Origin of the sequence: Streptacidiphilus pinicola (assembly GCF_003258295.1) — a bacterium.
GTDB classification, from domain to species: Bacteria; Actinomycetota; Actinomycetes; order Streptomycetales; family Streptomycetaceae; genus Streptacidiphilus; species Streptacidiphilus pinicola.
Genome location: NZ_QKYN01000003.1, coordinates 1 through 57671 on the forward strand (window position 1 = coordinate 1; position 57671 = coordinate 57671).

The 57671-nt window shown below is 73.2% G+C and carries 37 protein-coding genes and 1 pseudogene (1 of these 38 running past the window's edge); 27 read left to right on the forward strand and 11 right to left on the reverse strand.

All coding sequences use genetic code 11. From position 1 onward, the window contains the following. Window positions 1–145 precede the first annotated feature (145 nt). From DN069_RS00255 to DN069_RS00265, 3 genes are all read left to right on the forward strand, one after another. Window positions 146–739 carry a DUF5998 family protein gene (locus DN069_RS00255; RefSeq protein ID WP_111498624.1) on the forward strand — a complete coding sequence of 198 codons (594 nt, stop codon included), beginning with the start codon at window positions 146–148 and terminating at the stop codon, window positions 737–739. A 72-nt stretch (window positions 740–811) separates the two neighbouring features. After that, on the forward strand, window positions 812–1996 hold the full coding sequence (locus DN069_RS00260) for an alkaline phosphatase family protein (protein WP_111498625.1): 1185 nt from the start codon (window positions 812–814) through the stop codon (window positions 1994–1996). Then, entirely contained in the window at window positions 1989–2666 is a 678-nt protein-coding gene (locus tag DN069_RS00265) for a thymidine kinase (RefSeq protein WP_111498626.1), read from the forward strand. Before DN069_RS00260 ends, DN069_RS00265 begins: the two co-directional genes overlap by 8 nt. Before the next feature lie 218 nt (window positions 2667–2884). On the opposite strand, the gene DN069_RS00270 is transcribed toward DN069_RS00265, so the two are convergent. Both DN069_RS00270 and DN069_RS00275 read right to left on the reverse strand, forming a co-directional pair. Further along, window positions 2885–3793 carry an alkaline phosphatase family protein gene (locus tag DN069_RS00270; protein WP_111498627.1) on the reverse strand — a complete coding sequence of 303 codons (909 nt, stop codon included), beginning with the start codon at window positions 3791–3793 and terminating at the stop codon, window positions 2885–2887. A 139-nt stretch (window positions 3794–3932) separates the two neighbouring features. Then, window positions 3933–4709: a VOC family protein gene (locus DN069_RS00275; protein WP_133259795.1), complete on the reverse strand. Its 777-nt coding sequence runs from the start codon at window positions 4707–4709 to the stop codon at window positions 3933–3935. A gap of 58 nt (window positions 4710–4767) precedes the next feature. On the opposite strand from DN069_RS00275, the gene DN069_RS00280 reads away from it, so the two are divergent. Further along, on the forward strand, window positions 4768–5628 hold the full coding sequence (locus DN069_RS00280; RefSeq protein WP_111498629.1) for a sulfurtransferase: 861 nt from the start codon (window positions 4768–4770) through the stop codon (window positions 5626–5628). 186 nt (window positions 5629–5814) lie between these two features. Next, window positions 5815–6822 (forward strand): trypsin-like serine peptidase, encoded by a 1008-nt coding sequence (locus DN069_RS00285; protein WP_111498630.1) that lies wholly within the window; start codon window positions 5815–5817, stop codon window positions 6820–6822. An 84-nt stretch (window positions 6823–6906) separates the two neighbouring features. On the opposite strand, the gene sepH is transcribed toward DN069_RS00285, so the two are convergent. Next, the gene (gene sepH / locus DN069_RS00290) at window positions 6907–8034 is read right to left on the reverse strand and encodes a septation protein SepH (RefSeq protein WP_111498631.1); all 1128 of its coding nucleotides are present in this window, start codon (window positions 8032–8034) and stop codon (window positions 6907–6909) included. 438 nt (window positions 8035–8472) lie between these two features. Between sepH and DN069_RS00295 the strand changes: the two genes are divergently transcribed. Further along, the gene (locus DN069_RS00295) at window positions 8473–9300 is read left to right on the forward strand and encodes a hypothetical protein (RefSeq protein WP_111498632.1); all 828 of its coding nucleotides are present in this window, start codon (window positions 8473–8475) and stop codon (window positions 9298–9300) included. A gap of 9 nt (window positions 9301–9309) precedes the next feature. Here DN069_RS00295 and DN069_RS00300 read toward each other — a convergent pair whose 3' ends face one another. Continuing rightward, on the reverse strand, window positions 9310–10635 hold the full coding sequence (locus tag DN069_RS00300) for a D-arabinono-1,4-lactone oxidase (protein ID WP_111498633.1): 1326 nt from the start codon (window positions 10633–10635) through the stop codon (window positions 9310–9312). Further along, the gene (locus DN069_RS00305; RefSeq protein ID WP_243638803.1) at window positions 10577–11860 is read right to left on the reverse strand and encodes an MFS transporter; all 1284 of its coding nucleotides are present in this window, start codon (window positions 11858–11860) and stop codon (window positions 10577–10579) included. The genes DN069_RS00300 and DN069_RS00305 overlap by 59 nt, the downstream gene beginning before the upstream one ends. Window positions 11861–11988: 128 nt before the next feature. Here DN069_RS00305 and DN069_RS00310 point away from each other — a divergent pair, with 128 nt between their 5' ends. Then, window positions 11989–13131: a ferrochelatase gene (locus tag DN069_RS00310; protein WP_111498634.1), complete on the forward strand. Its 1143-nt coding sequence runs from the start codon at window positions 11989–11991 to the stop codon at window positions 13129–13131. 150 nt (window positions 13132–13281) lie between these two features. Further along, on the forward strand, window positions 13282–14088 hold the full coding sequence (locus DN069_RS00315) for an inositol monophosphatase family protein (protein ID WP_111498635.1): 807 nt from the start codon (window positions 13282–13284) through the stop codon (window positions 14086–14088). Window positions 14089–14227: 139 nt separating this feature from the next. On the opposite strand, the gene DN069_RS00320 is transcribed toward DN069_RS00315, so the two are convergent. Then, complete coding sequence (locus tag DN069_RS00320; RefSeq protein WP_042363731.1) at window positions 14228–14413, reverse strand: hypothetical protein; 186 nt, start codon at window positions 14411–14413, stop codon at window positions 14228–14230. 369 nt (window positions 14414–14782) lie between these two features. On the opposite strand from DN069_RS00320, the gene DN069_RS00325 reads away from it, so the two are divergent. From DN069_RS00325 to DN069_RS00345, 5 genes are all read left to right on the forward strand, one after another. After that, window positions 14783–15436: a response regulator transcription factor gene (locus tag DN069_RS00325; protein ID WP_042363732.1), complete on the forward strand. Its 654-nt coding sequence runs from the start codon at window positions 14783–14785 to the stop codon at window positions 15434–15436. Between the two features lie 69 nt (window positions 15437–15505). Further along, complete coding sequence (locus DN069_RS00330) at window positions 15506–16750, forward strand: sensor histidine kinase (protein WP_243638807.1); 1245 nt, start codon at window positions 15506–15508, stop codon at window positions 16748–16750. Window positions 16751–16980: 230 nt separating this feature from the next. Beyond that, on the forward strand, window positions 16981–17961 hold the full coding sequence (locus tag DN069_RS00335) for an acyl-ACP desaturase (protein ID WP_111498636.1): 981 nt from the start codon (window positions 16981–16983) through the stop codon (window positions 17959–17961). A 418-nt stretch (window positions 17962–18379) separates the two neighbouring features. Further along, a complete protein-coding gene (locus DN069_RS00340) occupies window positions 18380–18679 on the forward strand; it encodes a DUF4193 domain-containing protein (RefSeq protein ID WP_111498637.1) in 300 nt (99 codons plus the stop codon). Window positions 18680–18781: 102 nt separating this feature from the next. Beyond that, a complete protein-coding gene (locus DN069_RS00345) occupies window positions 18782–19558 on the forward strand; it encodes a hypothetical protein (protein WP_243638804.1) in 777 nt (258 codons plus the stop codon). Between the two features lie 254 nt (window positions 19559–19812). Here DN069_RS00345 and DN069_RS00350 read toward each other — a convergent pair whose 3' ends face one another. Continuing rightward, on the reverse strand, window positions 19813–20271 hold the full coding sequence (locus tag DN069_RS00350; protein ID WP_243638805.1) for a DUF3093 domain-containing protein: 459 nt from the start codon (window positions 20269–20271) through the stop codon (window positions 19813–19815). A 79-nt stretch (window positions 20272–20350) separates the two neighbouring features. On the opposite strand from DN069_RS00350, the gene DN069_RS00355 reads away from it, so the two are divergent. Genes DN069_RS00355 through DN069_RS00365 form a run of 3 tightly spaced genes read left to right on the forward strand, consistent with a single transcriptional unit; the run spans window position 20351 to window position 22223 of the window. Beyond that, on the forward strand, window positions 20351–20938 hold the full coding sequence (locus DN069_RS00355) for a PaaI family thioesterase (protein WP_111498639.1): 588 nt from the start codon (window positions 20351–20353) through the stop codon (window positions 20936–20938). After that, a complete protein-coding gene (gene dut / locus DN069_RS00360) occupies window positions 20935–21453 on the forward strand; it encodes a dUTP diphosphatase (protein ID WP_207892004.1) in 519 nt (172 codons plus the stop codon). Before DN069_RS00355 ends, dut begins: the two co-directional genes overlap by 4 nt. A gap of 2 nt (window positions 21454–21455) precedes the next feature. Beyond that, entirely contained in the window at window positions 21456–22223 is a 768-nt protein-coding gene (locus tag DN069_RS00365; protein ID WP_165845320.1) for a DUF3710 domain-containing protein, read from the forward strand. 195 nt (window positions 22224–22418) lie between these two features. Here the strand turns inward: DN069_RS00365 and DN069_RS00370 are convergent, their stop codons facing one another. Next, complete coding sequence (locus DN069_RS00370) at window positions 22419–23849, reverse strand: amidase (RefSeq protein WP_111498641.1); 1431 nt, start codon at window positions 23847–23849, stop codon at window positions 22419–22421. A 99-nt stretch (window positions 23850–23948) separates the two neighbouring features. Beyond that, window positions 23949–24734, reverse strand: a complete 786-nt coding sequence (gene nagB, locus DN069_RS00375; protein ID WP_111498642.1) for a glucosamine-6-phosphate deaminase — start codon at window positions 24732–24734, stop codon at window positions 23949–23951. 202 nt (window positions 24735–24936) lie between these two features. On the opposite strand from nagB, the gene DN069_RS00380 reads away from it, so the two are divergent. The 4 genes from DN069_RS00380 to DN069_RS00395 are packed head-to-tail and all read left to right on the forward strand — an operon-like array spanning window position 24937 to window position 29416. Then, entirely contained in the window at window positions 24937–27522 is a 2586-nt protein-coding gene (locus DN069_RS00380; RefSeq protein WP_111498643.1) for a sensor histidine kinase, read from the forward strand. After that, window positions 27519–28202 (forward strand): response regulator, encoded by a 684-nt coding sequence (locus tag DN069_RS00385; protein WP_111498644.1) that lies wholly within the window; start codon window positions 27519–27521, stop codon window positions 28200–28202. The genes DN069_RS00380 and DN069_RS00385 overlap by 4 nt, the downstream gene beginning before the upstream one ends. Before the next feature lie 49 nt (window positions 28203–28251). Beyond that, complete coding sequence (locus DN069_RS00390; protein ID WP_111498645.1) at window positions 28252–28650, forward strand: OB-fold nucleic acid binding domain-containing protein; 399 nt, start codon at window positions 28252–28254, stop codon at window positions 28648–28650. 4 nt (window positions 28651–28654) lie between these two features. Further along, window positions 28655–29416: a DUF3159 domain-containing protein gene (locus tag DN069_RS00395; RefSeq protein WP_243638806.1), complete on the forward strand. Its 762-nt coding sequence runs from the start codon at window positions 28655–28657 to the stop codon at window positions 29414–29416. Window positions 29417–29471: 55 nt separating this feature from the next. On the opposite strand, the gene DN069_RS00400 is transcribed toward DN069_RS00395, so the two are convergent. Continuing rightward, window positions 29472–30131, reverse strand: coding sequence for a potassium channel family protein (locus tag DN069_RS00400; protein WP_111498646.1), 660 nt, complete (start codon window positions 30129–30131; stop codon window positions 29472–29474). After that, a complete protein-coding gene (locus DN069_RS00405) occupies window positions 30131–30793 on the reverse strand; it encodes a potassium channel family protein (protein ID WP_111498647.1) in 663 nt (220 codons plus the stop codon). The genes DN069_RS00400 and DN069_RS00405 overlap by 1 nt, the downstream gene beginning before the upstream one ends. Before the next feature lie 227 nt (window positions 30794–31020). Here DN069_RS00405 and DN069_RS00410 point away from each other — a divergent pair, with 227 nt between their 5' ends. From DN069_RS00410 to DN069_RS00465, 7 genes and pseudogenes are all read left to right on the forward strand, one after another. Then, the gene (locus tag DN069_RS00410) at window positions 31021–33096 is read left to right on the forward strand and encodes an APC family permease (RefSeq protein WP_111498648.1); all 2076 of its coding nucleotides are present in this window, start codon (window positions 31021–31023) and stop codon (window positions 33094–33096) included. Continuing rightward, a complete protein-coding gene (locus DN069_RS00415) occupies window positions 33093–34457 on the forward strand; it encodes a class I SAM-dependent RNA methyltransferase (RefSeq protein ID WP_111498649.1) in 1365 nt (454 codons plus the stop codon). Before DN069_RS00410 ends, DN069_RS00415 begins: the two co-directional genes overlap by 4 nt. Before the next feature lie 164 nt (window positions 34458–34621). After that, a complete protein-coding gene (gene ccrA / locus DN069_RS00420) occupies window positions 34622–35947 on the forward strand; it encodes a crotonyl-CoA carboxylase/reductase (protein WP_207892005.1) in 1326 nt (441 codons plus the stop codon). A gap of 80 nt (window positions 35948–36027) precedes the next feature. Further along, window positions 36028–44139: a type I polyketide synthase gene (locus DN069_RS00425; protein WP_481557179.1), complete on the forward strand. Its 8112-nt coding sequence runs from the start codon at window positions 36028–36030 to the stop codon at window positions 44137–44139. Between the two features lie 107 nt (window positions 44140–44246). Further along, a pseudogene (locus DN069_RS40805) lies at window positions 44247–52349 on the forward strand (SDR family NAD(P)-dependent oxidoreductase); the annotation flags it as partial. Window positions 52350–52650: 301 nt separating this feature from the next. After that, window positions 52651–56562 carry a type I polyketide synthase gene (locus DN069_RS00460; RefSeq protein ID WP_424556231.1) on the forward strand — a complete coding sequence of 1304 codons (3912 nt, stop codon included), beginning with the start codon at window positions 52651–52653 and terminating at the stop codon, window positions 56560–56562. Beyond that, window positions 56559–57671: the 5' portion of an FAD-dependent monooxygenase gene (locus tag DN069_RS00465; protein WP_111498652.1), read on the forward strand. It continues 363 nt past the right edge of the window; 1113 of the gene's 1476 nt are visible here — the first part of the coding sequence; its start codon is at window positions 56559–56561; its stop codon lies beyond the right edge, outside the window. The genes DN069_RS00460 and DN069_RS00465 overlap by 4 nt, the downstream gene beginning before the upstream one ends.

A 57671-nucleotide genomic window follows, 5' to 3' on the forward strand; every position in this document is an offset into this window, starting at 1 on the left:
CCACCCCTGGAGCCGGTCCGGGTCGGCCGCAAGGGTCTCGCCGTGCTGGGCGCGGACGTCCGATTGGGCCGGCTGCCCGCACGGACCGATCTCGGACCGCGCGCGCTGGCGTGAGCCGGGCCCGGCTCGTGCCAGGATGGTAGGTATGGCGAAGACCGGTACGACGACCACCACCCAGGGGCTGCGCTCCGCGATCGAGCGCAGCGGCTACTACCCGACCCTCGTCTCCGAGGCCGTCGAGCAGGCCGTGGGCAGCGAGAGCGTCGAGGCCTACCTGGTGCACCAGGAGACCACCTTCGACGCCAACGAGGTCCGCCGGCACGTGACCGTGCTGGTGCTGACCGACAACCGCTTCATCGTCAGCCACACCGACGAGCAGGGCGCCGACGACACCTCGCCGGTGCCGTACGCGACGACGTCCACCGAGAGCGTCAAGATCGGCCGGATCTCGTCGGTCGTGGTGAGCCGGGTCGTCGCGAACCCGGAGACGTACGTGCGCGGCTCGCTGCCGCGCGAGGTGGTGCTGACGATCGGCTGGGGCGCGGTCTCCCGGATCGACCTGGAGCCCGCGGCCTGCGGCGACCCGAACTGCGACGCCGACCACGGGTACACCGGCTCGACCACGGCCGACGACCTCTCGTTGCGGGTCAGCGAGGCGGGCGACGGCCCGGAGACGGTGTCCCAGGCGCTCGCCTTCGCCCGTGCGCTGTCCGAGGCCACGGCGCGCGCCGCGGACTGAGTCCGCCGCACCGCCCCGCACGGGGGCGGCCGCGCCGCGCACGACACCGCCCGTCCCCGCAGAAACGACCAGATGACTCTCCCTCACAGCGCCGCGCCGGTGCCCGCCTACGGCGCGGCCGCCCTGGCCGACGTCCTGCCCGCGGTCGCGGCCGGCCTGGGCCTCACCGAGGCCGACGGCGTGCCCTCGACGGGTCTGCGACTGCCCGCCGCCGACCGCGTCTGCGTCTTCCTGATCGACGGCCTCGGCTGGGAGCTGCTGCGCGCCCACCCGGACGAGGCCCCGTTCCTCACCTCGCTGCTGCCGAGCTCGCTGGCGGGCAGCGGGCGTCCGCTCACTGCCGGGTTCCCCGCGACCACGGCGACCAGCCTCGCCTCCTTCGGCACCGGCCGTCCTCCCGGCGAGCACGGCCTGGCCGGCTACCTGGTCCGGATCCCCGGCGAGCGCCGGCTGATGAACCAGCTGCGCTGGCAGCCGCACATGACCCCGCGCACCTGGCAGCCCCACCCGACGGTCTTCCAGCGCGCCCACGTGCACGGGGTGAAGACCTGCCAGGTCACCTCGCCGACCTTCGAGTTCACCCCGCTCACCGAGGTGGCCCTCTCCGGCGGCGAGTTCCTCGGCCGGCTCACCGGCGAGGAGCGGATGGACCTCGCGGCCGAGCGCCTGGGCGCCGCGGACCGCACGCTCGTCTACACCTACTACAGCGAGCTCGACGGCATGGGCCACCGCCACGGCGCTGCCTCCGACGCCTGGCGCGGCCAGCTGATGGCCGTCGACCGGCTCGCCCAGCGCCTCGCCGAGCAGCTGCCGCCGCGCTCCGCGCTCTACGTCACCGCCGACCACGGCATGGTCGACGTCCCGACGGATCCGGCGGCCGGGGCGCGCATCGACATGGACGCGCCGGAGCAGGAGGACCTGCGGTCCGGCATGCTCCTCCTCGGCGGCGAGGGCCGCGCCCGCCACCTCTACGCCCGCCCCGGCGCGGAGGCCGACCTGCTGGCCACCTGGCGCGCCCGCCTCGGTGACCGCTTCTGGATCGCCTCGCGCGAGGAGGCCATCGACGCGGGCTGGTTCGGCCCGGTCGTCGAGGACCGCGTGCGCGGCCGCATCGGCGACGTCGTCGCCGTCGCCGCCTCCGACGCGGCGATCACCGCGACGAAGCGGGAGCCGGGGGAGTCGTCCATGGTCGGCATGCACGGCTCGCTGCTCGACTCCGAACTGCTGGTGCCGCTGCTGGAGGTGCGCCGTGGCTGAGCTGGTCTTCTTCTCCGGAACCATGGACTGCGGCAAGTCGACACTGGCGCTCCAGATGGACCACAACCACCGCGCCAGGGGCCGTCGCGGCATCATCTTCACGCGCAACGACCGCGCGGGCGCGGCGACGCTCTCCAGCCGACTGGGCCTCAGCACGGCCGCCGTGGAGGTCCACGACGGCTTCGACTTCCACCACCACGTGGTCAAGCTGCTGTCCGCCGGGGAACGGATCGACTACCTGATCTGCGACGAGGCCCAGTTCTTCGACTCCGCCCAGGTCGACCAGCTCGCCCGGATCGTCGACGACCTGGCGATCGACGTCTACACCTTCGGCATCACGACCGACTTCCGCACCCGGCTCTTCCCCGGCTCGGCCCGCCTGATCGAACTGGCCGACCGCGTCGAGGTCCTCCAGGTCGAGGCCCTCTGCTGGTGCGGCGCGCGGGCGACGCACAACGCCCGCACGGTGGGCGGCGTCATGGTCGTCGAGGGCGCGCAGGTCGTCGTGGGCGACGTGGTGGTCAACGAGGACCAGATCGGTTACGAGGTCCTGTGCCGCCGCCACCACCGCAAGCGCATGACGTCTGCGACGTCCCAGTCCGCCACCCTCTCCCCGGACGTCCTCCCCTTCGACGCCGTCTCCCCCATCCCGGGCCAGCACCACCGTTGAGGGCGTAGCCCTCCAGGGGCGCGGGGCTCTGCTGATGTGCGCCTCCGGCGCGTGGGCGCGAGTGGTCACCGATGCTCCCGCAGGTCGTTGCACTCACCTCAGGGGCGGGGAAGGGGAACTGCGCGGGAAACCACCCTGTGCGGATGGCCCTGCGCGTTGAGGAGCATCCGCATGCCGGTGGCTTGTCGCGCAGTTCCTCGCGCCCCTGAGGTGCAACCTCAGGTCAGTTGGAACGCTTCGGCGTCGTTCCGGGCCGCCGAGGCGGTGAAAGGCAGGCCGTCGAGGGTCCAGTGGCGGTCGGGGGTGAGGCCGAGGGAGGCGAAGACCTGGGGTGCCACGTCCACGTGGCGCAGCGGGGCGGTGATCGCGCCGGGAGTGAACTCCGGGCCCGCGCAGGCGATCCACGCCGTGCGCTCGAGCACGCTCGCGCCGCCGTGGCCGCCCTCGTCGACGTGGCCGTGGTCGGTGACGACGATGACCGTCCAGTCCTCGTCCGCGTAGCGCGGCCGCGCGCGGAGCGCGTCGAGGAGGCGGCCGAGGCGCTCGTCCGCGCGCAGGATCGCGGAACGGTAGTCCGCGCCGCAGCCGCGCAGATGCGCGGTCTCGTCGACCGCGCCCAGGTACACGAAGGACGCCTCGGGGTCCTCCTCGCGCAGGACGGTGACCGCGTCGCGGACCATCCGCTCGTCGACGGCCTCCCAGTCCTCGCAGGTCTCCGCGGCGGGGGCGACGAAGCTGAGCCGGCCGGGGCCGTTGAAGAGCGGGCCGCCACTGCGCGCCAGCACCAGCGGTTCCCACGCCGCCGCGACGTACGTGCGGCGGCCGTGAAGGTGCGTCAGGCGGGTGAGGAAGTCGGGGAAGACGGCGAGCCGGTGGCCGGTGAAGTCGTTGTTCCACACCGCGTGCTTGGTGACGTGGACGCCGGTGGCGATGGTCGCCCAGCAGGGGCCGGACATGGTCGGGGTGCCCGGGTCGATCAGGACCGGGGTGAGGAAGCCGGCGTCGCTGATCTCGTCGAGACGCGGCGTGTCCAGCTCCGCGAGGACGTCGAGGCGGACGCCGTCGACGCCGACGACGAGGACACGGCGGGCACGCTCGTGCCGGTCGGACTGGTGCGGGAGTGCCATGTGGGGCCCCAGGGGTGGGTCGTGCGAACGGTTCCCGTCACCCTAACGGGGGGCCAGGGGGTGTGTAAGCGCTTTCCACACCTCCGCGCCGATGAACTTGTCAGGACAAGTTGGTGAACGGCGGGGACGTTCGCCGAGCTCAGGCCTTCGAGAGCTGCACGAGGGCGAACGGGCCGCCCTGCGGGTCGCGCAGGAACGCGGCGTCGCCGTAACGGGCCGGGGGCAGCGACCGCTCCAGGGTGCCGCCCAGCGCGGTCGCGGACTTGACCGCCACGTCCAGGTCGCTGACGGCGAAGTAGACGCGCCAGCGCGGGCGCGGGTCCTCGGGACCGGCCGCGCGGATGCCGGCGACGCGGTGGCCGCCGTAGCGCAGCAGTATCGCGTCGTCCTCCCGGCCGATCTGCGCGCGACCGTCCTCGACCGCGGCCAGGCCGAAGCTCTTGGCGTAGAAGTCGGCGGAGTCCAGGACCGCGGTGGTGCGCAGTTCGCTCCAGACGACCGCGCCCGGCGCGCGCCGCAGCTGCCAGCCGGTGTGCGCGCGGGGCTCCCACGCCCCGAAGACGGCGCCCGACGGGTCCGCCGCGATCACCAGCCGCCCCGCGTCGGTCGAGTCCAGCGGGCCCAGGGCGACGGTTCCGCCGCAGTCGCGGATCCGCTGTGCGGACTCGTCGGCGCTGTCCACGGAGAAGTAGGTGATCCAGTCGACCGGGAAGCCCGCCGCCTCCTCGAACTGCCCGATCCCGGCGACCATCAGCCCGTCCAGGGTCGCCCGCACGTAGGGGCCGAGCCGGTCGGGCCCGTGCTGGTACTCCCAACCGAAGAGGGCCGCGTAGTACGCGCAGGCCGCGTCGAGGTCGTGCGCCATCAGGCTCACCCAACAGGGGGTGCCCTGGGGTTGCCGCAAGCTCTCACTCACGCCCTCGATGCTCCCATCCCCGTCCCGTGAACGCTGCCCTTGCCACGAGAATGTCCCCATGATTGAGCCAGTCACCACCCTGATCGGCCCCGCCGAGCTCGCGGACCTCCTCGCCGGCGCACAGCCGCCGACCCTGCTGGACATCCGCTGGAGCCTCGGCGGCCCGCCCGGCGCGGAGGAGTTCGCCAAGGGCCACCTCCCCGGCGCGCACTACGTCGACCTCGACCGCGAGCTCGCCGCCGCGCCCGGCGCGGCGGGTCGTCACCCGCTGCCCGCGCCGGAGGTGCTCCAGTCCGCGCTGCGGCGCTCCGGGGTACGCGCGGACCGGGACGTCGTGGTCTACGACGCGGCCACGTCGATGTCCGCGGCCCGCGCCTGGTGGCTGCTGCGCTGGGCCGGTCACCCGCGGGTGCGCGTGCTGGACGGCGGCCTGCGGGCCTGGACGGAGGCGGGCCTCGCGCTGTCGACGGCGGAGCCGTCGGACGAGGCGGGCGACTTCACCGTGGTCCCGGGCGGCCTCCCGACGACCGACGCGGACGGCGCGGCGGCCTGGCCCGTCACGGACGGCGCCCCGCGGGTCCTACTGGACGCCCGCGCGGGCGAGCGCTACCGCGGTGAGACCGAGCCGGTCGACCCGCGGGCCGGCCATGTGCCCGGCGCGCTCTCCGCGCCGACGAGCGACAACGTCGACGCCTCAGGCCGCTTCCTGCCACCGGCGGACCTCGCCACCCGCTTCGCCGCGCTGGGCGCGACCAAGGACACGGACATCGCCGTCTACTGCGGCTCCGGCGTCACGGCGGCGCACACCGTCCTCGCCCTCGAACTCGCCGGTCTCCCGGCCACCCTCTACCCGGGCAGCTGGAGCGAGTGGTCCGCGGACCCGGCCCGCCCGGCGGCGACGGGGCCCGACCCGCGCTGAGGGGCGGAACCACGAGCGCTGACGGCCGGTCATATATGGCTGGTGCGATGACCTTTCGGTCGGGGCGCCACGCATAGCATGATCAGTGACGGAGTCCGTCGGCCAGGCGCCGGCGGGCTCCGTTTCGGGATCCACGATGTAGACGACCGCAGCTCGTTCGGGCTGCGACTCAGAGGGGGTACATACGTGCGCACCATACGAAGGGTCCTGCTGCCGGCCGCGGCGGCGGTCCTGCTCACCCTGACCGCGACGGGGGAGGGCCAGGGAGCCACCCCCGGTCCGGAGTCCCGTGCCGCGGCGGACGCGTCGGCGGCGACGGCCGCCGCTACGACGACCACCACGGACGCCGGTGCTGCCGCGCTGGCGTACTGGACGCCGGAGCGGATGAAGAAGGCGACGCCGCTCGACGTGTTGCCGGCCGCTGACCCTTCCGCCGCCACCGCCGACTCCGCGCCCGCAGCGGGCGCCGTTCCCCCGTCCGTTCCGCCGCGTCCGGCGGAGCACCCGGCCGGCAGCACGGCGGGGGCGTCGCCGCACACGATTTACGCGTCGGCCGCGGCGGGCCGGGTGTTCTTCCACAACCCCAGGACCGGCGGCGACTACGCCTGCTCGGCGAGTGCGCTCAACAGCCCCTCCCGGCAGTTGGTCGTCACCGCGGGCCACTGCGTCCACGGGGGCCGTGGCGGCACGTGGATGACGAAGTGGGTCTACGTGCCGGACTACCACAACGGTTCGGCGCCCTACGGCGTCTTCGCCGCGAAGTCGTTCCGCACCTTCCAGGGGTGGATCTCGTCCAGCTCCGCCGCCCGCGACGTCGCGATGGTGACCACGTGGCCGAACAACGGCCGCAAGCTGGTCGACGTGACCGGCGGCAACGGCATCACCTGGAACGGCAGCCGCACCTCGCGCGTGGCCGTGCTGGGCTACCCGGTCAACTTCTACCGGGGTGAGGTACAGATGTACTGCAACGGTGGCACCAGCCCCGAGCGGGGCACCAGCAGGTTCCAGATCCGTTGCCACTACGGCCAGGGTTCCAGCGGCGGCCCCTGGCTGCGCTGGTACAACACCGGCAACGGCCTCGGCTACGTCGACGGGGTCACCAGCACCGGCAACCTGAGCGCGGGATGGGACCAGAGCCCCTACTTCGACTCGTACGTCGCCGCCCTGTTCAAGGCTCAGGGCTCACTGACCTGATCCCGCACGGATGAGACAGCGGGGCGAGGCCCCGGCGGCGCGCCGGGACCTCGCCCCGCTGCTGTCACGCCTGGCGGAGGGCGCTCAGTCCTGTTTCTTGCGGCGCGTACCGAAGACGATCTCGTCCCAGCTCGGCACGGCCGCCCTGCGGCCCGGGCGGACGCCGTCCGCCTCGGCCTGGCGGTCGGTGGAGCCGATGAGGCGGTCGCGGTGGGGGGTGGCCACGCGGGGCATGAGGATGTCCGCGTAGGCCGCACCCGCGCCGGCGGCGGCCGCCGCCGGCGGGGCCTCGGTCTCGGCGGCGAGTGAGGACTCGTCAGGAAGCGCGGACGGCAGCGGCGTCGGGACGACGTCGAGGAAGTCCACCGAGTCCAGCTGGTCCCCGACCGTCGTGGACGACGCGGACGCCGCGGCGGGCGTGGGCGCGGAGGGAGCCGGAGCCGCAGGTTCCGGGGCCCGCTCGACCCGCTCCGGGCGCTCGATGGAGAACCGCTCCAGCGGCGGTCGGTCGATCGGACGCTCGGGCGCGTGCGGGCGCATGCCCATGCCGCGGTCGGCTCCGGGGAGCCGCGCGATGCGGGGGACGAAGGGGTGCGTCGGCTCGGCCGTCAGGGCAGGCGACTCGCCGATCAGCGCGCGGGCCTCGTCGTCGCAGGGCTGGACCAGGCGGCGAGGCGGGTCGTAGGTCCACCGGGCCTGCCGGGCGACGGCGTCCGCGCGGAAGCCGAGGATGATCTCCCAGGTGCCGTCGTCGCGGCGGTAGGAGTCCCAGACCGTGCTGTCCTTCTCGGCGCCGCGCAGCAGCAGGCGCTCGGCGACGGCGTCGCCGAGCTGCGGGCCGGTGGACTCGCCGGCGCGGCGCACCGGGGTCTTCCGGGCGCGCTCGGCCATGAACGCGCGCTCCGCCAGGACCGGGCCCTCGAAGCGGCGGACGCGCTCGACGGAGATGCCGGCCTGCTGCGCGACCTCCTCCGCCGTCGCACCGGCGCGGATGCGCGCCTGGATGTCGCGGGGACGGAGGTGGCTCTCGACGTCGATCTGCCCGAGGCGCGGCCGGTCGCCGCGCACGGCCGCGCGCAGCCGCTCGTCAATCGGAAGGAAGTATTCCGTCGAATCGGCAGCCTTGAGCACCAGCCGTGAGCCGTCATTGCTGACGGCCACGACGCGCAGTTCGGGCACGGTTACCTCCCGGGTGGTGCCTGCCGACGTCACCTGCGTCGCTGCTCCCGTAACGAGTGTGGCGTGCCGACGGCCGGCGGACCACAACATTGCAGAGTTACCCGGCGGGTCGGCCTCGGTCCGCGACTCACCGTTATGGCACAGTTACTTCTTTTGACTGTCTGTCACTGTTCCACTGTTCCGAGCACCCGGATCCGCGCCTTTCACGGCGAGCACCCCGGGACGAGCCTCGCCGACCGTGCGCAGCCGGGCTTCACGTCACACTACTCCAAACGTGGGCCCCGGATGGTGCGGCTCGCGGCTCAAGTCTGCCCCGAATCGCTGGATTCTCAAGGGTCGCCACTCCGATGGCGGTCGTCCGCGCGGCTTACGGTGATCATCTTCACACATTTCGGCCATCCGGAACCGCGGGGTCCTTCGAACGGTCGTACCTGGTGCAGTATGGAGAAAGGCGTACATCGAGGGGCATTGATGGAGGATCTGGAAAATCAGGGCGCAAAGCCCAAGCGCAGGACCCTCGATCTCAGCCTCACCCAGGTGGCCGCGAGCGCTCTCGCGGCGGTGGTCGGCGCGGTCCTCGCGTCGCAGTTGGGCGTGTACGGCACGATCCTCGGCGCGGCCGTGGTCAGCATCGGGGCGACCACCGGGACGGCCGTCCTGCAGCACCTGTTCCGGCGCACCGGCGAGCAGTTGCGGGAGATGACCGCGACCACGGCCGAGCTCGAACACCCGGCGTCGGCGGCGGAGCCCGCCGGCGACAAGGAGACGCAGGTCTTCGACCCGTTCGACCCGGGCGGCGACCACACGCGGATGATGGCGCGAATCAACCCCCCGGACCAGGGCGAGGCCGTCGCCGTGTACCGCGGTCGCACCAATCTCAAACCCAAGAGCTGGAAGGTCTACGCCGTCACCGCCACGATCGTCTTCGGGCTCGCGATGGGCACGGTGGGCGTGATCGAGGTCGCCTCCGGCAAACCGGCCGCGAACTTCTTCGGCGGCAGCGGCGGCAGCGGCGGCGGTGGGAAGCCGAACAGCGGCGCCTCCGCACCTGTCGACCCGTCATCCGGCGCGTCGACCTCGGCCGACCACGCCGGCGACACCGGCAGGAGCGGTGGCACGTCCGGCACCGGCGGGCAGGGCAGCAGTAATAGCGGCAACGCCTCGCCGAACCCGGGTACCTCCTCCAGCCCCCACCCGAGCACCAGCCCCAGCCAGAGCCCGGACCCGGTCACCACCCCGACGCCCACCCCGGACACGTCGTCGGGCGCCGCCACCCCGCAGACCACGCCCTCGTCCTAGCCGAGCAGGTCAGTCGCCCAGCACCTGCCGCAGGTACGCGTTGCCGAACCGGCGTCCCGGGTCGACCCGGTCGCGCAGGGCGGTGAAGTCGGCGAAGCGCGGGTAGACACCCGCGAGGTAGTCCGCGTCGCGGGTGTGGAGCTTGCCCCAGTGGGGGCGGCCCTGGTGGGCCGTCATGATGCGCTCGACCTCGGTGAAGTAGGTCTGCGGCGCGGTGCCCCGGTAGAGGTGGACGGCGATGTACGCGGTGTCGCGCCCGCTCGCCGTCGAGAGCCACAGGTCGTCGGCGGGGGCGACGCGGACCTCGACGGGGAAGGAGATCTTCCAGTCCGAGCGCTCCACGGTGCGCTTGAGCTCGCGCAGCACCGTCGTCGCCGCCTCGCGCGGGACCGCGTACTCCATCTCGACGAAGCGCACCCGGCGCGGGCTGGTGAAGACCTTGTAGGCGACGTCCGTGTAGGTCCGCTCCGACCAGGCGCGGCTGGAGATCTTCGCGATCGTCGGGATGCTCCGCGGGAAGGCGCGGCCGACCCGGCAGGCGCCCTCCCACACGGTGTTGGAGACGAAGTCGTCGTCGAACCAGCGCCGGAGGGCCGGCAGCGGCGCGGCCGGGCCCGGGCCGCGATTGTTCCGCTTGGTGGTGCAGCCCTCGGTGTGCGGGAACCAGTAGAACTCGAAGTGCTCGTTGTCGTTCGCGAGTTCGTCGAAGCGGTCCAGCACCTCGTCGAAGCGCATCGGCGCCTCGTGCGCGGTCAGCAGGAAGGCCGGCTCGACGCCGAAGGTGATCGCGCTGACGACGCCCAGCGCGCCGAGACCCAGCCGCGCGCCCTCGAACAGCTCGGTGTTCTCGCTCGGCGAGCAGGTCACCACGCTGCCGTCGGCGAGGACGATCTCCAGCGCCCGCACCTGCGCGGCCAGCGAGCCGGAGCTGCGGCCGGTGCCGTGGGTGCCGGTCCCGGTCGCGCCCGCGACGGTCTGGACCATGATGTCGCCCATGTTGGTCAGGGACAGACCGGCGTGCTCCAGCAGCTGGTTCAGCCTCGAAAGCGGGAGGCCGGACTCGACGGTGACCGTCCCGCCCTTGTGGTCGATCTCGCGGACGGCCGTCAGCCGGTCCGGGCGGATCAGGACGCCGTCGGTCGCCGCGATCGGGGTGAACGAGTGGCCGCTGCCGACCGCCTTGACCGGGAGCCCGTCGGCGGCCGCCGCTCCGATCGCCTCGGCCAGCTCCGCGACGGAGCCGGGCGTCACCTCCCGGCTCGGCCGCGCGGTCTGGTTACCGGCCCAGTTGCTCCACACGCCCGGCCGGTTCGTCGGATCCGCCTGACTCGACACGTGCACCCTCCCGCTGCTCCGGCGCCGACCGCAGCCGGCGTGACCCGAGGAACGCCGTGGCGACCGAGAGCCCTGCCGCGGCCACCGTCACCCAGTAGCCGCCGGAGGCGCCCGCGGCGTCCACCACCCAGCCCGCGGCGGAGGAGCCGAAGGCCACCCCCACGGCCAGCCCGGTGGTGGTCCAGGTCATGCCCTCGGTCAGCTTGGCCGCCGGCACGATCAGCGCCACCAGACCCATGGTGGTGACCATGGTGGGGGAGATGGACAGCCCGGCGACGAACAGCGCCGCCGCCAGGGCCACGAGGTTCTTCACGAATAGGAGCGGCAGCATACTCACCCCCAGCGTGACGATGCCCACCAGGAACCGCCGCGAGAGCGGGCCCCTGAGCTTCAGCGCGCCGAAGACGATGCCCGCGATGCAGGAGCCGAGCGCGTAGACCGCGAGCACCACCGAGGAGAGCGCCTTGTGGTGCAGGTGGTCGGCGAAGGCGACGGTGGTCACCTCGACGCTGCCGAAGACCGCGCCGACACCGACGAAGGTCAGCACCAGCACCAGCAGGCCGCGGGTGCGCAGCGCCGAACGGCCCGCCGCGGCGTGGGCGTGCGGGTGGACCGGCGGCTCGGTCCGGCCCTGGGCGCAGAACAGCAGCGTGCCGACGCCGAGCAGCACGGTGGCGGCCAGCGGTCCGGCCTCCGGGAACCAGGAGGTGGACAGGCCCACGGCCAGGATCGGGCCGACGATGAAGACGATCTCGTCCACCACCGACTCGAAGGAGTAGGCGGTGTGCAGCAGCGACGGCGAGCCCTGGTAGAGGTGCGCCCACCGGGCGCGCACCAGTGAGCCCATCGCGGGCATACAGCCGGCCACGACGGCGCAGACGAAGAGGGTCCAGTCCGGCGCGCCCAGCGCGGCGCAGAGCAGCAGCGCGCTCATCGCGATCACGGTCACAGCGGTCGCCCGCAGCGCGACGCGGCTCTGCCCGTACCGGTCGACCAGCCGGGCCACCTGTGGGCCGAGCAGGGCCGCGGCCAGCGCGACCGTCGCCGAGACGGCGCCGCCGAGCGCGTAGTCGCCGCGCAGCGAGGAGAGCATGGTGACCATGCCGATGCCCATCATCGACATCGGCATCCGCGCGATGAATCCGGCGGTGGAGAACGCGAGACTGCCGGGGGCTTCGGCGAAGATCCGGCGGTAGGCGGTGAGCGCGGACAGCGCGGCGGGCACAGGAGCTCCGTAAGGGATATGGGTAGTTTAGACAGCTTACGTGGCCGCGCCGGGGGACGCCCAGTGGATATCTCACGGGCTGGGCGCGTCCGGTGAGCGGGCCCGAGGGGCGTGAAAGGATCGGCCTCATGTCCGACGCGCATGCCCCGTACGACGCCCTGCTGCTGCTCTCCTTCGGTGGTCCGGAGGGCCCGGAGGACGTCGTGCCCTTCCTGGAGAACGTCACCCGGGGACGCGGTATCCCCAAGGAGCGCCTGGCCGAGGTCGGGCAGCACTACTTCCTCTTCGGCGGCGTCAGCCCGATCAACGCGCAGAACCGCGAACTGCTGGCGGCCCTGCGCGCCGACTTCGCCGACCACGGCCTGGACCTGCCCGTCTACTGGGGCAACCGCAACTGGGCCCCCTACCTCGTGGACACGCTGCGCGAGATGGCAGCAGACGGCCACCGCCGCGTCCTGGTCCTGGCCACCAGCGCCTACGCCAACTACTCCGGCTGCCGCCAGTACCGCGAGAACCTCGCCGCCGCGCTCACCACGCTCCGCGAGGAGGGCGCGCCGGGCGCGGCCGAGCTGCGGGTGGACAAGCTGCGGATCTTCTACAACCACCCCGGCTTCGTCGAGCCCATGATCGAGTCCACCCTCACCGCGCTGGACTCCCTGCCGGAGGCGGTCCGCGCGGACGCGCGGCTGGCCTTCACCACGCACTCGATTCCCGACGTCCTGGCCGACTCCTCCGGCGCGCCCGCCGATCCCGCGCGCGGCACCCACGGCGGCGCGTACGTCGCCCAGCATCTCGAGGTCGCCCGCCTGATCGCCGCGGCCGTGGCGGAGGCGACGGGCGTCGCCGACCGCCCGTGGGAGCTGGTCTACCAGTCGCGCAGCGGCGCCCCCCACATCCCCTGGCTGGAGCCCGACATCTGCGACCACCTGGAGGCCGAGCACGCCGCGGGCGCGGCGGCGGTGGTCATGGTGCCGATCGGGTTCGTCTCCGACCACATGGAGGTCAAGTTCGACCTCGACACCCAGGCCCGCGAGAAGGCCGAGGAACTCGGCCTCCCCGTCGCCCGCGCCGCGACGGTGGGCGCGGACCCCCGCTTCACCGCGGCCGTCCGCGACCTCGTCCTCGAACGCGCCGCGCGCGAGTGCGGCGAGCGCGTCACCCCCTGCGCGCTGGGCGCGCTGGGCGCCAGCCACGACGTCTGCCCGATCGGTTGCTGCCCTGCCGCCCGGGGCTCGGCGCCTGCGGCGGCGGGCGAAGACTGGACTGACTGAGAAGTTGCACTCACCTCAGGGGCGCGGGGAACTGCGCGACAAGCCACCCACGCAGCTGATGACCGGCACGCACAGGGCCATCCGCACGTCGTCGGTTTCTCGCGCAGTTCCCCGCGCCCCTGGACAGTGCCCTACCGAGGAGAAAGCAGCATGACTGACCGTCAGAACCTCTACGCCGAACTCCTCGACGTCGCCGTCGAAGCCGCGGCCCGCGCGGGAGCGCTGCTGCGGGACGGCCGGCCGGCGGACCTCGGCGTCGCCGCGACCAAGTCCAGCGCCGTCGACGTGGTGACGGAGATGGACCTCGCGGCCGAAAAGCTGATCACCGAGCTGCTGTCCGAACGCCGCCCGGACGACGGGCTGTTGGGGGAGGAGGGCGCTGCCCGGGAAGGGACCAGCGGGGTGCGCTGGGTGATCGACCCGCTCGACGGGACGGTCAACTACCTCTACGGGCTGCCGGCTTGGGCAGTCAGCATCGCTGCCGAGCTGGACGGGGAGGTCGTCGTCGGGGTCGTGGACGTGCCGCCGCGCGGCGAGCGCGCGCACGCGGTGCGCGGGCAGGGCGCGTTCCTGAACGGGCGCGCCCTCGCGGTGCGGCCCGCGCCGCCGATGGAGCGGGCGCTGATCGGGACGGGCTTCGGCTACCTGCAGCAGCGCCGGGCCCGCCAGGCCGAGGTGCTCGCCTCGCTGCTGCCGCGGGTCCGGGACATCCGCCGGGGCGGCTCCGCCGCGGTGGACCTCTGCGACGTGGCCGCCGGGCGGCTGGACGGCTACTACGAGCGCGGCCTGAACCCGTGGGACTACAGCGCCGGGGCGCTCGTCGCCCAGGAGGCGGGCGCGCTGGTCTCCGGTCGTCCGGGGCAGCCGGCGAGCCCGGAGCTGACCGTGGCGGCGCCGCCGGTGCTGTTCGAGCAGCTCCGCGGCGAGCTGGACGAGTTGGGCGCCTGGCACGACTGAGCACGACTGAGTCCGGCCGTACGAAGACCGCATGAGAACGCCCCGGACGGTGTCCGGGGCGGGCGGTCGGGGGCGAGGGTGGTGTGGTCTGAAGCTCGGGTGGGCTGGCGGGTCTGGGGAGCTCTGGCAGGTCTGAGGATCAGGCCGCGGTGCGCGGAGCGGTCGGCATCAGTTCGATGCCGTGCTCAGCGGCCAGACGACGCAGGTCGTCCAGCTCGGACTGCTCGACCTCGGCCAGGAAGTCGTCCCCCGACTCCAGGGCCCGGTGCAGGTCCTGCTCGGCGTTGCGGATGCGCTGGAGGATGCCGGCGGTGAAGGCGTCCATAGGTTGACCCCCTTGCTGGTGTCGTGGCGGCCCCGGGTTGCGGGGGACCCGGCGCGGATGGCCGCACGGCGGGCGGGTGCGACACACATGACACGCATGTGCCTACAGCGCACAGTGCGCTGGTGCGTCGCGGGTGTAATCAGCGTCCTGCCCAAGCCGCTTTGCGGGGAAACCTCGGGCGGGGAGAGAAATACGTCATGTCGGCCCCGGGGCGGCCGCCGGTCCGGCCGGCGACCCCGCCGCCGGTTCCCGTCACGCCCCGCTTACCAGTGCTTTACGGGCGGTCGAGGCAGGATGGAACCCTGCCGGACATGCCGGGAGATCCGTGTGCGCGCCCGAAGGGGTGTGCCCGCTCCGAAAGGACCTTTGGTGCGAGTTCTCGTGGTCGAGGACGAGCAGTTGCTCGCCGACGCTGTCGCCACCGGTCTGCGCCGTGAGGCCATGGCCGTGGACGTGGTCTACGACGGCCAGGCCGCGCTGGACCGGATCGCTCTCAACGAGTACGACGTCGTGGTGCTCGACCGCGACCTGCCGCTGGTCCACGGTGACGACGTGTGCCGCAAGCTGGTCGAGGAGGCGCTGCCGACGCGCGTGCTGATGCTGACGGCCGCCGGCGACATCAGCGACCGGGTCGAGGGCCTGGAGCTGGGCGCCGACGACTACCTGCCGAAGCCGTTCGCTTTCAGCGAACTTGTCGCACGGGTGCGGGCGCTGGGCCGGCGGGCGACGACGCCGCTGCCGCCGGTGCTGGAGCGGGCCGGGATCACGCTGGATCCGGGCCGCCGCGAGGTGCTGCGCGAGGGCAAGCCGATCTCGCTGGCGCCCAAGGAGTTCGCCGTGCTGGAGGTGCTGATGCGGGCCGGCGGCGCCGTCGTCTCCGCCGAGCAGCTGCTGGAGAAGGCCTGGGACGAGCACACCGACCCGTTCACCAACGTCGTCCGGGTGACGGTGATGACGTTGCGGCGCAAGCTCGGTGAGCCGGCGGTGATCATCACCGTTCCCGGCTCGGGATACCGGATCTGAGCCGTGGCCACGACCCAGACCAGAAGCGTGCAGGGCGGCGACGGCGGCCACCCCGAGCACGGGAACCACATCGACATCAGGGAGTCGCTGCTTCCCTTCCGGCCCACCCTGCGCATCCGGCTGACCATGTTCTACGGCGGGATGTTCCTGCTCGCCGGGCTGATCATGGTGCTGGCCATGTACCTCTTCGTGGACCAGGCGTTCGGCAGCGCCACCCAGGTGCCGCCGATCCGCGTCGACCCGAACGTGCAGATCACCAACACGGCCACCGGCCAGGTGCTCACCGGCGACCAGTTCCGGGCCTGGCTCAGCGCCTACCAGCAGCACGAGGCGTCCGACGCGCTGCACGTGCTGGTCTGGAAGTCGCTGGCCGCGCTGCTCGCGCTGCTGATCCTGGCCGTCTTCTTCGGCTACGCGATGGCCGGCCGGGTGCTCAGCCCGCTCGGCCGGATCACCCGGACCGCGCGCCAGGTGGCCTCCTCGGACCTGCACCGCCGGATCGAGCTGGACGGGCCGGACGACGAGCTCAAGGAGCTGGCCGACACCTTCGACGACATGCTCGACCGGCTCGACCGATCGTTCGAGTCGCAACAGAAGTTCGTCGCCAACGCCTCGCACGAGCTGCGGACACCCCTGGCGATCAACCGCACCCTGCTGGAGGTCCAGCTCTCCGATCCGGAGGCGCCGCCGGAGCTGCTGCAGCTGGGCAAGACGCTGCTGGCCACCAACGAGCGCAGCGAGCAGCTGGTGGAGGGCCTGCTGCTGCTGGCCCGTAGCGACAACGAGCTGACCGAGCGCAAGCCGGTGGATCTGGCCGAGGTGGCCCGGCAGGCGCTGGAGCAGATGCGCGGCGAGGCCGAGCAGCGCGGCGTCCGGATCCGCTCGGCGCTGCCGCCGCAGGCCGGCGAGGTCATGGTCGCCGGTAACGGCGTGCTGCTGGAGCGGGTGGCGCTGAACCTGGTCCAGAACGCGGTGAAGTACAACCTGGCCGAGGACGGCTGGGTGGACGTCCAGGTGCACGCGGCGGTCAACGGCGGTGGGGAGCTCGTCGTGGTCAACAGCGGACCGGTGGTGCCCGGCTACGACGTCGAGAACATATTCGAGCCGTTCCGGCGCGGAAAGGGCCGGGAACGGACGCGGAGCGACAAGGGGGTCGGGCTCGGCCTGTCGATCGTGCGCTCCGTCGTGCGGGCCCACCACGGCTCCATCGAGGCGGTCCCGCGGGCCGAGGGCGGCCTGCTGATCCGGGTGCGGATTCCCGCCGCGAAGGCGCCGGCCCTGCCGCCGTTGCCGACCCGGGGCGCCACCGGCTGACACCCGCGTCCCACCCCACCCCGCCCCGCCGCTCACCTGCGGCGGGGCGGAATCAGTCGTTCCCGATCGGCCGTCCGAGGGTCGTCCGGGCGGCCGTTTGACGACCGGCAAGTAACCGAATATCCGACCTGTGACGTCAGTCCCTGGCCTTGCCAGCAGGCGCTTCGTCAACCTACGGTGGCGTAACCTACGGAACCGTAGGTGAGAGTGCTCCGAGAGTTGGATTTGCCGTGACGATCGCCCCCGACCGCCCCGCCGGCCGCACCCACTGGACCGACGCGCAGCTCCTCCACGCGCTGGAGGAGGTGGTCGAGCGCGAGCTCAACCGGCACCAGGGTGTGGCCAAGGAGTGGATGCCGCACGAGTACGTCCCGTGGAGCCAGGGCCGCGACTTCGACGGCCTGATGGGCGGCGAGGCCTGGTCGGTCGAGCAGTCCCGGGTGACCGACGTGGCGCGGGTCTCCCTCGTGGTGAACCTGCTCACCGAGGACAACCTGCCGAGCTACCACCACGAGATCGCGTCCATGTTCGGCCGCGACGGCGCGTGGGGCACCTGGGTGCACCAGTGGACGGCCGAGGAGGGCCGCCACTCGATCGTCATGCGTGACTACCTGCTGACCACGCGCGCCGTGGACCCGGTGGCGCTGGAGCGCGCCCGGATGACGCACATGGCCGAGGGCTTCGAGTCCGACAACAGCCACTCGATGCTGCACTCGGTGGCCTACGTGTCCTTCCAGGAGCTCGCCACCCGCATCTCGCACCGGAACACCGGGCACAACTCCGGCGACCCGGCCTGCGACCGGATGCTGGCCCGGATCGCCACGGACGAGAACCTGCACATGGTCTTCTACCGGAACCTGCTGAAGGCCGCCCTGGAGATCGCCCCGGACCAGGCCATGCGGGCCATCGCCGACGTGGTGATCAACTTCCGGATGCCCGGCCACAGCATGCCCGGCTTCGAGCGCGCGGCCGTCCAGATCGCCGTCGGCGGCATCTACAACCTGCGGATCCACCACGACGACGTGCTGCAGCCGGTGCTGCGCCACCTCAAGGTCATGGAGATCACCGGGCTGGGCCCCGAGGGCCTCCAGGCCCAGCAGGAGCTCGGCTTCTTCCTCGAGGGGCTGGACACCCAGGCGACCCGCTTCGACGAGCGCCAGGCGGCCATTCTGGCCCGCCGCCAGGCCGCGCAGGAGCGCCGCGCGGGGTAGCCGTGCGCGGACCCGGCTGGCGACCCCGATCCGGAGCAGATAAGTCCGGATTTTCCTGAACCGTGACGAACGTCACAAAGTGGCGTGTCACTGTGGGTGTGCGTACATTTTCAGCCAAAGTGCGGCCGAACAGCCGATGACGGACAGTGATCGGGGAATCGGGCGCACGGCCCCGTGGTTCCGGGGTTTTCACTGGTCATGATCACGGTAAGTGGTCAATGGAGGATAGCCCCTGGGCGGCCGCTGACCTCCTCCGATCGGCCCCGCGATCACCTCTTCGAGGGGCTGATCGGGTGTCGATTGAGTAACGGGCCTTGAAGTAAGGCAAAATCTCGCCCTCGGGTCGGGCACAAGTCCGACCGCCTGCGCGTTACGTGCGCTGGAGACAACCGCAACACGCCCAAAGGGGGAGAGTGATATGGCGACTGACTACGACACCCCACGCAAGACCGACGACGACCTCGAGTCGGACAGCATCGAGGAACTCAAGGCACGCCGGAACGAGAAGACCACCAGTTCGGTGGACGTCGACGAGTTCGAGGCTGCCGAGGGTCTGGAGCTGCCCGGAGCGGACCTCAGCAATGAGGAGCTTTCCGTCCGGGTGCTGCCGCGCCAGGCCGACGAGTTCACCTGCTCGAGCTGCTTCCTGGTGCACCACCGGAGCCAGCTGGCCAAGGAGAAGAACGGCCAGCCGATCTGCCGGGACTGCGCCGCCTGATCGAGCGGTGTAGGAAGGGGACTCATGGGACCGTTCCGCAAGCCGCAGAGATCCTCAGGCGCCGGGAACGAGCCGGCCCGACCGTCAGCGAACGAACCTGATGTGGCGCTCGACGAGACGACGGCCGACCTCGCCCGGATCGCCGACGAGATGGAGGTCTGGGACGGGTCCGCAGGAGCGGACTCCGTCCCCACCGAGCAGGGCCGGATGGCCTCGCTCGCACGCAGGCTGGGGCGGAGCCTCGGCAGGGGCGCCAAGACCGGCACGACCGGTCTGGCCGACCGCCTGATGGCGGCCGCGCCCCGGATCAAGGTGCGCGACGTGGCGACGCTGCGCGCACATCACCCCGACGCGCGCAGCGCGGAGGAGCTGGCCGACCGCATCGCGGCCGCCGGCGCCCGTGCCTCCGGCGCGGTCGGCGCCGGAGCGGGCGCGGCGGCGATGATGCCGGTTCCTGCCGCGATGCCCGTGGAGATCGCCGCGGAGCTGCTTGCGGTGGCGGCGGTGGAGTTCAAGATGATCGCGGAGCTCTACGAGGCCTACGGCCAGCCGGCGCCCGGCAACGCCCGGCAGCGCTCCCTTGCCTACCTCTCGGTCTGGTCCGAGCGCCGCGGCCTGGACGTCGCCTCACCGGCCACGATCCTGGCCCTCAGCAAGACCGCCGCGCTGCGGAAGTCGCTGCGCAAGCGGCTGACCCGCGCGGGTTTCCGCAAGCTTCCCTCGCTGGCCCCCCTCATGGTCGGCGCGGCCGCGGGCGCCTACGTCAACCGCCGCGACACCGCTCGCCTCGCCACCGAGATCCGCCGCTCCCTGCGCGAACGCCAACCCGCCGACCCGTCCTACTGGCTCACCGCCCGCGCGGACACGGACCAGCCGTAGCCGCCTGCGGGAGCGGCTCACCGGGGGGGCCGTGGTGGCCCGTACGAGGGCCTGTGCGGCCGCTCCCGGGCGTTCGGAGGACGGGGAGGAGCAGGGGCGTCAACGCGACGGAGATCGCCGCCACACGGGCGAACCGAGCCCGCCGGTCTCTGCCGGTGGCTGCGGAGCCGGCCTGCGGGCATGCGCCAGCCCCGGCCGGAGGCCGGGGGCCGGGGGCCGTTCTCGAGCTGCGACGGCCTGGCCGCCGTCTCGGCCTACTTGGACGCGGTGGTCGCGTCCTGGCGTGCCGCCTCCAGGGCCGCGGCGAGGCGGTCCGGGGTGCGGGTCGAGAGGTAGAGGTAGGGCGTCGGGTCGCCCGGGTCGGTGACCTCGACGCGCAGCGCGGTCGGGATGTAGCCGCGCAGCAGCATGAAGGCGCGGGCATCGGCCTTGTGCGTGCGCCAGGCGAAGGCCTCGTCCTTGTCCAGCGACTCGGCCCGGCCGAGGGCCGAGACGGGGATCTTCGCCTCGCCGGCGAGCAGGTGGCCCTGGGCGACCCGGATACGCGGTGAGCCGTAGCTGCTGAGCAGCACCGCGCCGGCGACGCCGCCCACGACCAGGCCCAGCAGGGCCGCGATCGGGCTGAAGACCAGCAGGACCAGCATGAAGGAGATGCCCAGGCCCGCTGGCAGCAGCCACAGGACCGCCGGGGCGGAGAGACGTTCGTCGTACATGGCCACCATTGTGCGCGCCCCCGGCGGCGCGCCCGACCGCGGGGCCGGTCGGAAGGGCCGCTCCCTGTAGGGTCGGCGGGTGACCGATGCAGCACGCCCCAGCCTCACGCCACCGCCCGACGCGGTCCCTCCCGTCCGTCACCCGGAGGCCCCCGCGCCCGGCGAGCTGATCGGCTCCCACTACGACTTCTGCTTCGCCTGCGGCCCGGCCCAGCCCTCCGGCCTGCACCTGGCCGCGCGGGCGGGCGAGGGCGTGGAGATCTTCGCCGAGTTCACGGTGGCGCCCACCCACCAGGGCGGCCCCGGACTGGCCCACGGCGGCGTGCTGGTGACGGCGATGGACGACGCGCTCGGCACGCTGAACTGGATGCTGCACACCGCGTCGGTCACCGCGCGGCTGGAGACGGACTTCCGCCGCCCCGTCCCGGTCGACTCGACGCTGTACCTGCACACCTGGGTCGAGGCCGTCGCCGGACGCAAGATCTACAGCCGCGGCGAGGCCCGCCTGAACGGCCCGGACGGACCCGTCGCGCTCACCGCGCAGGCGCTGTTCATCCAGGTCCCGATCGCCCACTTCATCGACCACGGCCGCCCCGAGGACATCAAGGCGGCCATGGACAACCCCGACCTGCACAAGCGCGCCCGCGCCTTCGAGGTGAACCCGTGAGCTCCGACCTGCACCCCGTCGACGTCCTGATCCGCCGGATCGACGAGGACCTGCCCGTCCCCGCCTACGAGCACCCCGGCGACGCCGGCGCGGACCTGCGCACCACCGTCGACGCCGTCCTGGAGCCCGGCGAGCGGGCCGTCCTGCCGACCGGCGTCGCCATCGCGCTGCCGGACGGCTACGCGGCCTTCGTACACGCGCGCAGCGGCTTGGCCGCGCGGTGCGGCGTCGCTCTCGTCAATGCCCCCGGAACGGTCGATGCCGGGTACCGTGGTGAGATCAAGGTGATCGTCGTCAACCTCGACCCGCGCGAGCGGGTGGTCTTCCACCGCGGGGACCGGATCGCCCAGCTGGTGGTCCAGCGGGTGGAGAAGGTCCGCTTCCACGAGGTGGCGGAGCTGCCGGGGTCGGCGCGCGCCGCAGGAGGCTTCGGGTCGACGGGGGGCCATGCCGCGGTTAGCATTCCCGCGGCCGGGCAGAAAGACTCTTCGGTACCCGACCGGGAAGGACAGTGACCGTGTTCCGTCGTCGCGCCAAGGGCGAGGACGCTGGCAATCAGCTCGACGAGCTGGCCGACGCCGACAGCAACGAGTTCGAGGACGCCTCCGAGGCGGAGGGCGGCGTGACGGAGGGGCGGGTCGGCCTGCCGCCGGCGCCGCGCCCCGAGGGCCCGTTCGACATCTCCGAGGTCGACGAGGCCAAGGACGGACGGGTGGACCTCGGCGGTCTGCTGGTCCCCGGCGTCGACGGCATGGAGCTGCGCGTCGAGGTCGCCGGTGACGCGATCGTCGCGGCCACGCTGGTGCTCGGCAACAGCGCCATCCAGCTGCAGGCCTTCGCGGCGCCGAAGTCGGAGGGCATCTGGGGCGAGGTCCGCCAGGAGATCGCCGACGGCATCGAGCAGCAGGGCGGTGCGGTCGACGAGGAGGAGACCGAGCTCGGCTGGGGCCTGCGGGCTCGCGTCCCGGTGCAGTTGCCTGACGGCACGCAGGGGGTTCAGCTGGTCCGCTTCGTCGGCTGCGACGGTCCGCGGTGGTTCCTGCGCGGCGTGATCAGTGGCCAGGCGGCCATGCAGGATGACGCGGCGGCGGTGCTGGAGCAGGTCTTCCGTCAGACGATCGTCGTCCGCGGCGAGGGCCCGATGGCCCCCCGCGACCCGATCGTGCTGCGTCTGCCCGAGGACGCCCAGATGGTCGCGGACGGCATGCCCCAGCAGCAGGGTCCGGCCTCCGCCAGCGACCTCAACCCCTTCGAACGCGGCCCGGAGATCACCGAAGTCCGCTAGGCCCCCAAGGGGCGCGAGGCTCGGCCTGTGCGGCTCCGCCGCGTGGGCGCGAGCCGCAGTTGCACGACCGAGGGGCGCGAGGAACTGCGCGAGCAACCACCCCGTGTGGGTGGCCCTGCTCGTTCGGCGAGTCACCACACACGGTGGCTCGTCGCGCAGTTCCCCGCGCCCCTCGGCGTGTGCAGCTGGCTGATGTCACCAAAGGTCGGGCTTGCGGGAGGCCCAGGGGCGGGCGGACTCGAGTTGGGCCGAGAGGGAGATGAGCGTCGACTCCTCGCCGTAGCGGGCGCCGAGCATGACGCCGATGGGGAGGCCCGACGGGGTCCAGTGGAGGGGGAGGCTGACCGACGGCTGGCCCGTCGCGTTGTAGAGCGGGGTGAACGGCGTGAACGCCGCGATCGCTTCGAACTCCGACGCCGGGTCGGCGTCGTTGCGGAGGCCGCCGACGCGGGCCGGGGGTTGGGCCAGGGTGGGGGAGAGGATGACGTCGTACGCCTCCATCAGCTGGGCGACCAGCAGGCCGACCGCGCGGAAGGCGTAGAGCGCCATCGCGAAGTCGGGGCCGGAGACCTCGCGGCCCTGCGCACGCAGATGGCGCGTGAGGGGCATCAGCTTGTCCTCGTCGTCCGGGGCGACCGGCGTCTGCGTGGCCATGACCGACCAGACCTGGCCGAAGACCTCCCGCAGGGTGTCGTCCGCGGGGAGGTCGAGCGACTCGACCGAGTGACCGAGGGAGTCCAGCAGGTCCGCCGCGGACGCCGTCGCCGCGGCGCAGTCGGCGTGGACCTCGACGCCAGGGACGGGCGCCTGGGTCAGGACGGCCACCCGCAGCGCGCCCGGCTCGCGGTCCGCGTAGCCGCGGAACGTGTCGCCGGCCGGGAGGGAGGGCGCGGCGTAGGGCTCCCCCGGCATGCTGCCCGCCAGGACGTCCAGCAGGGCCGCCGCGTCGCGGACCGTGCGGGCCAGCGGGCCGGAGGTGGAGAGGCCGGAGACGTCGTAGAAGGTCGGACCGGAGGCGACCCGGCCGCGGCTCGGCTTGATGCCGAAGAGCCCGCACACCGATGCGGGGATGCGGATGGAGCCGCCGCCGTCGCTGCCGTGGGCGAGGGGGGCGAGGCCGGAGGCCACCGCCGTGCCCGCGCCGCCGCTGGAGCCGCCGGCGGAGCGCTCCAGGTCCCAGGGGGTGCGCGCGGGAGGGGCGACCTGGTTCTCGGAGTAGCAGGGGAGGCCGAACTCGGGGGTCTGCGTCTTGCCGAGCAGGACCGTGCCGGCGGCGCGCATCCGGGTGACGACGTGGTCGTCGACCGCGGGCACGTTCTCCGCGTAGGCGGCCGAGCCGAGGGTGGCGCGGACGCCCGCGACGAAGTTGAGGTCCTTGACCGGCACGGGGACGCCGTGGAGCGGGGACAGGGGGCGCTCCTCGCGGCGGGCTTCGGCCGCGTCGGTCTCGGCCTGGCGGGCCTGCTCCAGCGCGAGGTCGGGGGTCACCGTGACGTACGCCCCGACGGTGTCGTTGAGCCGGTCGATGCGCTCCAGGTAGTGCTCGGCCAGCTCGACGGGGGAGAGCTTCCCCGTCGCGATCAGCTCGCCCTGCTCCAACGCGGTCAGGTCGTGCAGTTGGGTCATTCCCAGCCTCCTGGCTTTCCGTTACCAACGGGTAGCTCCCGGCGCGATCCTCGCACCGGGAGCCGGAGACCCGCCAGGGTCAGGGGATGAAAAGCAGGGCTACAGCCCCTGCCAGTGCGGCTTCGCCGCGTATGTGGCCCGGAAGTAGTCGGCCAGCTTCAGCCCGGCGGCCGCGGCCTCGTCGACGACGACGGTCGCGTGCGGGTGCAACTGCAGCGCCGAGGCGGGCACGAGCGCGGCGACGGGGCCCTCGACGGTCGCCGCGACGGCCTCGGCCTTGCCCGCGCCGGTGGCCAGCAGGACCAGGTGGCGGGCGTCGAGGATGGTGCCGATGCCCTGGGTGATCACGTGGTGCGGCACCTGGTCGATGTCGTCGTCGAAGAAGCGCGCGTTGTCGATCCGGGTCTGCTCGGTGAGCGTCTTGATCCGGGTGCGCGAGGCGAGGGAGGAGCAGGGCTCGTTGAAGCCGATGTGGCCGTCGGTGCCGATGCCGAGCAACTGCAGGTCGACGCCGCCGGCGTCGGCCAGGGCCTGGTCGTAGGCGAGGCAGGCGGCGGTGATGTCCGCGGCGTTGCCGTCGGGGCCCATGAACGAGGACTCGCCCAGGCCCAGCGGCTCGACGACCTCGCGCAGCACGGTGGAGCGGTAGGACTCCGGGTGCCCGGTGGGCAGGCCGACGTACTCGTCGAGCTGGCAGATGCGCGCCCGGGAGGCGTCGGCCCGGCCGGAGCGGACCTTCGCGGCGAGCGCGGTGTAGATCGGCAGCGGCGTCGAGCCCGTGGCCACGCCCAGAAGCGCGTCCGGCTTCCGGGTCAGCAGGTCGGCGATCGCCGTGGCGATGAGCTCGCCGCCCGCCGCGGCGTCAGGAACGATCACAACTTCCACGCTGGCCTACCGATCTGGAGAGGAGTGGTGCCACCTGCACCATGTGGTATAGACCAATCTAGCAGCAGGGCCGCGCCTGGCGCTCCCCCTCTTTCGTAACAGCGCCCGAGGTCAGCCGCCGCACCACTGGTCCGCACGAGTGGCCTGGTCACGTACGCTCGCAGGGCAGGTCGACACCGGGTCGGCGAGGAGAATGGTCGGCATGGGACGCGGCAGACTGCGCATCTATCTGGGGGCGGCCCCGGGCGTGGGCAAGACCTATGCCATGCTCGGCGAGGGCAGACGCCGGGCCGAACGCGGCACCGACGTCGTCGCCGGGTACATCGAGCCACACGGACGGGCGCACACCGCCGCGCAGATCGAGGGCATCGAGGTGGTGCCCCGCCGGGTGATGACCCATCGCGGCGCCGACTTCACCGAGCTGGACCTCGACGCGGTGCTGGCCCGCCGTCCCGCCGTCGCCCTGGTGGACGAGCTCGCCCACACCAACGTGCCGGGCTCCCGCCACGACAAGCGCTGGCAGGACGTCGAGGAGCTGCTCGACGCCGGGATCGACGTCATATCCACGGTCAACATCCAGCACCTGGAGTCGCTCGGCGACGCCGTCGAGGGCATCACCGGGGTGCGGCAGCAGGAGACCGTCCCGGACGAGGTGGTGCGCCGGGCCGACCAGATCGAGCTGGTCGACATGGCCCCGGAGGCGCTGCGCCGCCGGCTCGCCCACGGCAACGTCTACGCGCCCGAGAAGATCGACGCCGCCCTCGCCCACTACTTCCGCCCCGGCAACCTGACCGCCCTGCGCGAGCTGGCGCTGCTCTGGGTCGCCGACCGGGTCGACGAGTACCTGCAGCGCTACCGCGCCGAGAACCACATCGCCAGCACCTGGCAGGCCCGCGAGCGCATCGTCGTCGGCCTCACCGGCGGCCCCGAGGGCCGCACCCTGATCCGGCGTGCCGCCCGGATCGCCGCCAAGGGCTCAGGCAGCGAGATCCTGGCCGTCTACGTCTCCAGTAGCGACGGCCTGACCAGCGCCTCGCCCAAGGAGCTGACCGTCCAGCGCGGCCTGGTCGAGGACCTCGGCGGCACCTTCCACCACGTACTCGGCGACAACGCCGCCGAGGCGCTGCTGGAGTTCGCCCGCGGCGTCAACGCCACGCAGATCGTGCTCGGGTCCAGCCGTCGCAAGCGCTGGCAGTGGATCTTCGGGCCGGGCGTCGGCGCCACCGTCGCCCGCGAGGCCGGCGACATCGACGTGCACATCGTCACCCACGAGCAGGTGGCCCGGGGACGGCTGCGGCGGATCCGGCGGATCGCCAACCTCGGGCTGCCGCGCACCGTGGCGGGCTGGCTCGTCGGCGTGGTCGGGCCGCTGTTGCTGACCTGGGTGCTGAGCTTCTTCCCTGCCAGCAGCTCCAACCACACCGAGATGCTGCTCTACCTGGGTCTCACGGTGGGCGCGGCGCTGCTCGGCGGGCTCTTCCCGGCGCTGGCCTCGGCGGCGGTGGGATCGCTGCTGATCAACTGGTTCTACACCCCACCGCTGCACACACTGACCATCAGCTCGGTGCAGAACATCATCGCCGTGGCGGTCTTCCTGGCGGTGGCTCTCTCGGTGGCCTACGTCGTCGACCTGGCGGCCCGGCGCACGGCCGACGCCGCGCGCAGCCGCGCCGAGGCGGAGACGCTGAGCTTCCTGGCCAACAGCGTGCTGGGTGGCACGAGCGGGCTGCCCGCGCTGCTGGAGCGGGTCCGGGAGACCTTCCAGATGGAGTCGGTGGCCCTGCTGGAGCGTCCGGACGAGTTCACCCCGTGGCGCACGGCCGGCTGCCTCGGCCCCGGCCCCGTCAGCCGACCCGAGGACGCCGACGTCGACGTGCCCGTCGGCGACCACCTCGCGCTCGCCCTCAGCGGCCGGGTCCTGCCGGCGGGCGACCGCCGCGTGCTGGTCGCGTTCGCCGCGCAGGCGGCCGTGCTGCTGGAGAAGCGCCGCCTGGAGGAGGCGGCCGCCGAGGCGCGCCGCCTCGCCGAGGGCAACCGGATCCGCACCGCGCTGCTCGCCGCGGTCTCGCACGACCTGCGCACCCCGCTGGCCGGGATCAAGGCCTCGGTCAGCTCGCTGCGCTCCGCCGACATCGCCTGGGAGCCGGAGGACGAGGCCGAGCTGCTGGCCGGCATCGAGGCCGGCGCCGACCGGCTGGACCACCTGATCGGCAACCTGCTCGACATGAGCCGGCTGCAGACCGGCACGGTCGTCCCGATCGTCCGCGAGATCGACCTGGACGAGGTCGTCCCGCTCGCCCTCCTCGGTGTCGCCCCGGAGGCGGTGCGCACCGAGATCCCCGAGACGCTGCCGATGATCTCGGCCGATCCCGGCCTGCTGGAACGGGCGCTCGGCAACGTGATAGAGAACGCGGTCAAGTACAACGCGGGCAACCGCGTCGGCCTCGGCGGCGAGCCCTGCCGGGTCGCGGTCTCCGCCAGTGAGCTGAAGGGCCGGGTGGAGGTGCGGGTCGCCGACCACGGCCCGGGCATCCCGGACGAGGCCAAGGAGAAGGTCTTCGAGCCGTTCCAGCGCTACGGCGACGCCCCGCGCGGCGCGGGCGTCGGGCTCGGCCTCGCGGTGGCCCGCGGCTTCGTCGAGGCGACCGGCGGCACGCTGAGCGCGGAGGACACGCCCGGCGGCGGCCTCACCATGGTGTTCACTCTTCCGTGTGCGGCGGCGACACCGGTCGCCGCGCCGCCGGCCATCCGCACGGCGCTCCTCCAAGAAGGGCAGCAGCTCACATGACCCGGGTCCTGGTCGTCGACGACGAACCGCAGATCGTCCGCGCCCTGGTGATCAACCTGAAGGCCCGGCACTACGAGGTGGACGCCGCCCACGACGGCGCCTCCGCGCTGGAGCTGGCCGCCGCCCGTCACCCGGACGTGGTGCTGCTCGACCTCGGCCTGCCCGACATGGACGGCAGCGAGGTGATCCGCGGTCTGCGCGGCTGGACCAAGGTGCCGATCATCATCCTCTCCGCCCGCCAGAACTCGGACGAGAAGGTCCAGGCGCTGGACGCCGGTGCGGACGACTACGTGACCAAGCCCTTCGGCATGGACGAACTGCTCGCCCGGCTGCGCGCGGCGGTCCGACGCGGGGCGCCGGACGGTTCCGAGACCGAGAGCGCCAGCGTGGCCACCGAGACCTTCACCGTCGACCTCTCCGCCAAGCGGGTCACCCGCGAGGGCAAGGACGTCCGGCTCACCCCGACCGAATGGCACCTGCTGGAGGTCCTGGTCCGCAACAGCGGACGTCTCGTCAGCCAGAAGCAGCTGCTCCAGGAGGTCTGGGGCCCCGCCTACGGCACCGAGAGCAACTACCTGCGCGTCTACATGGCGCAGCTGCGCCGCAAGTTGGAGGCGGACCCGAGCGCTCCGCGGCACTTCGTCACCGAACCGGGCATGGGATACCGCTTCGAGTTGTGATGCCTGCGGGAGCCCCCTCGGGGCCACGTCCGGGCTGTACCCTTCGGGCATGAGCAGTGAGATCTCCAGTGCGCGCCCGCAGGGGCGGCTGCGCCGCATGTTCAGCAAGCTGAACAGCAGCAACGAGGAGCTGAACGCGGAGCAGCTGCGGCAGGACGTCGAGCAGACCGGAGCCATCCCCATCGCGTCCTGCGGCGACCGCCAGGAGGTCACCGTCAGCGGCACGCTGCGCGCGGTCACGCTGCGCCCCCGGGCCGGGGTCCCGGCGCTGGAGGCCGAGCTCTTCGACGGCACCGACGCGCTGGACGTGGTCTGGCTCGGCCGTCGCTCGATCGTGGGAATCGAGCCGGGCCGCAAGCTCACCGCACACGGCCGGGTCAGCCACGCGCGCGGGCGCCGGGTGCTGTTCAACCCGCGCTACGAACTGCGTCCCCAGGGTCAGGAGTGACCGCGTGAGCCACCGTGCACCAGCCGCCTCCACCGAGGTGGTCGACAACGGGGCGGCCAGCCTGATCGAGGCGTTCGGCGGCGTCCGCGGCATGATCGACATGACCCTGCCGGGTCTGGTCTTCATCGTCGTCTTCACGATCACGCGCAGCGTGGTGATCTCGTCCTGGTCCGCGGTGGGCATCATGCTCGTCCCGGTCGCCTGGCGCCTGTACCGCCGGGAGACGCTGAAGCACGCCCTCGGCGGCCTGCTGGGCGTCGGGATCGGCGCGTTCATCGCGATCGAGTCGGGCAAGCCGCAGAACTTCTACCTGTGGTCGATGCTCTACGGTCTGGCGCTGATGGTCGTCTACGCGGTCTCGGCGCTGGTCCGCTGGCCGCTGCTGGGCGTCATGCTGGGGCCGATCCTCGGCGAGAACATGACCTGGCGGACGCAGAACCCGGGCCGCTTGGCGGCCTACACCAAGGCCACCTGGGTCTGGGTGGTCCTGTTCGCGATCCGCGCGCTGATCCTCTTCCCGCTGTACTGGGCGGGTCAGGTCACCTGGCTCGGCGTCGCCAAGATCGGTCTCGGTGTTCCGCCGTGGCTGGTCGCGATCTACCTCTCCTGGCTGATCCTCTCCAAGGCCCCACCGCCGATCAAGGTGAACCTCGACGAGGAGGAGGGCCCGGAGGAGCAGGCCGCGCGAGCCGTGGACGAGGCCGTCGACGGCGCGCTTCACGACTTGGCCTCCGGCCCGGTTCCGCAGGAGCACTCAGAGCGGTAGTTGCAGCACGCTGAGGGGCGCGGGGAACAGTTCCCCGCGCCCCTGGATGTTTCAACTACTGCGCGGCGAAGAGAGCTTCCAGTTCGGTTTCCTTCTCCGCCGTCGCGACGAAGAGCAGCTCGTCGCCCGCCTCCAGGACGTCCGAGCCCGAGGGGACCAGGACGCGGCCCTCGCGGATGATGGTCACGAGCGCCGTGTCGTCCGGCCAGTCGATCGACTTGACCTGGGTGCCGACGACCGGGGCGTCCGCGCCGAGGGTGAGTTCGACGAGGTTGGCGTCGCCCTGACTGAAGCGCATCAGGGTGACCACGTCGCCGACGCTCACGGCCTCCTCGACCAGCGCGGACATCAGGCGCGGGGTGGAGACGGCGACGTCCACGCCCCAGGCCTCGTTGAAGAGCCACTCGTTCTTCGGGTTGTTCACCCGGGCCACGACCCGCGGCACCCCGTACTCGGTCTTGGCCAGCAGCGAGACGACCAGGTTGACCTTGTCGTCGCCGGTGGCGGCGATCACGACGTTGCAGCGCTGCAGCGCCGCCTCGTCCAGCGCGGTGATCTCGCAGGCGTCGGCCAGCAGCCACTCCGCCTGGGGGACCCGCTCGACCGAGATGGACTTGGGGTTCTTGTCGACGAGGAGCACCTCGTGACCGTTCTCCAGGAGCTCGCCGGCGATGGAACGACCCACCGCGCCGGCCCCGGCGATTGCTACGCGCATCAGTGCTCCTCCGGACCCTTCGCGAAGACGGCCTCGACGGCCTCGAGCCCGGCGGTGCGCAGCATCACATGCACCAGGTCGCCCTCCTGCAGCACCATGTCGGACGTCGGCAGGATGCCCTGGCCCAGTCTGGTCACGAAGGCGACGCGGACCTCCGCCTCCTGCTCCAGCCTGGCGACGCGGTGGCCGATCCAGGCGGGGGCGAAGGGGACCTCGGCGAGCTGGACCGCGCCGCTCGGGTCCTGCCAGTGCGGCTCGGCGCCGGACGGGAGGAGCCGGCGCAGCATCTGGTCGGCGGTCCAGCGCACGGTGGCGACGGTCGGGATGCCGAGGCGCTGGTAGACCTCGGCGCGGCGCGGGTCGTAGATCCGGGCGGCGACGTTCTCCACGCCGAAGTTCTCCCGGGCCACGCGCGCCGCGATGATGTTGGAGTTGTCGCCGCTGCTGACCGCGGCGAACGCGCCGGCCTCCTCGATGCCGGCCTCTTTGAGCGTGTCCTGGTCGAAGCCGACCCCCGTGACGCGCCTACCGGTGAAATCCGACCCGAGACGGCGGAACGCCGTGGGGTCCTGGTCGACGACGGCGACCGAGTGACCCTGCTTCTCGAGGGTGCGCGCAAGCGTGGACCCCACGCGTCCGCAGCCCATGATGACGATGTGCACGACCGTCCTTCCGGTATCGGTGTTCGAGGTCGATGGTGACACCCTCTTAACGCTCTCCTGTCACCAGGGTGGCACTCCCGGGAGTATTTGGTACCCAGAGCGCGACAGTTGGACCACCTTCCTCCCCGGAACCCTCACACCAGGTCGCGGGGCCCCTCGCGCCTGCGAAGCCGCCGTTTTGGACCCCTACTACCTGCGAACCTTCGGCAGCATCTACGATCCTCTGCGTGCCAAAACTCACGGACCTGTCTAAGCGCATCCTTATCGGTCGCGCGTTGCAGAGCGACAAGCTCGGCGAGACCCTGCTGCCCAAGCGGATCGCTCTGCCGGTCTTTGCCTCCGACGCGCTCTCCTCGGTGGCCTACGCCCCCGAGCAGATCTTCCTCTCCCTGTCGGTGGCGGGCATCGCCACGATCCACTTCTCCTGGTGGGTCGGCGCGATCGTCGGCCTGGTGATGCTGGTCGTCGTGGCGTCCTACCGCCAGAACGTCCACGCCTACCCGAGCGGCGGCGGTGACTACGAGGTCGCCACCGTCAACCTCGGCGGCAACGCGGGCCTGACCGTGGCCGCCGCACTGCTGGTCGACTACGTGCTGACCGTGGCGGTCTCCACGACCTCGGGCGTCGCCAACATCGTCTCCGCCGTTCCGTCGCTGCACGGGCACGAGGTGGCGCTGTCGGTCACCCTCGTGGTCGTCCTGATGGCGATGAACCTCCGAGGGGTGCGTGAGTCCGGCACCGCGTTCGCGATCCCCACGTACGCCTTCATGGGCGGCATCTTCGTGATGATGATCTGGGCCGCGGTCCGGAACGTCGGTTTCGGCGCGCACATGCACGCCGCCAGCGCCGGCTTCTCGCTGGTGCCGCAGGCCGGGCACGTGGACCCGACCGGCATCGCCATGGTCCTGCTGCTGCTGAAGACCTTCTCCTCCGGCTGTGCCGCGCTGACCGGTGTCGAGGCGATCTCCAACGGCGTCCCGGCCTTCCGCAAGCCCAAGAGCAAGAACGCCGCGACCACGCTGCTGATGATGGCCGTGATCGCCGTCACGATGCTCATCGGCATCATCTGGATGGGCAACCTGACCGGCCTGAAGATGGCCGAGGACACCAGCCAGCTGCACGGCGCCCCGGCGGGCTACCAGCAGAAGACCGCGATCGCCCAGATCTCCGAGGCGGTCTTCTCCAACTTCCACCTGGGCTTCTACTTCATCGCCGCGGTCACCGGCCTGATCCTGGTGCTGGCCGCCAACACGGCCTTCAACGGCTTCCCGGTGCTCGGCTCGATCCTCGCCCAGGACCGCTACCTGCCGCGTCAGCTGCACACCCGTGGTGACCGGCTCGCGTTCTCCAATGGCATCATCCTGCTGGCGGGCGTGGCGATCGTCTTCATCGTCGGTTACGACGCCGACCCGAACCGCCTGATCCAGCTGTACATCATCGGCGTCTTCGTCTCCTTCAACATGAGCCAGACCGGCATGATCCGGCACTGGACCCGCCTGCTGAAGACCGAGACCGACCCGGCCGAACGCCGCCGCATGATCCGCAGCCGGGTGATCAACGCGGTCGGTCTGACCTGCACCGCCTGCGTGCTCGTCGTCGTGCTGGCGACCAAGTTCATGTCCGGCGCGTGGATGTCCTGCCTGCTGATGGTCGTCTTCTTCATCACCATGAAGGGGATCAACAAGCACTACAACCGGGTCTCCGCCGAGCTCGCCCTGGACGGCGCCGAGGCCGAGGCCGAGGCGCTGCCGGCCCGGATCCACAGCGTGGTGCTGGTCTCCAAGCTGCACAAGCCGACCCTGCGGGCGCTGGCCTACGCGCAGCTCTCCACGCGCGGCAGCACCGCGCTGGAGGCCGTCACCGTCGACGTCGACCCGGTCGACACCAAGGGCCTGCAGGAGGAGTGGGAGCACCGCGGCATCGAGGTGCCGCTCAAGGTGCTGCACTCGCCCTACCGCGAGATCACCGGTCCGGTCGTCGAGTACGTGCGCAACCTGCGCAGCCGCAACCCGCGCGACGTCGTCACGGTCTACATCCCGGAGTACGTCGTCGGCCACTGGTACGAGCACCTGCTGCACAACCAGAGCGCGCTGCGGCTCAAGGGCCGCCTGCTGTTCAAGCCCGGCGTGATGGTGGTCTCGGTACCCTGGCAGTTGGAGTCCTCCGAGCGCCGCCGCAAGCAGCGCCCGTGGAACGCGCCGGGACAGATCCGGCGCGGCGACATCGGACGCCGCGAGGAGCGGCCCACGGCGTCGGTCTCCGCCGTTCCCGCTCCCTCTGCCGCTAAGGACGACCAGGCGTGACCTCCCGCCGCAGCACCACCACCGCCCGCCGCACCTCCCCGTCGGACGCCCCCTCGCTCGTCGGCGAGCGCTACGAGGTCGAGGTGGGCCCGGTGGCCCACGGCGGCCACTGCGTCGCCCGCCACGAGGGCCGGGTCCTCTTCCTCCGGCACGCGCTGCCGGGCGAGCTGGTGATCGCCGAGGTGACGGACGGCACCGCGTCCTCGCGCTTCCTGCGCGCGGACGCGGTGGAGGTGCTGCGGCCCGCCAAGGAGCGGGTCACCCCGCCGTGCCCGTACGCCGGGCCGGGCCTGTGCGGCGGCTGCGACTGGCAGCACGTGACGCCGGGCGGGCAGCGCAAGCTCAAGGTCGCGGTGCTGACCGAGCAGCTGAAGAAGCTCGCCGGGCTCACCCCGGAGGAGGCGGGCTGGGACGGCAGCGTCGAGCCCGCGCCCGGCGACAAGCTCCCCGCCGGCGAGGTGCCGGCCTGGCGCACCCGGGTGCAGTACGCGGTGGATCCGAAGACGGGCCGGGCCGGCCTGCGCCGCCACCGCTCGCACGAGGTGCTGCCCGTCGAGCAGTGCCTGATCGCGGCGCCGGGCGTGCGGGAGCTCGGCATCGAGCGGCGCGAGTGGCCGCAGATCGCGAGCGTCGAGGCGATCGCGGCGACCGGCTCCTCGGACCGCGCCGTGATCCTGGTCCCGACGCCGGGCGGCCGGCTGCCGATCGTCGAGCTGGACAAGCCCGTCTCGGTGCAGCGCATCGACGACCACGGCGGCTACCACCGGGTCCACGGCCGCACCTTCGTGCGCGAGCGCGCGGCGGACCGCACCTGGCGGGTCAGCAACGGCGGCTTCTGGCAGATCCACCCGGCCGCGGCCGACACCCTGGTGAACGCCGTGCTGGACGGGCTGGAGCCGCGTGAGGGCGAGAACGCCCTGGACCTGTACTGCGGGGTCGGCCTGTTCGCGGGCGCGCTCGCGGACCGGCTCGGGGAGTACGGCGCGGTGCTCGGCATCGAGTCGAGCAAACAGGCCGTCGAGGACGCCCGCCACAACCTCTCCGACCTGATCGGCGAGAAGCGCGTCCGGATCGAGGCCGGGCAGGTCGAGAAGCTGCTGCCGCGCACCGGCATCAGCGAGACCGACCTGATCGTCCTGGACCCGCCGCGCTCCGGCGCCGGCCTACAGACCGTCAAGCACCTCGCCGGTCTCGGCGCCCGCCGCATCGCCTACGTCGCCTGCGACCCGGCGGCGCTCGCGCGTGACCTGGCCGCCTTCGCCGAGTCCGGCTACCGCCCGGTCCGGCTGCGCGCCTTCGACCTGTTCCCGATGACGCACCACTTCGAGTGTGTGGCGATTCTGGAGCCCGCAGAGCAGTAAGCCTGACCTGTCGGTCCCTTTTCCCGTCCGCTGACGCCCCTGCCCGGCCCCGTGCCGCGGGCAGGGGCGTTGACGTGTTGCCCGTCGGGCGCCTCCACCGCTCCTCCGTCCGTACGCGATCGGACCGCCGCACGATCACAGGACGACGACGAGGGGACGTAGTGATGGACCTGAGAGAAGCCTTGCAACGTGGCGCTGATCCCGAGGAGTTGGAGCGGGCGGTGCTGCCTGCCACGTACAAGGCGGCTTATCTCAGGGCCGAGGACGTCGACATGTTCGGCGATGCCACGGACCGGGACGTGCGGAAGTCCCTGGTGGTGGGCGAAGTGCCCATGCCGGAGATCGCGCCGGACGAGGTGCTCGTCGCCGTGATGGCGAGCGCGGTCAACTACAACTCCGTGTGGTCGGCGATGTTCCTGCCCGTGCCGACGTTCGCCTTCCTGAAGCAGTTCGCGAGACAGGGCGGTTGGGCCGCCCGTCACGACCTGCCGCACCACGTCATCGGTTCCGACGGCGCCGGGGTCATCGTGCGCGTCGGTTCCGGTGTGCGCCGGTGGAAGGTCGGGGACGAGGTCGTGATCCACCCCTCGCAGGTGGACGACCAGGAGGCCGGGACCCACGACGACGGGATGCTGGGTGAGAACCAGCGGGCCTGGGGCTTCGAGACCAACTTCGGTTCCATGGCCGAGTACACGGTGGCACGGGCGAGCCAGCTGATTCCCAAGCCGAGGCACCTCACCTGGGAGGAGGCCGCCTCGAACACCCTGTGCGCCACCACGGTGTACCGCATGCTGGTCGGCAAGCACGGCGCGCGACTCAAGCAGGGCGACGTCGTGCTGATCTGGGGCGCGGCGGGCGGCCTGGGAACCTATGCGGTGCAGATGGTGAAGAACGGCGGCGGAATCCCGATCGGCGTCGTGAGTTCCCCGCGCAAGGCCGAAACGCTGCGCGAGCTGGGCTGCGACTTCGTCATCGACCGCACCGAGATCGGCCTCGACGGCGACGTCGCCGCCGACCCGGACGCGGTGATCAGGCTGGGGAAGCGCCTGGGCTCCAGGATCCGCGAACTGGTGGGGCGTGACCCGGACATCGTGTTCGAGCACACCGGCCGTGCCACGTTCGGCGTGTCGGTGTTCGTCGTCCGCCGCGGCGGTGTGGTGGTCACCTGCGGCTCCAGCTCCGGCTACCAGCACAGCTACGACAACCGGTACCTGTGGATGAAGCTGAAGAGCATCATCGGCAGCCACGGCGCCAACCTGCAGGAGGCCGTCGACTGCACCCGGCTGATCGCGGACGGGAGCATCAAGCCGGTGCTGTCCGAGGTCTACCGGCTCGACGGTGCCGCCGACGCCTGCCGTCGGGTGCAGTTGAACGAGCATGTCGGCAAGATCGGGATCCTGTGCCTGGCCCCGTCGGCGGGCCTGGGCGTGTCGGATCCCGCGCTGCGCGACCGCCTCGGTGGCAACGCGTTGACCCCGACGATCCAGTGAGCGGGGTCCCAGCGGCGCCCGAACCCATCGCCGTGATCGGTCTGGCCTGCCGGCTGCCGGGCGCGTCCACGGTCGAGGAGCTGTGGGAACTGCTGCGGTCCGGTCGCAGCGCGATCGGCACCGCCCCGGCCGGCCGGGGCCTGTCCGCCGACCGGACGGGCGGCTTCCTGGCCGAGGTGGACCGGTTCGACCCCGAGTTCTTCGGCATCGCGCCGCGCGAGGCCGCGGGCATGGACCCGCAGCAGCGGCTGGCGCTCGAACTCGCCTGGGAGGCACTGGAACACGCGGGCATCGTGCCGGGTACGCTCCGGCACAGCCGCACCGGCGTGTTCCTCGGTGCGATGACGGACGACTACGCGGAGCTGTGCCGGCAGCGCGGCGCGGCCGAGGCCGGCGCCACCACTCTGACGGGCCTGGGCCGGAGCATCCTCGCCAACCGGATCTCCTATGTGCTGGGCCTGCGCGGACCGAGCATGACGGTCGACTCAGGGCAGTCCTCGTCGCTGGTGTCGGTGCTGCTGGCCTGCGAGAGCCTGTGGTCGGGGGCCGCGACCACCGCCCTGGCCGGCGGTGTGCAACTGAACCTCAGTGACGACGGGTTCGTGGTCGCCGACCGCTTCGGCGCCCTGTCGCCGGACGGGCGCGCCTACACCTTCGACGCCCGCGCCGCCGGGTACGTGCGCGGTGAAGGCGGCGGCATGGTGGTGCTCAAGCCACTGGAGCGGGCCCTGGCGGACGGCGACAGCGTGCTCGGGGTGATCCGCGGCGGCGCGATGAACAACGACGGCGGCGGCCCCTCGCTCACCTCGCCCAGTGCCGACGCCCAGATCGAGTTGCTGCGGTCGGCCTACGCCCACTCCGGCGTCGACGCGGCCGAGGTCGGCTTCGTGGAACTGCACGGCACGGGCACCCCCACGGGAGACCCGGTGGAGGCCGCCTCCCTCGGCGCGGTGCTGGGAACGGCGCCGCCCGCGACCACACCGCTGCCCGTCGGCTCGGTCAAGACGGTGCTCGGCCACCTGGAGGGCGCGGCCGGGATCGCCGGTCTGCTGAAGGCCGTGCTGTGCCTGCACCACCGGATGCTCACCCCGAGCCTGAACTACCGCACCCCCCACCCGAGGATCGACCTGGCGGCCACCCGTCTGACGGTGAACACGGAGCTGCGGCCCCTGGCGGCGACCGGACGTCCGTTGGCGGCGGGCGTCAGTTCCTTCGGCATGGGCGGAACCAACTGCCATCTGGTGCTGGCCGAGTGGCCGGCCCCGGCGGCAGCCGACCCTGACCCCGCGTCAGGGTCCTGGCCGGTGCTGCTCTCCGGCCGGACCGAGCAGGCCGTCCGGGATCAGGCATCCCGCCTGCAGGCCCATCTGGACACCCACCCGCGGCTGTCACCGGCCGCGGTCACGCACGCCTTGGCAACCACCCGCACCCACTTCTCGCACCGAGCCGGGTTCGTCGCCGGCGACCTCGGCGAACTGCGCGCGGGGCTCGACGACCTGGTCGCCGGTCGGGGCCGTACGGATGTGGTGGACGACGGGACGTGCGCGCTCCTGTTCACCGGGCAGGGCAGCCAGCGGCTCGGCATGGGTCTCGAACTGCGTCGCGCGGTGCCCGCGTTCGCGGACGCGTTCGACGCCGTGACCGCGCGACTGGACCCGCTGCTGCCGCGACCGCTGCGCGAGGTGCTCGACGGCCCGGACGCCGAGGTGCTCGACCGGACCGAGTACGCACAGCCGGCGCTCTTCGCCTACGAGGTGGCGCTCGCCGCGACACTGGAGCGGTGGGGCGTGCGGCCGGATCTGCTCATCGGACACTCGATCGGCGAGTTGGCCGCCGCGCGGACGGCCGGTGTGCTGTCGCTGGAGGACGCCGCGACGCTGGTGGCCGCGCGTGGCCGGCTGATGCAGGCGCTGCCGGCGGTCGGCGCGATGGTGGCCGTGGAGGCGGCCGAGGCCGAACTCGGCCGACTCCCGGCCGGTGTGGCCGTCGCCGCGGTCAACGGCCCGAGCGCCACCGTGCTGTCCGGCGACCGTGACGCGGTGCTGGCACTGGCACGCAGGTGGGAGTCGGCCGGGCGGCGGGTCCACCGCCTGCGGGTCAGCCATGCCTTCCACTCGGCCCACCTGGATCCGATGCTCGGCGAGTTCCGCGCCGTGGCGGAGACCCTCGGCTACCGACCGCCACGGGTGCCGATCGTGTCGGACCTGACCGGCGAGGTGATCGCGGCCGAGGAGATCTGCCGCCCCGACTACTGGGTCCGGCAGGTGCGCGGCACCGTGCGTTTCCTCGACGCGGTCCGCACGGCGCGGGCTCACGGTGTCACCCGCTTCCTGGAGGTCGGCCCGGACGCGGTGCTGACCGGCGCCGGCCGGGAGTGCGCCGGCGACGACACCGCGCTCTTCGCGAGCGCGGGCCGAGCGCGCCGTCCGGAGGTGGCCACCCTGCTGGCCGGGCTGACGGCGCTGTCCGCACGTGGGATGGCGATCGACTGGCCGACGGTCTTCACGGACCTGGGCGTGCGGACGCGTGAGCGGACGGTGCTGCCCGCCTACCCGTTCCAGCGCTCCCGCTTCTGGCTCGGCGACGAGTCGGCGGTCACGCCGGCCACGGACCCGGCGTCGCCCACGCTCACCGGCCCGGCCGTCAGGGACCTGGTGCTGGCCGAGTTGGCCGCCGTGCTCGGCCTGCCGTCGGCGGCGGGCCTGGACGTCGAGGCCTCCTTCCAGGACCTGGGGCTCGACTCCGTGGGTGCGGTCGAACTGCGCAACCGGCTCGTCCGCCGCACCGGCCGTTCCGTCCCGGCCGGTCTCGTGTTCGACCACCCGACCCCGGCCGCGGTCGCCGGCCACCTGCGTGCACTCATCGACGGCGGGCCCGTGCCCGAGACCGCCCCGCCGGAGCCGGACGACTCCGCCCGTGACGACGGCGACGACCCGGTGGTCATCGTGGGGATGGCCTGTCGTCTGCCCGGAGGTGTCGCCTCGCCGGAGGACCTGTGGCGGCTTGTCTCGGACGGGGTGGACGCGATCTCGACGTTCCCCGCCGACCGGGGCTGGGACCTCGCCGCACTGGCCGACGCGGACGGACCCGGTGGTTCGCGGACCCGGTCCGGCGGCTTTCTGGCGGACGTGGCCGGTTTTGACGCCGGGTTCTTCGGGGTGTCGCCGCGGGAGGCGCTGGCGATGGATCCGCAGCAGCGGCTGCTGCTGGAGGTGTCCTGGGAGGCGATGGAGCGTGCCGGGCTCGACGTCCGCGGGATGCGCGGAAGCCGGACGGGCGTCTTCACCGGGCTGATGTACCACGACTACGCGGCCGCCTACGAGAGTGTGCCGCCGCAGGTGCGCGGCCATCGGATGACCGGCGGCGCGGGCAGCGTCGCGTCCGGCCGGGTCGCCTACCGGTTCGGCTTCGAGGGCCCGGCGATCACCGTCGACACCGCGTGCTCCTCCTCCTTGGTGGCACTCCATCTCGCCGTGCGCTCGGTGCGCAGCGGGGAGTGCGACGTCGCCCTGGCCGGCGGTGTCACCGTGCTGTCCTCGCCTTTCACCTTCGTGGAGTTCAGCCGCCAGGGCGGTCTGTCGGCCGACGGTCGCTGCCGGTCCTACGGTGACGGAGCGGACGGCACGGGATGGGCCGAGGGCGTCGGTGTGGCCGTGGTGGAACGGCTGTCCAGGGCGCGGGAGTCGGGGCACCGGGTGCTGGCGGTGGTGCGCGGGACCGCGGTGAACCAGGACGGCGCCAGCAACGGCCTGACCGCGCCCAACGGCCTGGCGCAGCAGCGGGTGATCCGAGCGGCGCTCGCCGACGCCGGCCTGTCGGCCTCGGACGTCGACGTGGTGGAGGGCCACGGTACCGGTACCGCGTTGGGCGACCCGATCGAGGTGCAGGCGCTGGCGGAGACGTACGGCCGCGATCGGGGCACCGCGCCGCTGCTGCTCGGGTCGGTGAAGTCGAACATCGGTCACACCCAGGCGGCGGCCGGTGTGGCGGGCGTGGTCAAGATGGTGCTCGCCCTGGACGCCGGTGTGGTGCCCGGATCGCTGCACGCCGATCCGGCGTCGCCGCAGGTGGACTGGTCGTCCGGCGGGGTGGAGGTGGTGTCGTCGGGGTCGGTGGGGTGGCCGGAGAGCGGTCGCCCGCGGCGGGCCGGTGTGTCGTCGTTCGGCATCAGCGGAACGAACGCGCACGTCGTCCTGGAGCAAGGGGATGCTGCTGAGCCGCCGTCGGCGCCGGGGAACGGCGAGGGCCCGGTGCCGCTGGTGCTCGGCGCGTACGACCCCGAGGCGCTGCGCGCGCGGGCGGGGCAGGCCCGGTCCCTGCTGGCGGCCGAGGATCCGGCTGATGTCGCCCACTCCCTGGCCCGGTTGGAGACGTTCACCGAACGGGCCGTCGTGGTCGGCGCGGACGAAGGCACGCTGCGGGCCGGGTTGGCCGCCGTGGCCGAGGGACGGTCGGCACCGGGGGTGGTGCGCGGACGATCCCGGCCCGGCGGGCGACTCGCTGTGCTGTTCACCGGGCAGGGCAGCCAGCGGGCCGGGATGGGCCGTGAACTCGCGGCCCGCTACCCGGTGTTCGCGAGGACACTCGACGAGGTCTGCGGGGAGCTGGACGGTCGGCTCGCGCCGCACGGTTACCGACCCGTCAGGGAGGTGATGTTCGCCCCCGAGGGCTCCGCCGACGCGCATCTGCTCGACCGGACCGGCCACACCCAGGCCGCGCTGTTCGCGTTCGAGGTCAGCCTGTACCGGCTGGTCGAGAGTTGGGGCGTTCGGCCGGACGTGGTGGCCGGCCACTCCGTCGGCGAGATCACGGCGGCGCACGTCGCCGGGGTGCTGAGCCTGGCGGACGCGTGCGCGCTGGTGGCCGCCCGCGGCCGGCTGATGCAGGCGCTGCCCACCGGTGGCGCGATGGTCGCAGTGGAAGCCGACGAGCGGCAGGTCGCCGACGTGCTCCCGGCCGGGTCCGCCGACATCGCGATCGCGGCCGTCAACGCGCCGAACGCCGTGGTGCTCTCCGGTACGCGTTCGGCGGTCGGCGCGGCCGCCGACGCGCTCGGTTCGGCCGGGCGCAGGACCACCTGGCTCAACGTCAGTCATGCCTTCCACTCGCCGCTGATGGCGCCGATGCTCGCCGAGTTCCGCGCGGTCCTGGAGACCCTCACCTTCCGGCCGCCCACGATCGCGCTCGTCTCCAACGTGACCGGGCGGCCCGCCGAGGACGATCTGCTGCTCTCGCCGGACTACTGGACCGAGCACGCGAGCGCGCCCGTGCGTTTCCACGACGGCGTGCGCGCCCTGCTGGCCACGGGCGTCACCGCGACGTTCGAGGTGGGGCCCACACCGGTGCTGACCGCGCTGGTCGAGCAGGCGTGCGCGGTCGAGCCGATCGCGTGCGTGCCCGCCCAGCACCGCAGGCGGTCGGAGGTGGCCGGCCTGCTGACGGGACTGGCCGGGCTGCACGTCAGCGGGGTCGAGGTGGACTGGACGGCCGTACTGCCGAAGGGGCGGCGCGTGCCGCTGCCGACGTACCCCTTCCAGCACCGCCGGTTCTGGCTCGACCCCCGTCCCGCCGCCGCGCCCGACTCGCTCGGCCTGCGGGCCGCAGGCCATCCGCTCTTGGGAGCGAGGGTCCAACTGACCGGACGCACGGAGGTGTTCACCACGACCTTGTCGGTGGCCGCCGCTCCGTGGCTGGCCGACCACGTCGTCGCCGGTGCTGTCGTGGTTCCCGGCGCGGCGCTGGTCGAGCTCGTGCTCGCGTCGGGAGCCGAGGTCGGGGCCGGTGAGCTGGCGGAGCTGGTGCTGGCCGCTCCCCTGACCCTCGGCGATCAGGAAGCGGTGATCGTCCAGATCGAGGTCGGGGCCGGGGACGCCGCGGGACGACGCACCGTCACGGTGCACTCGCGCGAGGATGCTTCGACGGACTGGACCCGGCATGCCTCCGGCGTCCTCCTACCCGTCGGCTCACCGCCCCCGGCCGTGGCGGCCGTCCCGGTCGAGGCCGCCACGGAGCTGTCGGTGGACGAGCTCTACGGCGGGCTCGCGGCAGCCGGCCTGAGCTACGGTCCGGCCTTCCGGCGGGTGACCGCGGTGTCGGCTGCCGGCGAGACCGTGCTGGCCGACGTCAGGATCGACGAGGACACCGCCGGCTACCTCGTCCACCCGGTCCTGCTCGACGCCGCCCTGCACGGCGCAGGCCTGCTCGATTTCTTCACCGGCGAAGCGGGACCCCGTCTCCCGTTCTCCTGGTCCGGGGTCCGGGTGCACCAGCCCGGCGCGACCGTCGCGGCGGTCCGGATCACCCGGTCGCGGGAGGACACCATCCGCGTGGAGCTGGCCGACCCGGCCGGGAGACCGGTCGTGACCGTGGACGGGATGACGGTCCGCACGGTGTCCGCCGACCGTCTGGCCGGCGCGGCAGAGCGCCCGTTGCGCGTCGACTGGATCCCGGTCGAGGTCGGCACCGGCACTGTCGGCTCGGCTGTGATCGCGGGCGAGCCCCTCACCGGCCTGACCGAGGCGTTGGCCCACGACGGACGAGAGGTCATCCGGCTTCCCGACCTGGCCGCGCTCGACCGGGCGGACCACCTTCCGGACCTGGTCGTGCTGCCGTGGCGGGCGGGAACCGAGGCCGACCTGCCCGCGCGGGTCCACGCCGCGACCCGGCGGGCACTCGTGGCGCTCCAGACCTGGTTGAGCCGTGATCGCGGAACGGCGCGGCTCGTGGTGCTCACCGGGGACCGGCCGGAACTGGACACCGCCGCGGTGCGCGGGCTGATCCGATCGGCGCAGCGCGAGAACCCGGGCCGGATCCTGCTCGTCGAGACGGACGGCCGACCGGTCTCGCTCGCCGCTCTGCCCGACGTGCTCATGCTCGACGAACCACAGTCGTCCATCCGGAACGGACGGATCGCCGTGCCCAGGCTCGGGCCCGCGGACGAAGGCCCGGCTCCGGCTTGGCGGGCGGACGGCACCGTACTCGTCACCGGTGCCAGCGGCGCGCTCGGCGACCTGATCGCGCGTCACCTGGTCACCACGCACGGCGTGCGCCGGCTGCTGCTGGCCAGCCGGCGGGGCTCGGCCGCACCGAACGCGACCGCACTGCGGGCCGCGCTCACGGAGGCCGGGGCCGAGGTGGAGTTCGCCGCCTGCGACCTCGCCGACCGGGCCGCGGTGGCGGACCTGCTGACCCGTGTTCCGGCGGACCGGCCGCTCACCGGCGTCGTGCACGCGGCGGGCGTCCTGGACGACGGGGTGACCGAGGCCCTCACCCCGGAGCGGCTCGCCGGGGTGCTCCGGCCGAAGGTCGACGCGGCCTGGCACCTGCACACGCTCACCGCGGACCTCGGCCTCGACCACTTCGTGCTGTTCTCCTCCGCCTCGGGGGTGTTCGGCGCGGCCGGGCAGGCCAACTACGCGGCGGCGAACGCCTTCCTGGACGCGCTGGCCGCACAACGCGTGGCGGTCGGGCTGCCGGCCACGGCGATGGCCTGGGCGCCGTGGCGGGAAGCGGGCATGGCCGGCTCGTTGAGCGCCGGCGACCTGGCGCGACTCGCCCGCCTCGGGATGGCGGCCATCTCGAACCAGCAGGGCCTCGCCCTGTTCGACGCCGCCCTGTCCGCTCCGGACCCCGCGGTGGTGCCGCTGCGGATCGACCGGGCCGCGCTGGCCGACCGACCCGCCGAACTGCCCGCGCTGCTGCGCGGCCTGGTGCACGTGAGTGCCGTGACCCCGGCCGCTCCCGAGGCCACCGCCCGGGCGACGTTCCTCGACCGCCTGTCCGGCCTGTCCGTGCCGGAGCGTGAGCAGGCGGTGGCGGCACTGCTCCGTGCCGAGGTGGCCGCGGCGCTGGGCGGCGGCGCTGTCGACGCCCGGCGCGGCTTCCGCGAGCTGGGGGTCGACTCGCTCATCGCGCTGGAGCTGCGCAACCGGCTCAGCGCCGAGACCGGGCTGGCCCTCCCCGCGACCGTCGTCTTCGACTACCCGAGCCCCGCCTCGCTGGCCGCGCACCTCAGCGAGGCACTCGCCGAGGACGTGCCCGACCCGGTACCGGCTGACGAGCCGCCCAGCGGACCTCCCGACGAAGCCTGGGGCGACGAGATCGACCTCGACAGCCTCGACGTGGCCGCGCTGGTGCGGCTGGCCATGGCCGGGCCCGGCCCGGGAACGAACCCTCAGGAGACGACGACATGAGCAGCCCAACCCCCTCGCCCGACGCGGTCGTCGAGGCGTTGCGCGAGTGCCTGCGGGAGGTCGGCCGGCTGCGCAAGGAGAACGGTCGCCTCACGGAGGCCGCACGCGAACCGATCGCGGTCGTCGGCATGGGCTGTCGCTACCCGGGCGGCGCCGACACGCCGGAGCGGTTCTGGGACCTGTTCCTGAACGAGGTCGACGCGATCTCGGAGTTCCCGGCCGACCGCGGCTGGGACCTCGACGCGATCTACGACCCCGACCCGGCGCGCCCCGGAACCTCGTACACCCGGCACGGCGGGTTCCTCACCGACCCGCTGGGGTTCGACGCCGAGTTCTTCGGCATCTCGCCCCGCGAGGCGCTGGCCATGGACCCGCAGCAGCGGCTGCTCCTGGAGACCTCGTGGGAGGCGGTCGAGCGGGCCGGGATCGACCCCACCACGCTGCGCGGCAGCCGCACCGGCGTGTTCGCCGGCGTCATGTACTACGACTACGCGACCCGGCTGCCCACCGCTCCCGCGGAGTTGGAGGGTTACCTGGGGACCGGCAGCTACGGCAGCGTCGCCTCAGGCCGGCTGTCCTACGTGCTCGGACTGGAGGGCCCCGCCGTCTCGGTGGACACCGCCTGCTCCTCGTCGCTGGTCGCGCTGCACCTGGCCATGCAGGCGCTGCGGCAGGGCGAGTGCGAGCTGGCGCTGGCGGGTGGCGCGACCGTGCTGTCGACCCCGTTCCCTTTCGTGGAGTTCAGCCGTCAGCGGGCGCTGGCCGTCGACGGCCGCTGCAAGTCCTTCGCCGCCGCCGCGGACGGCACGTGCTGGGGTGAGGGCGCAGGGATGTTGGTGCTGGAGCGGCTGTCCGCCGCCCGCCGCAACGGCCATCCCGTGCTGGCCGTGCTGCGCGGCAGCGCGGTCAACCAGGACGGTGCCAGCAACGGTCTCACCGCGCCGAACGGTCCGTCGCAGCAGCGCGTCATCCATGCCGCGCTGGACGCCGCCGGGCTGCGTCCTGCCGACGTGGACGTCGTGGAGGCGCACGGCACGGGCACACCGCTGGGCGATCCCATCGAGGCGCAGGCGGTCCTCGCCACCTACGGCCGACAGCGTGGTGACGCGGCTCCGGTGCTGCTCGGATCGGCGAAGTCGAACATCGGACACACCCAGGCCGCGTCCGGCGTGGGCGCCGTGATCAAGATGGTGCTGGCCATGAGGGCCGGTACGGTGCCGCGCACGCTGCACGTGGACCAGCCCTCGCCGCACGTGGACTGGACGGTCGGTGCGGTGGAGCTGGTGACGGAGGCGACGCCCTGGCCGGAGTCGTCCCGGCCACGCCGGGCGGCCGTCTCCTCGTTCGGCATCGGCGGCACCAACGCGCACCTCATCGTGGAGGAGGCGCCCGCCGAGACCGACGACGGCGCGGTGCGCACGGTCCCGCCGGTGGTGCCGGTCGCGGTGTCCGGCCGCAACGAAGCGGTCCTCGCGGCGAACGCGAGGCTGCTGACCGGACTGTCGTCCGCCGAGCCCGCCGACGTCGGGCTGTCCACGTTCACCACACGCGCCGCGGCCGACCTGCGCGCCGTCGTGCTCGCCGCCGACCGCGCGGAGCTGACGGAGGGTCTGACCGCACTCGCCGAGGGCCGGGCAACCTCCTCCGTCGTCACGGGGCAGGTGACCGACGGTGGCCTCGCGTTCCTGTTCACCGGTCAGGGCAGCCAGCGTCTGGGCATGGGCCGGGAGCTGAGTGCCCGGGAACCGGTGTTCGCCGCCGCGATGGACGAGGTCTGCGCCGAACTCGACCGGCACCTGGATCCGCCGCTGCGCACGGTGCTGTTCGCCGAGCCGGACAGTCCGGACGCCGCGCTGCTGGACCGCACGGACTACGCGCAGGCCGGGTTGTTCGCCGTCGAGGTCAGTCTGTACCGGCTCGTGACCTCGCTCGGGCTGCGGCCCGACCACCTGGCCGGCCACTCGGTCGGCGAGATCGCCGCCGCTCAGGTCGCCGGGGTGCTCTCGCTTCGGGACGCGGCCGAACTCGTGACCACCCGGGGCCGGTTGATGGCGGCGCTGCCCGAGGGCGGGGCCATGGTCGCGGTGCGGATGGGCGAGGAGGAGGCCGCCGGGCTGCTGGCCGGGCGCTCCGGCATCGCCGTCGCCGCCGTGAACGGGCCCGGCCAGGTGGTGCTGTCCGGAGCCGAGCACGAGGTGCTCGCGGTGACCCGGCAGTGCGCGGACGCCGGCCGCAGGACCCGGCCGCTGAGAGTCAGTCACGCCTTCCACTCCCCGCTGATGGAGCCGATGCTGGCCGAGTTCCGCAGCGTCGCCGCGCGCCTGGACTACCACCCGCCGGTCGTACCGATCGTCTCCACCGTGACCGGTGGTCCGGTGAGCCGCGCCGAGCTGTGCACCCCGGACTACTGGGTGGATCAGGTGCGGGCCGCCGTCCGGTTCGGCGACGCGGTGCGCTGCCTGGTCGACGCGGGCGTGCGCACGTTCGTCGAACTGGGGCCGGACGGCGTGCTCAGCGCGCTCGGGCGGGAATCGACGGAGGACGCCGGGATCGGCGTCGACGTCGACTTCGTGCCCCTGGTCCGTCGCGACCGTGCCGAACCGCTGGGACTGGCGCACGCGTTGGCCCGGCTCTGGGTCCGCGGCGCGGCGGTCCGGATGGCCGCCTTGTTCGAGGGGACCGGGGCCCGCCCGGTCGACCTGCCCACCTCCGCGTTCCAGCGCACCCGTTACTGGCTGGACGCGGTCCGGCCGGCGGCCGATCCGCGGGGGCACGGGCAGGGAGGGACCGGGCATCCACTGCTGACCAGCGTGATCGCGCGAGCCGACGCCGACGAGTTCGTGCTGACCGGGCGGGTCGGTCTGGACACCCATCCCTGGCTCGCCGACCACGCGGTGTTCGGGACCGCGGTGGTGCCGGGCGCGGCCCTGGTCGATCTCGCCGTCCGGGCCGGCGACCACTGCGGTCACCCGGTGCTGGACGAGCTGGCCATCGAGGCGCCCGTGCCGCTCACCGCCGCGAGGCAGGTACAGCTGATCGTCGGGTCAGCGGACGAGGCGGGGCGGCGCCCGCTGTCGATCCACTCGCGACCGGAAGGCGACGAGGCCGAGCCGTGGACCCGCCACGCCACCGGCGCGCTCAGCCGCTGGAGCGACGACGAGCCCACGGCGGACCCGACGCGTTGGCCGGAGGCCGACGCGGAGGGCGTCGACGTGGCCGGCTGGTACGACGCGTTGGCCGACCGCGGGCTCGGTTACGGTCCGGCCTTCCGTGGGCTGCGCACCGCCTGGCGCCGAGGCGGCGCGGTCTACGCGTCGGTCCGGCCCGAGGGGCTGGACCCGGCCGGTTACGGACTCCATCCCGTGGTGTTGGACAGCGTGCTGCACGCGCTCGGCCTCGCGGCCCCGGCCGACACCGCGGTGAAGCTCCCCTTCGCGTTCCGTGACGTGCGGCTCCACCGGACCGGTGCCGTGGCGGCGCGCGCACGGATCGAGCCGGTCGGCACGGACTCGGTCGCGGTGGAGCTCGTGGACGACGAGGACCGCCCGGTCCTGTCGATCGGCGCGCTGGCCGTGCGCGGTGTGACGGAGCAGCAGTTCGCCTCCCTCGACGGCCGTGGCTCCGCGGCCGACGCCTTGTTCGCCGTCGACTGGGTGCCGCTGCCCGCCGGTCCGGCGTCGGCCGTCCCGTCCGTCCGGCAGGTGGACACGCTCGCCGACCTCGCCGAACCGGTCGGCCCCGGCGACGTCGTGGTGCTGCGCGTCCCGAGCACGGACGGCCCGACTCCTGAGCGGGTCCGGGCCGTGACGGCGGCCGCGCTCGAGGCGGTGGCCGGCTGGTCGGGCGACGAGCGGTTCGCGGACGCGCATCTGGTGCTGGTCACGACGGGGGCGGTCGCCGTCGGCGACGATCCGCTGAGCACGGACCTGGCGCACGCCGCGGTGTGGGGACTGGTGCGGTCGGCGCAGGCCGAGCAGCCGGGCCGGATCACTCTGGTCGACGTCGACGAGACCGTCGCGCTGCCCGACGAGGTGTTCCACACCGAGGAGCCCCAACTGGCCGTGCGTGCGGGGCACGTGTTGGTACCCCGGCTCGCCGCCGTCGGTGGCGCGTCGACGGCGGTGCGGCTCGACCCGCAGGGTACGGTGCTGATCACCGGCGCGACCGGTGCGCTGGGCGCGCTGCTGGCCCGTCACCTCGTCAACCGGCACGGCATCCGGTCCCTGCTGCTCGCCGGACGGCGGGGCACCGCTGCGCCGGGCATCGCCGAACTGACCGAGGAGCTCCGGGCCGCCGGGGCCACAGTGCGCGTGGTGGCCTGCGACATGGCCGACGCCGTGCAGGTGCGGGCCCTGGTCGCCGCGACCCCGTCCGAGCATCCGCTCACCGCGGTGGTGCACGCCGCGGGCGTGCTCGACGACGCGGTCGTGAGCGGGCTCACCGCGGCGCGGCTCGATGCCGTGCTGCGACCCAAGGTGGACGGCGCCTGGCATCTGCACGAGGCCACGGAGGGCCTGGCTCTCGACGCCTTCGTGCTGTTCTCCTCGATCGCCGGCACGCTCGGCACCGCCGGCCAGGCGGCCTACGCGGCCGGAAACGCGTTCCTGGACGCGCTGGCCCGGCGGCGGAGCGCCGAGGGCCGCGCGGCGCTCTCGCTGGCCTGGGGGCCGTGGGAGGACGGCATGGCCGACTCGCTGGGCACGGCTGATCGCGCCCGGCTGGCCCGCTCCGGCATGGTCCCGCTCACCCCGGAGCTGGGCCTCGCCCTCTTCGACGCGGCCCTGGGGCACCCGCGGACGGAGCTGGTGCCGGTGCGCCTCGACCGCCGCGCACTGCGCTCCGCCGTGAACCTCCCGGCCATCCTCGGCGGTCTCGCCCCTGCCTCCCGCCCCGTCGCCCGCCCGTCGGACGCGGGCCTGGCACGGCGCCTGGCCCTGGCCGGCGAGGCACAGCGGCTGCCGCTCCTGGTCGAGCTGATCTGCACCGAGGCGGCCGCCACCCTGGGCCTGGCGGACGCCCGCGCCGTCACGGGGCGGCGCAGCTTCAGCGACATCGGCTTCGACTCGCTCACCGCGTTGGAGCTGCGGAGCCGGTTGAACGCCGCGACCGGCCTGCGGCTGCCGGCCACCCTGCTCTTCGACCATCCGAGTCCGGACGACCTGGCCGCCTGGCTGCTGTCCGAACTTCAGCCCGCCGGTGGTACGGCACCGCTCGCCGCGCCCGCCACCGATGGCCCGGCCGAGGACGACCCGGTGGTGATCGTCGGCATGGCCGGGCGCTATCCCGGCGGGGTGCGCTCGGCGGCGGACCTGTGGCGGCTGGCGCAGGACGGGGTGGACGCGATCTCCCCGTTCCCCACCGACCGCGGCTGGGACCTGGTGACGCTGTCCGATCCGGACAAGGGCCGGCCGGGCACCTCGGCGACCGGTTCCGGCGGCTTCCTGCACGAGGCGGCCGACTTCGACGCCGAGTTCTTCGGCGTCTCGCCGAGGGAGGCCGTGGCGATGGACCCGCAGCAGCGGCTGCTGCTGGAGGTCTCCTGGGAGGCGTTGGAGCACGCCGGGATCGACCCCGACGAGCTGAGGGGCGCGCGGGCCGGCGTCTTCACCGGCCTGATGTACCACGACTACGGGAGCCGGCTGCCGTCGGTGCCGGCCGAGGTCGAGGGCTACCTCGGTACCGGGACGACCGGCAGCGTCGCCTCCGGCCGCGTCGCGTACACGCTGGGGCTGGAGGGCCCGGCGATCACCGTCGACACCGCGTGCTCCTCGTCGTTGGTGGCCCTGCACCTGGCCGTGCGCTCGGTGCGCAGCGGGGAGTGCGAGGTCGCCCTCGCCGGCGGCGTCACCGTGATGTCCTCGCCTTTCACCTTCGTGGAGTTCAGCCGCCAGGGCGGTCTGTCGGCCGACGGTCGCTGCCGGGCGTACGGGGCAGGTGCGGACGGCACGGGGTGGGCCGAGGGCGTCGGTGTGCTGGTGGTGGAGCGTCTCTCCACGGCGCGTCTGCGGGGTCACCGGGTGCTGGCGGTGGTGCGCGGGACCGCGGTGAACCAGGACGGCGCCAGCAACGGTCTGACCGCGCCGAACGGTCCGTCACAGCAGCGGGTGATCCGGGCCGCTCTCGCCGACGCTGGCCTGTCCACCGCGGATGTCGACGTGGTGGAGGGGCACGGTACCGGAACGGCGTTGGGCGACCCGATCGAGGTCCAGGCGCTGCTGGAGACGTACGGCCGGGACCGGACCGGCGGTCCGCTGCTGCTGGGCTCGGTGAAGTCGAACATCGGTCACACCCAGGCGGCGGCCGGTGCGGCCGGCGTGATGAAGATGGTGTCCGCGCTGAGCGCCGGGGTGGTGCCGGGGACCTTGCACGCCGAGCAGTGGTCCGCGCACGTGGACTGGTCCTCCGGCGGGGTGGAGGTGGTGTCGTCCGGATCCGTGGCGTGGCCCGAGAGCGGTCGCCCGCGGCGGGCCGGAGTGTCGTCCTTCGGCATCAGCGGGACGAACGCGCACGTGATCCTCGAACAGTCCCCGGAGGTGACCGCCCGTCAGCCCGTGCCTGACGCACGGGTGGTTCCGGTTCCGTTGTCGGCGGCGACCGCGACGGCGTTGCGCGGGCGAGCCGCGGACCTGGCGTCCGTGACGGCGACCGTGGCCGACATCGGGTTCACCTCGGGTGCGGCCCGCGCGGCGCTCGCCGAGCGGGCCGTCGCCGTCGTCGCCGACCGGGCCGAACTGCACGCCGCCCTCGACGCGATCGCCGCGGGCCGGCCCGCTCCCGGCGTCTCGCGAGGGCGGGGCCGGGACCCGCGGATCGCCGTCCTGTTCACCGGCCAGGGCAGCCAGCGACTCGGCATGGGCCGACAACTTGCCGCCCGTTTCCCGGTGTTCGCCGAGGCGTTCGACGCCGCGGTCGACCTGCTGGACAGCCACCTCGAACGGCCGCTGCGGACCGTCCTGTCCGGCACCGACGCGGACGCACTCGAGCAGACCGGCTGTGCCCAGGCGGCGCTGTTCGCGTTCGAGGTGGCGGCGTACCGGCTGGTCGAGTCCTGGGGCGTCCGGCCGGACTTCGTCGCCGGCCACTCCGTCGGCGAACTCGCCGCGGCCCACGTCGCGGGCGTCCTGGACCTCCCGTCCGCGGCGGCCCTGGTCGCCGCGCGCGGCCGGCTGATGCAGGCGCTGCCCGCAGGCGGCGCGATGGTGTCCGTGGCCGCGGACGAGGCGACGGTCCGTCAGGTGCTGGCGACTGTCGGCGGGACCGTCGCGGTCGCCGCGGTGAACGGCCCTCGTTCCGTCGTGGTGTCCGGGGCGAGTGACGACGTGGGACGGGTCGCCGAGGCACTGGCCGCGGCCGGACACAGGACCCGGCGGCTGCGGGTGAGTCACGCGTTCCACTCGCCGTTGATGGACCCGATGCTCGACGAATTCCGGTTGGTCGCCGCTCGGACGACGTTCCGTCCGCCGGTCCTGCCCGTCGTGTCGACGGTGACCGGCCGCCTCGCGTCCGCGGACGAACTGTGCGACCCCGGCTACTGGGCGCGGCAGGTGCGTGAGGCCGTGCGCTTCCACGAGGGCGTGTCCGCGCTGCGCGCGGCCGGGGCCGGCGCCTTCCTGGAAGTCGGCCCGGACGCGGTACTCACCGCGCTGGTGCGGGAGACGCTGGCGGACGAGGCCGCCGCCGAGGTGCCGGTGGTGCCGTTCCAGCGGCGGGACAAGGACGAGATCCGCACCGGCCTCACCGCGCTCGGCGCCCTGTGGACCGCGGGTGCGCCCGTCACGTGGGACAGGGTGTTCGACGGCACCGGCGCCTCCCGGACCGACCTGCCCCGCTACCCGTTCGAGCACCGGCGGTACTGGCTCGACGCGCCGGTGAAGGACCCCGTCGGCACCACCGGGACCGAGGCGCTGGTTCCGAGTGGCGACGACGAGCACGTCGAGCACGACGAGCACCAGGCGGACGCGTGGGTGGATCGGCTGGCCGGGCTCGGCGCGGCAGACCGGGCGCGGATGCTGCTCGATCTGGTGCGCGGCGAGGTCGCGCTGGTCCTCGGGCATGCGGGGCCGGACGCGGTGGCACCGGACGCCACGCTGCGGGACCTCGGGCTGGACTCGCTCGCCGCCGTCACCCTGCGCAACGCGCTGGCGTCCGCGACCGGTCTGTCCGTGCCCGCGACCCTCGCCTTCGAGCATCCGAACCCCTCGGCCATCGCCGAGTTCCTCGCGGACCAACTCGCGGCGCCCTCAGCGCCCTCGGTCGACCTGGACGTCGACATCGACTCCGACCTCGGTCGGATCCGGGCGGCCGCGCTCACGGTCGACGAGGACGAACGCGCGCGGATCGCGGACCTGCTGCGGCAGCTCACCGCCGAACTGTCCGGTCGGTCCTCGGTGGCGGCCGAACTGGCGGACGCGGACGACGAGGACGTCTTCGCCTTCATAGACAACGAACTGGGCATCGGCAACGAGGATCACTATGTCTGACGAACAGAAATTGCGGGACTACCTGAAGCGGGTGGCCGCCGAACTGCACGAGACCCGCTCCCGGCTGGAGGAGTTGCGCGAGCGGAGCACCGAGCCGATCGCGATCGTCGGCATGGCCTGCCGCTTTCCGGGCGGCGTGCGTTCGCCGGAGGAGCTCTGGCGGCTCGTCTCGTCCGGGACGGACGCGGTCGCTGAGTTTCCGGCGGACCGCGGCTGGGACGTGGAGGGCCTCTACGACGCCGAACCGGACCAGCCGGGGCGCAGCTACACCCGCTCGGGCGGCTTCCTGGACGGCGCGCTCGACTTCGACGCGGACTTCTTCGGCATCTCTCCGCGTGAGGCCCTTGCCATGGATCCGCAGCAGCGGGTGTTCCTGGAGACGACCTGGGAGCTCTTCGAACGGGCCGGCATCGACCCGGCCACGCTGCGCGGCAGCCGCACCGGGGTGTACGCCGGCTGCGTGACCAGCGACTACCAGGTGCTGCTCGCCGAGGCCCCGGGAGAGATCGAGGCGTACCGGCTGACCGGCTCGGCCACCAGCGTGGTGTCGGGCCGGGTGGCTTACACCTTCGGCCTGGAGGGCCCGGCCATCACGGTGGACTCGGCGTGCTCGTCCTCGCTCGTCGCACTCGACCTGGCCGTGTCGGCGCTGCGTGGCGGCACCTGCTCCCTCGCGGTCGCCGGCGGCGTCACCGTGCTGTCCACCCCGACCGGCTTCGTGGACTTCAGCCAGGTGCGCGCCTGCGCGCCGGACGGACGGTGCAAGTCCTTCGCCGCGGCGGCGGACGGAACCGGCTTCGCCGAGGGCGTCGGGCTGGTGCTCCTGGAGCGGTTGTCCGACGCCCGGGCCAACGGCCACCAGGTGCTCGCCCTGGTCCGCAGCACCGCGGTGAACCAGGACGGTGGCAGCAACGGCCTCACCGCGCCCAGCGGTGAGTCCCAGCAGCGGGTGGTCCTCGACGCCCTGCGCACCGCCGGTCTGTCGCCCAAGGACGTCGACGTGGTCGAGGCCCACGGCACCGGGACCCGTCTCGGCGACCCGGTCGAGGCGCGCGCGTTGCTGGCCACCTACGGCCGGGACCGGGCAGAGCCGCTGCTGCTCGGCTCGATCAAGTCGAACATCGGTCACACGCTGGCGGCGGCGGGGATGGCGGGGGTCATCAAGATGGTCCTCGCCATGCGGGCCGGGACCGTGCCCCGGACCCTGCACGTGGACCAGCCGACACCGATCGTGGACTGGTCCTCGGGCGCCGTCCGTCTGGTCACGGAGGAGACGTCCTGGCCGGACACCGGACGTCCGCGCCGCGCCGGGGTGTCGGCGTTCGGGATGAGCGGCACCAACGCGCATGCGATCCTCGAGCAGGCCCCGCCGGTGGCGAGCGACGCCGTGGTCACCGGTGACGCGCACCCGGCCCCGGTCCCGCTGATCGTCTCCGCGCGCGGTGACGCGGCGCTCGCCGCCCAGGCCGGACGGCTCGCCTCCCTCCTGGAGGAGCGGCCGGAGCTGTCGCTCGGCGCGGTGGGCGCGGCCCTGGCCGCCCGCCCCGCGCTGCCCAGCCGCGCGGTGATCCTCGGCGACGATCCGGCGGCCGTGCTGGCCGACCTGGCCGCGCTGGCCGAGGGCGGGCCGGCGGCCGGGCTGGTGCGGGGAACGGCCAAGGACCGCGGGGCACCGGTGTTCGTGTTCGCCGGGCACGGCGCCCAGTGGCCCGGCATCGCGTCCGAACTGCTCACCCGCGCACCGGTGTTCGCCGAATCGATGCGGGCGTGCGCAGCGGCGCTCGCCCCGTACCTGGACTGGCCCGTCGAGACCGAGCTGGCGACGGCGCTCTGCGACGAGCAGGCGATGGAGCGGCTCGAGGTGCTCCAGCCCGTGCTGTGGGCGGTCATGGTGTCGCTCGCCCGGATGTGGCGCTCCTACGGGGTCGTCCCCGCGGCGGTGATCGGCCACTCCCAGGGCGAGGTGGCCGCGGCCTGTGTGGCGGGGGCCCTGTCGCTCTCCGAGGGCGCGCGCGTGGTCGCGGTGCGCAGCAAGGCCCTGGCCGGACTCCCGGCCACCGGCGCGATGCTCGCCGTGGCCCTGCCGGTGGACCGGGTCGAGGCGGATCTGGCGGAATTCGGCGGCCGGCTGTCCATCGCCGCGGTGAACGGACCGGAGGCCGTGGTTGTTTCCGGTGCCACCGACGCCTGCCAGGAACTGCTGGCCCGGTACAAGGCCGACGGTGCCCGCGTCCGCCTCCTGAACGCGCCCGGCGCCGGTCACTCGGCGCAGGTCGAACCGGTGCGCGACGCCGTTCTCGCGGGTCTGGCCGGGCTGTCACCCAAGGCGCCGACGGTGCCGTTCTACTCCACCGTGACCGGCGGCCGGCTCGACACCGACCTGGACGCCGCCTACTGGTACCGGAACCTGCGGGAGCCGGTGCGGTTCGACCGTGCCGTCCGCGCCGCGCTGGAGGGCGGGCACCGGGCCTTCGTGGAGGTGAGCGGGCAGCCGGTGCTGGCCGTCGGTATCGAGGACCTGGCCCACGACGCCGAGAAGGACGCCGTGGTCGTCGCCACGCTGAGGCGTGGCGAGGGCGGACCGGAGCGGATGGCGACGGCCGCTGCCGAGGCCTACGTGCAGGGCATCGGCGTGGACTGGTCCTCGTCACTGCCGGACCGGTCCGAGCCGGTCGACCTGCCGACCTACGCGTTCCAGTCCCGCCGGTTCTGGGTCGAGAACACCAGCTCCGGCCAGGTCCGCGAAGACCGGCCGACGGCCTGGTCGTCGGCGCTCACGGAGCGGACCGGTGTGGGGCTCCTCGCCGACCTCGCGCCGGCCGATCAGCACCGTCAACTGCTGGACCTGGTGCGGGCGGAGATCGCCGCGTTGCTCGGGCACGAGAGCGCGGACGCGGTCGACCCGGACCGCGCGTTCCTGGAACTGGGCATGGACTCCGTGGTCCTGGTGGCGCTGCGCAATCGACTGGACTCGGCCACCGGCCGGCGGCTGGCCGTGCGTCAGCTCTTCGAACTGCGCACCCCCGACGGACTCGCCCGACACCTGCGGGGCGAACTGTTCGCCACCGACCGCGCCGACGACCGGCCCGACGGCGCAGGCGAACTGCGCCGTGCGGCCGCGGCCGCGGCCGACGATCCGCGCCAGGCGGCCCGGTTCGGCGCGCAGGTGGAGGCGGCCGCCGCGCGACTGCCGCGCTTCGACGCGGCCGAGGCACGGGACCTGCCGGTGCCGTACGAGCTCGCCGCCGGCCCGGCCGAGCCGATGCTCATGTGCTTCCCCACCGTGCTGGCGACCTCGGGCGCCCATCAGTTCGTACGGCTGGCCACGGAGATGACCGGCCGCCGGGAGGTGTGCGCCTTCGAACTGCCGGGCTTCACCGACGCCGGGCGGTTGCCCGCCTCGTGGGCGTCGCTGGTCGACGCCGCGGCCACGGCGGTGGCGGCGAGGGCGGACGGGCGAGCGGTCGCACTGGCCGGCTACTCCTCCGGCGGCCTGCTCGCGCACGCGGTGGCGGTCCAACTGGCCGCGCTCGGCACCCCGGTCGAGGCGCTCGCGCTGCTGGACACCTACCCGCCGGGCCCGCTCACCCTGGACGGCCTGCCGCCGGCGCTGCTGTCGGGTGTGGCGCGGGGACTGGAACTGCTGGAAGCCGACGACCGCCGGGTGGCCGCGATGGGCGGCTACCTTCCGCTCATCGGCCAGTGGCGGCCCGGCAACCCGGGCGCGCCGACGCTGCTGGTGCGGGCCGCCACCGGGCTGCCGGGGAACACGCCGTGGCGGGTGCCGCAATGGCATGTGCCCTGGCCCGGCGGGCGCGCGGTCAGGGAGGTGCCCGGCGACCACTTCACCCTGATGGAGGAGCACGCCGGAGCCACCGCGGCCGTGCTGTCCGACTGGCTGGACGACCTGGCCGGAGCGCGCGAGTTGGGGCGGTCCGCATGACCGCCCGGACGGCTGTGCTCGTGGTCGGCGCCGGACCGGTCGGGCTCGCGGCGGCGGCCGAACTCCGCCGGTTCGGCGTCTCCGTGCGGGTGGTGGACGCCGCCACCGCTCCGGCGACCGGGCCCCGGGCCATGCAGCTGTGGCCGAGCGGGCTCGCCGTGCTGGGCGACCTGGACGTGCTGCGCGAGGCCGGCCGGCTCGGCCAGCCGATCCGCGCCATGCGGTTCCGTCTGGCTGGCCGCCGTCGGTTCGACCTCACCCTCGGCGCCGCCGACCAGCCCCTGCTGCTGCCGCAGCACCAGACGGAGGAACTGCTGGACCGCGCGCTGCGCGGGCTGGGCGGCAGGGTCGAACGCGGCGTCAGGGTGACCTGGGTGGAGCAGGACGCGACCTGCGTGCGAGCTCGCACCGAGGGGCCGGACGGCCCGGATGTGATCGAGGCGGACTGGCTGATCGCCGCCGACGGCGTGCGCAGCACCGTGCGCGCCGCGCTGGACGTCGAGTTCCTCGGCGAGCAGGTGCCGATGGCGCTGCTGTTGGCCGAGGGCACGTTGACGGAGGACATCGAGCACGGCGCCGTGCACTACTCCATGTCCGCGAAGGGGTCTCTGGTGTACGCGCCCCTGCGGGACGGGAAGGTGCGGATCTACACGGTCATCCCGCCGGGCACGCCGCTGACCGAGGAGACGGTCCAGCGACTTCTGGACGAGCGCGGGCCGAGCGGGATGCGCCTGGCGAGCCTGGACGTGGCGCGTGAGTTCACCAGCGCCGAGCGGATCGCGTCGCGGCTGCGGGTGGGCCGGTGCTTCCTGGCCGGGGACGCCGCCCACACCCACGCCCCGCTCGGTGGCCAGGGCCTGAATCTGGGACTGCAGGACGTGCGCAACCTGGCCTGGAAGCTGGCGGGCGTGGTGAACGGCGCGCTCCATCCCGACGTGCTGGACAGCTACGAGCAGGAACGCCGTCAGGCGGCCGAGCAGACGGTCCGGGCCACCCACACCATGCTGCGGGTCTTCACGCTTCCCCCGTTGGCTGCGAAGGTGCGTGACGTGGTCTGGCAGGGGCTGGAGAAGGCCGGGGTGCTGCGGCGGTGGTTCGTGCCGTTGCTC

Bases quoted from the DNA above. Each gene is read 5' to 3' on its own strand.
- DN069_RS00370 (WP_111498641.1), bottom strand. From the start codon at position 23,849: ATGACCCAACTGCACGACCTGACCGCGTTGGAGCAGGGCGAGCTGATC.
- DN069_RS00390 (WP_111498645.1), top strand. From the start codon at position 28,252: ATGAGCAGTGAGATCTCCAGTGCGCGCCCGCAGGGGCGGCTGCGCCGC.
- DN069_RS00310 (WP_111498634.1), top strand. From the start codon at position 11,989: ATGTCCGACGCGCATGCCCCGTACGACGCCCTGCTGCTGCTCTCCTTC.
- ccrA (WP_207892005.1), top strand. From the start codon at position 34,622: ATGGACCTGAGAGAAGCCTTGCAACGTGGCGCTGATCCCGAGGAGTTG.
- DN069_RS00280 (WP_111498629.1), top strand. From the start codon at position 4,768: ATGATTGAGCCAGTCACCACCCTGATCGGCCCCGCCGAGCTCGCGGAC.
- DN069_RS00385 (WP_111498644.1), top strand. From the start codon at position 27,519: ATGACCCGGGTCCTGGTCGTCGACGACGAACCGCAGATCGTCCGCGCC.
- DN069_RS00270 (WP_111498627.1), bottom strand. From the start codon at position 3,793: ATGGCACTCCCGCACCAGTCCGACCGGCACGAGCGTGCCCGCCGTGTC.
- DN069_RS00320 (WP_042363731.1), bottom strand. From the start codon at position 14,413: ATGGACGCCTTCACCGCCGGCATCCTCCAGCGCATCCGCAACGCCGAG.
- DN069_RS00380 (WP_111498643.1), top strand. From the start codon at position 24,937: ATGGGACGCGGCAGACTGCGCATCTATCTGGGGGCGGCCCCGGGCGTG.
- DN069_RS00315 (WP_111498635.1), top strand. From the start codon at position 13,282: ATGACTGACCGTCAGAACCTCTACGCCGAACTCCTCGACGTCGCCGTC.
- DN069_RS00255 (WP_111498624.1), top strand. From the start codon at position 146: ATGGCGAAGACCGGTACGACGACCACCACCCAGGGGCTGCGCTCCGCG.
- DN069_RS00295 (WP_111498632.1), top strand. From the start codon at position 8,473: ATGGAGGATCTGGAAAATCAGGGCGCAAAGCCCAAGCGCAGGACCCTC.
- DN069_RS00350 (WP_243638805.1), bottom strand. From the start codon at position 20,271: ATGTACGACGAACGTCTCTCCGCCCCGGCGGTCCTGTGGCTGCTGCCA.
- DN069_RS00400 (WP_111498646.1), bottom strand. From the start codon at position 30,131: ATGCGCGTAGCAATCGCCGGGGCCGGCGCGGTGGGTCGTTCCATCGCC.
- DN069_RS00260 (WP_111498625.1), top strand. From the start codon at position 812: ATGACTCTCCCTCACAGCGCCGCGCCGGTGCCCGCCTACGGCGCGGCC.
- DN069_RS00340 (WP_111498637.1), top strand. From the start codon at position 18,380: ATGGCGACTGACTACGACACCCCACGCAAGACCGACGACGACCTCGAG.